This window comes from Clostridium cavendishii DSM 21758 (genome assembly GCF_900141845.1).
In the GTDB taxonomy this organism is placed as follows: Bacteria; Bacillota; Clostridia; order Clostridiales; family Clostridiaceae; genus Clostridium_AG; species Clostridium_AG cavendishii.
In genome coordinates, this window is record NZ_FQZB01000011.1 from 115344 (window position 1) to 173014 (window position 57671).

The 57671-nt window shown below is 28.2% G+C and carries 34 protein-coding genes, 3 pseudogenes and 1 other annotated feature (2 of these 38 cut by a window edge); of the genes and pseudogenes, 9 read left to right on the top strand and 28 right to left on the bottom strand.

What is annotated here, in order from left to right; genetic code table 11:
* Both BUB01_RS13310 and BUB01_RS13315 read right to left on the bottom strand, forming a co-directional pair.
* On the bottom strand, positions 1-500 hold the 5' portion of the coding sequence (locus BUB01_RS13310) for a phosphatase PAP2 family protein (RefSeq protein WP_084108767.1). Its footprint begins 145 nt before the window's first position; only the first 500 of its 645 coding nucleotides appear in the window; its start codon is at positions 498-500; its stop codon lies off the left edge, out of view.
* A 324-nt stretch (positions 501-824) separates the two neighbouring features.
* Positions 825-3620, bottom strand: a complete 2796-nt coding sequence (locus BUB01_RS13315) for an endo-beta-N-acetylglucosaminidase (protein WP_084108770.1) — start codon at positions 3618-3620, stop codon at positions 825-827.
* A gap of 365 nt (positions 3621-3985) precedes the next feature.
* Between BUB01_RS13315 and BUB01_RS13320 the strand changes: the two genes are divergently transcribed.
* On the top strand, positions 3986-4894 hold the full coding sequence (locus BUB01_RS13320) for a D-alanine--D-alanine ligase (protein WP_072988606.1): 909 nt from the start codon (positions 3986-3988) through the stop codon (positions 4892-4894).
* Positions 4895-5005: 111 nt separating this feature from the next.
* On the opposite strand, the gene BUB01_RS13325 is transcribed toward BUB01_RS13320, so the two are convergent.
* Complete coding sequence (locus tag BUB01_RS13325; protein WP_072988610.1) at positions 5006-7321, bottom strand: sensor histidine kinase; 2316 nt, start codon at positions 7319-7321, stop codon at positions 5006-5008.
* Between the two features lie 13 nt (positions 7322-7334).
* Positions 7335-9722 (bottom strand): ATP-binding protein, encoded by a 2388-nt coding sequence (locus BUB01_RS13330; RefSeq protein ID WP_072988613.1) that lies wholly within the window; start codon positions 9720-9722, stop codon positions 7335-7337.
* A gap of 410 nt (positions 9723-10132) precedes the next feature.
* On the opposite strand from BUB01_RS13330, the gene BUB01_RS13335 reads away from it, so the two are divergent.
* Entirely contained in the window at positions 10133-11005 is an 873-nt protein-coding gene (locus BUB01_RS13335) for a DMT family transporter (RefSeq protein ID WP_072988615.1), read from the top strand.
* Between the two features lie 158 nt (positions 11006-11163).
* Here the strand turns inward: BUB01_RS13335 and nth are convergent, their stop codons facing one another.
* The 13 genes and pseudogenes from nth to BUB01_RS13400 form a co-directional block, all read right to left on the bottom strand.
* Positions 11164-11805 carry an endonuclease III gene (nth, locus tag BUB01_RS13340; protein WP_072988619.1) on the bottom strand — a complete coding sequence of 214 codons (642 nt, stop codon included), beginning with the start codon at positions 11803-11805 and terminating at the stop codon, positions 11164-11166.
* Positions 11789-12811, bottom strand: coding sequence for a tRNA epoxyqueuosine(34) reductase QueG (gene queG / locus BUB01_RS13345; RefSeq protein WP_072988622.1), 1023 nt, complete (start codon positions 12809-12811; stop codon positions 11789-11791). Before queG ends, nth begins: the two co-directional genes overlap by 17 nt.
* Before the next feature lie 16 nt (positions 12812-12827).
* Positions 12828-13412 carry a serine O-acetyltransferase EpsC gene (gene epsC / locus BUB01_RS13350; protein WP_072988625.1) on the bottom strand — a complete coding sequence of 195 codons (585 nt, stop codon included), beginning with the start codon at positions 13410-13412 and terminating at the stop codon, positions 12828-12830.
* 19 nt (positions 13413-13431) lie between these two features.
* Positions 13432-14340: a cysteine synthase A gene (gene cysK, locus BUB01_RS13355; RefSeq protein WP_072988628.1), complete on the bottom strand. Its 909-nt coding sequence runs from the start codon at positions 14338-14340 to the stop codon at positions 13432-13434.
* 89 nt (positions 14341-14429) lie between these two features.
* Positions 14430-14679 (bottom strand) — a binding site (T-box leader).
* Between the two features lie 158 nt (positions 14680-14837).
* Positions 14838-15170 carry an SDR family NAD(P)-dependent oxidoreductase gene (locus BUB01_RS13365; RefSeq protein WP_072988636.1) on the bottom strand — a complete coding sequence of 111 codons (333 nt, stop codon included), beginning with the start codon at positions 15168-15170 and terminating at the stop codon, positions 14838-14840.
* A gap of 120 nt (positions 15171-15290) precedes the next feature.
* Positions 15291-15398 (bottom strand): annotated as a pseudogene (locus tag BUB01_RS22935) (IS1595 family transposase); the annotation flags it as partial.
* A 133-nt stretch (positions 15399-15531) separates the two neighbouring features.
* Complete coding sequence (locus BUB01_RS13375; RefSeq protein WP_072988639.1) at positions 15532-16974, bottom strand: ABC transporter substrate-binding protein; 1443 nt, start codon at positions 16972-16974, stop codon at positions 15532-15534.
* 198 nt (positions 16975-17172) lie between these two features.
* A complete protein-coding gene (locus BUB01_RS13380; protein ID WP_072988643.1) occupies positions 17173-20301 on the bottom strand; it encodes an alpha-mannosidase in 3129 nt (1042 codons plus the stop codon).
* 100 nt (positions 20302-20401) lie between these two features.
* Positions 20402-21346, bottom strand: coding sequence for a carbohydrate ABC transporter permease (locus BUB01_RS13385; RefSeq protein WP_072988647.1), 945 nt, complete (start codon positions 21344-21346; stop codon positions 20402-20404).
* 11 nt (positions 21347-21357) lie between these two features.
* Entirely contained in the window at positions 21358-22287 is a 930-nt protein-coding gene (locus BUB01_RS13390; RefSeq protein WP_072988650.1) for an ABC transporter permease, read from the bottom strand.
* A gap of 2347 nt (positions 22288-24634) precedes the next feature.
* Positions 24635-25156 carry an antiterminator LoaP gene (gene loaP, locus BUB01_RS13395; protein ID WP_072988653.1) on the bottom strand — a complete coding sequence of 174 codons (522 nt, stop codon included), beginning with the start codon at positions 25154-25156 and terminating at the stop codon, positions 24635-24637.
* Positions 25157-25542: 386 nt separating this feature from the next.
* Positions 25543-25668: pseudogene (locus BUB01_RS23980) on the bottom strand (IS3 family transposase); the annotation flags it as partial.
* Positions 25669-25888: 220 nt separating this feature from the next.
* Positions 25889-26701, bottom strand: a complete 813-nt coding sequence (locus BUB01_RS13400; protein WP_072988656.1) for a creatininase family protein — start codon at positions 26699-26701, stop codon at positions 25889-25891.
* Between the two features lie 742 nt (positions 26702-27443).
* Between BUB01_RS13400 and BUB01_RS22750 the strand changes: the two are divergent.
* The 7 genes and pseudogenes from BUB01_RS22750 to BUB01_RS13430 all read left to right on the top strand — a co-directional run.
* Positions 27444-28451 (top strand): annotated as a pseudogene (locus tag BUB01_RS22750) (IS256 family transposase); the annotation flags it as partial.
* A 99-nt stretch (positions 28452-28550) separates the two neighbouring features.
* The gene (locus tag BUB01_RS13420; RefSeq protein ID WP_072988660.1) at positions 28551-29084 is read left to right on the top strand and encodes a hypothetical protein; all 534 of its coding nucleotides are present in this window, start codon (positions 28551-28553) and stop codon (positions 29082-29084) included.
* A 9-nt stretch (positions 29085-29093) separates the two neighbouring features.
* Positions 29094-29222 (top strand): Mu transposase domain-containing protein, encoded by a 129-nt coding sequence (locus BUB01_RS23985; RefSeq protein ID WP_423231127.1) that lies wholly within the window; start codon positions 29094-29096, stop codon positions 29220-29222.
* Positions 29176-29490 carry a hypothetical protein gene (locus tag BUB01_RS13425; RefSeq protein WP_072988663.1) on the top strand — a complete coding sequence of 105 codons (315 nt, stop codon included), beginning with the start codon at positions 29176-29178 and terminating at the stop codon, positions 29488-29490. Before BUB01_RS23985 ends, BUB01_RS13425 begins: the two co-directional genes overlap by 47 nt.
* Before the next feature lie 125 nt (positions 29491-29615).
* Positions 29616-29822, top strand: a complete 207-nt coding sequence (locus tag BUB01_RS23490; RefSeq protein WP_200802867.1) for an ATP-binding protein — start codon at positions 29616-29618, stop codon at positions 29820-29822.
* Between the two features lie 6 nt (positions 29823-29828).
* The gene (locus BUB01_RS23825; RefSeq protein WP_278337142.1) at positions 29829-29948 is read left to right on the top strand and encodes an ATP-binding protein; all 120 of its coding nucleotides are present in this window, start codon (positions 29829-29831) and stop codon (positions 29946-29948) included.
* Between the two features lie 2 nt (positions 29949-29950).
* Entirely contained in the window at positions 29951-30391 is a 441-nt protein-coding gene (locus BUB01_RS13430) for a hypothetical protein (RefSeq protein WP_072988666.1), read from the top strand.
* Between the two features lie 576 nt (positions 30392-30967).
* Here the strand turns inward: BUB01_RS13430 and BUB01_RS13435 are convergent.
* The 11 genes from BUB01_RS13435 to BUB01_RS13485 form a co-directional block, all read right to left on the bottom strand.
* The gene (locus BUB01_RS13435) at positions 30968-32008 is read right to left on the bottom strand and encodes an HAD-IIIC family phosphatase (RefSeq protein ID WP_200802868.1); all 1041 of its coding nucleotides are present in this window, start codon (positions 32006-32008) and stop codon (positions 30968-30970) included.
* A 394-nt stretch (positions 32009-32402) separates the two neighbouring features.
* Positions 32403-37511 (bottom strand): SDR family NAD(P)-dependent oxidoreductase, encoded by a 5109-nt coding sequence (locus BUB01_RS13440; RefSeq protein ID WP_072988669.1) that lies wholly within the window; start codon positions 37509-37511, stop codon positions 32403-32405.
* Positions 37512-37553: 42 nt separating this feature from the next.
* Positions 37554-38804: an ACP S-malonyltransferase gene (gene fabD, locus BUB01_RS13445; protein WP_207649992.1), complete on the bottom strand. Its 1251-nt coding sequence runs from the start codon at positions 38802-38804 to the stop codon at positions 37554-37556.
* A 422-nt stretch (positions 38805-39226) separates the two neighbouring features.
* Positions 39227-39466: an acyl carrier protein gene (locus BUB01_RS13450; protein ID WP_072988675.1), complete on the bottom strand. Its 240-nt coding sequence runs from the start codon at positions 39464-39466 to the stop codon at positions 39227-39229.
* A 129-nt stretch (positions 39467-39595) separates the two neighbouring features.
* The gene (locus BUB01_RS13455; RefSeq protein ID WP_072988678.1) at positions 39596-40306 is read right to left on the bottom strand and encodes a thioesterase II family protein; all 711 of its coding nucleotides are present in this window, start codon (positions 40304-40306) and stop codon (positions 39596-39598) included.
* Positions 40307-40543: 237 nt separating this feature from the next.
* Positions 40544-40804 carry a hypothetical protein gene (locus tag BUB01_RS13460; RefSeq protein ID WP_072988682.1) on the bottom strand — a complete coding sequence of 87 codons (261 nt, stop codon included), beginning with the start codon at positions 40802-40804 and terminating at the stop codon, positions 40544-40546.
* Positions 40805-41807: 1003 nt separating this feature from the next.
* Positions 41808-43232, bottom strand: coding sequence for a radical SAM protein (locus BUB01_RS13465; RefSeq protein ID WP_072988685.1), 1425 nt, complete (start codon positions 43230-43232; stop codon positions 41808-41810).
* Positions 43233-43284: 52 nt separating this feature from the next.
* Positions 43285-44940 carry a carbamoyltransferase family protein gene (locus tag BUB01_RS13470; protein WP_072988688.1) on the bottom strand — a complete coding sequence of 552 codons (1656 nt, stop codon included), beginning with the start codon at positions 44938-44940 and terminating at the stop codon, positions 43285-43287.
* Positions 44941-45972: 1032 nt separating this feature from the next.
* Positions 45973-49404: a beta-ketoacyl synthase N-terminal-like domain-containing protein gene (locus BUB01_RS13475; RefSeq protein WP_072988691.1), complete on the bottom strand. Its 3432-nt coding sequence runs from the start codon at positions 49402-49404 to the stop codon at positions 45973-45975.
* Positions 49392-54101, bottom strand: a complete 4710-nt coding sequence (locus BUB01_RS13480) for a type I polyketide synthase (protein ID WP_072988694.1) — start codon at positions 54099-54101, stop codon at positions 49392-49394. Before BUB01_RS13480 ends, BUB01_RS13475 begins: the two co-directional genes overlap by 13 nt.
* Before the next feature lies 1 nt (position 54102).
* Positions 54103-57671 carry the 3' portion of a non-ribosomal peptide synthetase gene (locus BUB01_RS13485; protein WP_072988698.1) on the bottom strand. 4396 nt of this gene lie beyond the right edge of the window, so only the last 3569 of its 7965 coding nucleotides appear in the window; its start codon lies beyond the right edge, outside the window; its stop codon occupies positions 54103-54105.

Below are 57671 nucleotides of genomic sequence, written 5' to 3' on the forward strand. Positions count from 1 at the left end.
ATAATAAGAATTCCAATTATATTTATTATCCCCCCATATATTTTACCTAAGCTCTCTTCTTTACTTAAACTTATCATCATTATAGAAGTAGTAAATACATGAATGCTAGGAAAACAATTATATGGCAAATCATTTTTGTAAGTAAAATTTACTAGTACAGAAAAAAAGTCATTTCCTATAATACTAGGTCTTGGAACTGTGGTTTGAAAAAATGTATATATAGTATAACAAACTAAGAGTCCCACAGATAACCCTATAACTGCTTCATAATATGAATGTATATTGTGAAATAGTAAGTAAAAAAGCCCGAAAATTATAAATATATACCATATATCATAAGCCAATATAAATTCTTTAATAAATGGAATTTTTTTATCATAGTCACTAACTAATACTATAACATTTCCATTTGACTTGTTAAATACTCTATACGCTAAACTTATAGCAACATATATAAGCATGAAAGATGCATGTTTTGTATAATATTTGACTTTATCCAACTATCTTCCCTCCCCATAAAACTATAATAATTGTTTTCAATATATTTTTTCATAATGTACTTTAATTATAGAATACAATTCTTAATTTATTAATTTATATATTCTTAATATTTTATTAAGAGTATAACTTTAACAAAGGAGAACTTTTAGATCTTTTACTCTGCTGTAATAACCAAAGTCATCAAAAATTTTTATTATACTCATTAGCTTTTTAAAAAGAAACTTCTATATAAAAAAAAGACTATGTTAATCCTTATTTTAACATAGTCTTCTTATTTTTTCCTTTATTTAAGTAATCTTTTGTACTTTATAATATATTTTAACTTAAAAACGTATTGTTGTTGGTTTTGATATATTTCCAGCATAATCTTCTAATATAATTTCCATTGTTCCAGTATTAGATGGAAGAGTTACTTTCATATTATTTTTTCCTCTTGTTGCTTCATTTGTAGTACCTGCAAAACGTGATGTAAATTTAACAACTTTTCCATTTACCTTTACATACATCTTCCACCAATCTACTGAATCTGGAGATTGAAATATAGCATATCTTCCACTAATACTAACTTTATTTGTGTCGTATGAATCTATAAATGTATCTTTCATTTTTCCTGTAGTTTTCATAGGCTCAGTTTTAGAACCATCATTTAAAATTGTTTTTATAGACACTTCATATTTTTCTCCTTGTTGTCTTGGAACTGAAATTTGAGTAGCCGTAGTGCCTTTATCTACCACCTTAGTAAACACTTCTTTATCATTGTTTTCAAGAATGGACACCTGAATTTCAACAGCTTTATAATCATTCTTAGGGTTTTCCCATGAAAGGCTTAAACTACCTACACCCTTGGATTGAGTAATTATTCCAGTCGATGATTTTTCTTCTTCAACCTTTATGTTGCTTACTTTATTCTTGAAATCATAATTTATTTTTGCAGGTTCACTCTTAGAACCATCTTTACCAATAGCAATCAACTCAAGTGTTACATTATCTTTTTCATTTTCTAAAGACTTAATATATAATATGTTATCATAAATACTGCCTACATGTACTCTCTTGCCACTTGATAGATTTGCATATACTTCATATTTATTAACTGAATTATAATCTGCAATATCCCACTTTACTATCATCTCATCGTCAGTTAAAGCCTTATCTACCTTAAAACCTGTAGGAGACTTTGGAGTATTATCTTTTCCATCTGTTATTTTTATTTCTCCTATATTCATTTGATAGTTATTAACTACTGTTTTTAGTGGATTAAATGCTAGCCCAATAGTTACAATCTTTTTACCTTTATAAGCACTTAAATCTAGTTCTCTTTCTACCCATCCATCTGTTTTATCGCCAGAATTAGGTATAGAAATATATTCCACTTTGCTTGGATTATCTTTTAATATAAGACCAACCTTCATTTCACTTCCATCAGATATAGAAGATTTATTGTATGCAATAGAAAGCTTTGATTTATCTTTTACATCTAAATCTGTTTTGTATAACCTTAAGAAATTTTCACTTTCAAGACTTCCTGCTACAACTAATGAACTTCCACCATTATAACCACCATTTTTTTTATATTTATAAGCCTCAGTATAATATTTTTCACCATAATCAAAATCTACTTTTAATTTATTATCTTGTTTAGAGGAATCTATCCACCATTGCCAAGTTGGAAGAATATCTTGAATATTAATATTTGACCACTCATTATCTGAACTTACCTTACCATTTGTAAAATATTGCATACCATGACCTGTATTAAAATTAGTATAAAAAGTTGAACCTTTTATAACCGAACGCTCACTTGCAAAATCTGCAACACCAACCCAACCACTAGAATCCTTGACACCTACTTCTGGTCTACTTGCACCAGGAATATTGCCAGTTTTTAAAGGATTGCTTAAAACACCTGAAAAATACATTCTTTCTCTTTCAGCTATCATCCATTGATATTTAGAATCTCCTTCAACACTTTTCCCCTGTATTCCTAAGTCATTATCAAGACCTCTTTGATAAAAATCACTAGGTGTAAATAACGCTACACTTCCCTTAAGATTTTTTGTACCATTTTCATAAAGTAAAGGTACATTAGCACTTGAATGCCCTCCATTAAACTTGTTTTGGTTTGCCTCAACTCCATAAAATACCTCTTTAAATTGGTCTACTCCATTAGTCTTACAATAATTAGTATTACTATCTACATAACTAGGCCATCCATAGTTTACAAACACAGAATTTTGAATACGTTTACTTTTGCCATCGATAGAAGATTTAAGCCATTGTGCTTTACTATCATTCATTTCACTATTAGTATCATAAAATTGTGTCCATAATCCTGCCTCTGTTAACCTTGCTAAGAATTTCTTTTGTAATTCTCTATCTTTTGGTGCCTCTTCACAATTAAAGAAATATCCATCATATCCAAAATACTTAGCCATTTCAATTAACTTTTCTGCAACAATAAATTTACCATCTTTATCTTGAATAAATATTTCATTTATTGTTTGTCCTGCACGAAAAGCCTGATCAAAATAAATACACGCCACTGATTTCACGCCATTTTTATGTGCTGCATTAGTGTATGCAGGGTTTGGAATATTTAATATTCCAAATTCAAAATATCTCTTTTGCCATCCATTAGGGTCTTTAAGTTCATTCTGCCAATCATATAAGTTTTCTGGTACATGTGCAGTTGTTGCTCCATGCCAAGGAGAAAAATAATCTACATACTGCCAAAAATTTAATGTATGATAACCAAATGTATTATTATACATCATCCCATCAACAAACGCATTTCCATAATCCCCCTGCATCAGCATAACCTGAGCATCCGAATTTAAATTCGGATTTGCTTGTGTAGGCTTAAAAGCTTCATTACGTTTCTGTAATGGAATTTGTGAACGTAAAAATTGAGCATCTACATCTGTTTCAGGACTCCAATCACGAATATCCCAAACTCTGTAACCTGAGAATTTAGGCTGATTCTTTTCCCTTGCCTTTTCACCTTGCATTGGTAATGAATCGCTAGCATAACTGTTTATAGAATTCGAAAGTACTATTGAAGTTGTCATTGTTAATGCCATAGTAATTGACATCATGTTTCTAATCTTTTTATTATTCAAACTTTACACTTCCCTTCTTTAACACTAATACGTATAAGCATATAAGTAAACTTCATCACAAGTAACTATGAAATAGCCCCTAGCTTTCTCTCCCCCCTTACAGAGCCTTGTACTTTTACATATAATTACACAACTTAATTATATTTTTTCCCATAATTTATTCATAGTGGACTTTTTCTACATTCAATGTAATATTTTCATATAATACAATATACTTTCTTTTAACTTGATAAAACTTCATCATTTAAAATTATAAACTTTTATATTAATATTATTTTCTATTAGTATCATACTGCATGTCTTTATAATAAAATAATTAAATGATATAATAATTAAGGTTCATTAAAAATATGGAGGTTTTATAAATGAAAATTGGAGTTTTAATGGGTGGTATTTCCTCTGAAAGAGATATATCTCTTTTAAGTGGTAAAACTATAGTAGAAAATATAGATAGACAAAAATATGATGTTGTAGAAATTGTGATAGACAAAAAAGAGGATATTATAGAAAAAGTTAAAGGAATAGATTTTGCTTTACTTGCCCTTCATGGAAAATTTGGAGAGGATGGTACTGTTCAATCTGTTCTTCAAACATTAAATATTCCTTATTCTGGCTGTGGTCCTCTAAGTAGTGCTCTTTGCATGGATAAGGATATGACAAAAAAAATACTTCTTGCTAATAACATAAGAACAGCTAGATGGCTTAATGTTTGCTCTATATCTGAAATTGATTATAATAGGCTAGATGAAATAGGTTATCCTGTTTTTGTAAAACCAACTAGTGGTGGTTCTTCTGTAGCAACTACTTTTGTATCAAAAAAAGAAGACATAGAAGCTGCTGTTTTAGAAGCTTTAAAATGGGATACTGAAGTTATGATTGAAGAATATATAAAAGGTGATGAAATAACTTGTCCTGTATTCGAAAATAAAATGTTCCCTGTAATAGCTATAAAACCTAAAGCTGAATTCTTTGATTTTGCTTCTAAATATGAAGAAGGTGGTTCTGCTGAGTTTATAGTAGAACTTGAAGAAAATCTACACAAAGAAGTAGAGGCTATGGCCCTTGCCACATATAAAGCTTTAAAATGTAGTGTATATGCTAGGGTTGATATGATAGTTAAAGCTGGTGTTCCTTATATTTTAGAAGTTAATACTCTTCCTGGTATGACTAAGAATAGTCTTATTCCTAAAAGTGCTGCTGGGCTTAATATAAACTATAGTCAATTATTAGATTTAATAATTGAAACTTCCTTAAAATGTTCTCAAAATAAATAACAAGCATATTGAATCTAACATAATCAATTATAAAAAGTTGAGAATTGAAAGTTAGTTTAAAGAGTGGTTTATTTACCACTCAAATTTCTACACTCTCAATTCTCAACTTTTTTATTTATATATATCAGAAAATTCTATATTTATTCTTTGAATATTAGCTTCTTGCCTATTTTCTAAATAAATTTCATTAATAGGTAATAATTTTTCTGGGATTGGTATTGATACAAAAAATTCTGTACCTTTATTTTTAAAACTTTCAACCCTAATATCTCCATCTTGAAGTTCTACTAATGATTTTACTAAAGCTAATCCTATACCACTACCTTCATTTTCCTTAATTACATTTTCACCAGCTTGCCTAAATCTATCAAATATTAAATTTAATTTATCACTTGATATACCTATACCATTATCCTTTATAGATATTACAACTTTATTATTTTCTATAAATATTCTTACTAATATATTTCCACCAGTTTCAGTAAATTTTATGGCATTCGATAACAAATTTAATATTATCCGCTCCATTTTATCTGGATCACAATTTATAAATATTTCTTCTTCAGTAGTATCAAATATTATTTCTATACCTTTAGTCTGAGCATATGTAACTACAGACATTGTTATATCCTCTACTATTTTAACAATATCATAAGCTCCCATATTCATAGTTAAATATCCTGAATCTATTTTAGTTATATCTATTAAATTATTTATAAGCCTTAATAATCTATAACAATTTTGTTTTATTATATACGTATATTTTTTATAATGCCCATCTCTATTATTAATATCTGTTTTCATATACAAATCCATAGCTTGAATTCCTGAAAATATAACATTAACAGGTGTTTTTAACTCGTGTGAAACATTAACAAACATTTCATTTCTAAGCTTTTCATCTATTAACCTATCCTCTTCAGCATTACATTCTCTAGCTAAAAGTACTACATATTGTACTTCCCCATTATTCTTTACTGGATTCATAGTATAATTAAATCTTATCTTTTTATTCTTTTTATAAACATTACATCCTGATACTCTTTTTACTTTTTGTTTTACTACAATATCTATATCTTCTAAAACCCTTTTAAAATCTTTCTCATCAACATTGTGTGTTATTGGTACATATTTATAAAACTCCATAGTTCCACCAAAAGTATCTAAATAAGATTTAGATACATACTTTATTCTTCCTTCAATATCTAATATACATATTATATCCGTAATTCCATCTTTGAGAATATTAAATATTTTTTCTGTATATACATAACCTTTTCTACTTTCTATAAGTTCACTTACATCTTTTAATAAAAATCCATAACCATCATTATCATTAATTTTATAAATAGACGCTTTAAAACTTTTATTATTTTTTGGTATTATATCTACATCCCCTTGCCAAACACCATATCTTTCTACAACTTTCAAATTACTATTTAATACCTTTCGAATTCCCATTTCAGTTATTATACTTTTAATTTCCTTTAATCCATCTTTATAATTTTCATCTATGAATTTTTTAAAGCTACTATTTATATAAACTATATCTTTATTTTTATCAAATATTATAATATATCCATTTACCTTATTAGCTAAATCCTCAAATTTCTTCAAATCATTTTCCATCTTTTCGCATTCATATTTAGTAGCATTCATTTCAATTCCACTTTTTATAATATAAATTAAAAATGCTATTATTGGAACGATACTTATCATTATTTGAAATATATTGGCTATTAATATATCACTACCCTCTTTTCCTAAAGAAAATATAAAATATAATTTTCGTGATAACCTCATAGTCAATACAACTAGAAATGCTATTAAAAAAATGTCTTCATGTTTCATAGCTTCATCAAATAAAAAATATAAAGCTACTATACTTATGACCACATTTGTCAACGTTATAGCTATAATATTTATCGTTGAATTTTGAAGTATAAATTTAAAACTAATATTCATATCTACAAAATACAATAAAACAGAAAAAATACTTGTTATCAGATACATTAACCAAATTCTTTTAAATTTCCTTCTCGATGTATATAGTAAAATTATAATTAGAACTGAAAAAGTACTTACTATATTATTAGAATCACACATATAAAGAATATGATTAGAATTTCTTTCAAAATCATTAGTAAAATAATTAGTAAGCAACTTACAAATACATAATATAAATGTTATTACATAATTAAGCCCTAAAGCTAATATACAATTTTCTTTTTTATGATACAAATAGTAAACCGTAATTATACCAATTGATACTCCACCAAATATAAGCTCACATAAATTTTTACTAATAAAAAATGCCCTTGGTATACTAAAAGTTTTGTCTATTAATATAGGCATAAGTGATATTGAAAATATTAACATATACATTAGTAAACTCTTTGTCTTATTTCTTTCATTTATAATATTCATAGTTTAATTCTCCTTAATAAAGCTCATAAATATCAGAAAATTCTACTGAAATCCTGTCTATATTAGGTTTATATAATTCATAATTAACATTTTCATCATCTGTTTCTTCTGTTATTATATCTGGTAGAAGTATAGTAATCTTGGTACCATTAGGTCTTTCTTCATCTAAATATATTTTCCCATTATGAAGTTCAACTAATGATTTAACCAATGCAAGTCCTATTCCACTACCTTCTTGTCCTCTTTTTAAAGATTTATCAGCTTGGACAAATCTTTCAAAAACAGTTTTTCGTTTATCTATTGGTATTCCTTTACCATTATCGGTTACATTTATCTCTACAAAACCTTTTTTATAGCTTATATTAACATATATTTTTCCACCAATATCTGTAAACTTAATTGAATTTGACAATAAGTTCAATATTATTCTTTCTATTTTATCTGGATCACATTTTATAATTCTCTCTTCGAATTCAGTATCAAAAATCATTTCTATATTTTTAACTTCAACATAAGGAATTACTGATAATGTTATATCTTCAACAATCTTTACAATATCATAATTTCCAAAATCAAATTTCATGAAGCCAGAATCTATTTTTGTTATATCTATCAAATTATTAACAAGCCTTAACATTCTAAAACAGTTCTGTTTAATGGTCTTCTCATATTTATCATAATATTCACTTAATGAATCCTTACTACCTTTATGATAATCTAAAAGCTGAATACATGAATAAATTATGTTAATCGGAGTCCTTAACTCATGAGATAAATTAGCAAAAAACTCTCCTCTTATTTTTTCATATTCTTTAGCTTCATTTACTTCTACTTTAAGCTTCTCCATTTCATTTCTATAACTTATGTCCCTAGAAATTATAACCTTACCTATTATTGTACCATCTTCCCTCTTAAGTAAATTACTAACAGATTCTACCCATACATACTTCCCACTTTTGGTTCGAATTCTATGTTCTGTTATAACAGTATCATTATCTTCATAATCCCCCAAAACCTTTCTTACACTTGTTACATCTAAAGGATGTACTAAAGAAAACCAGTTATAACCTATAAGCTCTGTATAATCATAGCCGAGTATTTTAGTAATAGACGGACTCAAATACTGTATTTTCCCTATTTTGTCAGTACTTGATATCAAATCCTTTATATTTGAATTTATTGTTCTCATTTTTTCTTCACTTATTTTTAATTTGTTAGATATTATATGTTCTTTTGAAATATTTCTATACATAATGCAATATTTTTTATTATTTTTCTCATCCTCTATGCACTGAACATTGGCATTTATAAATTGTATTTTTTCCCAATTAAATTCTATAACATCACTCCAAAAACAGCTTTTTTGCAATGAATTTTTTATATTACTTAACAACTCTTCATTTTTTACATACTTTCTAAAATCAATATTTTTTATTGGAATATCCTTTAAATCTATATTAAAATCTTTTCTTGCTATCTTATTAGCATAAATCAAATCTTTATTAGTATAAATTACCACGCCATTATCTCTATTATCTTCTGTTAAAGAATAGAAAGTTTTCAACTCTTTCTCTAACTTCTCATTTTTAAATATTTTAAATGTTAAATCAAAACCCAATCCTATAAGAGGCAATACAAATGCCAAAAAATAAAATATAGTTCCTATGAATATTAAAATAGTATTTTGTGGAGTGGCAACAAATCCATATATACTTTTTATTAAAATTAAAGAAACACTATTAATTATTAAAGAATATATTATTTGGTTTTTTGTAAGTCCGATATAAAAAAGTAATATACAAGCTACTACGTATAATATAAAAATCAAAACACAAAAAGTAAGCTTCACTTGTTCTGATACTTGATTAAACGTTGGAATTAACAATTCTATCTCCAAAAGACTTGTTATTACTACTGTAACTGTAACTAAGAATATTATTATTTTTCTATGTACTTTTTTAATTTTTATATTTTTTTCGCTCACATAGCATGCAATTATTAATAAAATTCCTCTTAAAATTGTATTTAATATAAACGGTTCTCTTAATCCACTTCTATTTATTAATTGAATAAATTCTTCTTCCTTTACAACAAAAAAATATAAATGAATAATATTCTCTATAAACAAACAGTAATAAAATATTGCTATCAAAAATATTCCTGTCTCTTTAGAACCATAATAATATATTCCAAGTGTAATAGTAGTTAAAAATACCATAAAACAGTTTATATTTCTTATAGTACTTATTATATTTCTATCTATCTTTAAATTAATCTCGTTCAATTTAATCAATGCCAAAACCGAGCAAATAAAAAATGTAATTCCTATTACTAATATGTTTTTTAAATATTTTTTTATAATTTGTTCTTGATCTAAATTATCAATAATATTCTCTATCATAAATCATCACCTTTTCAGCCTAAATGTCATCCATTATTATATTGTACTATTTTTTTACATTTATTTGTTTAATAAATTATCGCAATTTTTGCAATTAGTTTTTAACTTAATCTTAACTTTCATTGATTAATTAAATTAAATTTATATTTTCATATTTCTCTCTTAAATATTTAGTAGTTTAAAATCGTTTTATGTTTTTTTAGGTAAAAAAATAACTTATAAAAAACTACCTTATATAAACCTTTTTATTCCAGAAACAAGCCAAAATTGGTTAAAATTTTATACATATTAGTATTAAATTTACTTATATGATTAAAAATACCTTTTTGGTTCCCTTGACCAAATATAAAAATATGCATAAAATATAGAGAGTGTATTGATAATCATTTTCCATTGGAAAGGAGGATTTTATGAATAATAAAAAGAAAGGTATATTATTAATAATAATATCTGCTTTTGGTTTTGCAGTTATGGGAGTATTTGTAAAATTAGCTGGAGATATACCTGCAGTAGAAAAAAGTTTTTTTAGAAACATTGTAAGTTTATTAGTTGCATTCTATTTAATACTAAAAAATAAAGGTTCGCTTTGGGGTAAAAAAGAAAATAGGAATGCTTTATTTTGGCGTTCAGCCCTTGGCACCTTGGGCATAGTAGGAAATTATTATTCTATAGATAAACTTCTAATTTCTGATGCTGCAATGCTTAATAAGCTTAGTCCATTTTTTGTTATAATATTTTCTTATTTATTTTTAAAAGAAGAAATCAAACCTATACATCTTGTAGCTTTATTTACAGCATTTTTAGGAAGTTTCTTTATTATAAAGCCAAGCTTTAATTCTGAACTTTTTCCAGCATTAATAGGTTTTTCTTCTGCTGCCTTTGCTGGAGGCGCTTACACTATTGTCAGATATTTAGGTAATAGAGAAAAAGGATATACAATAATATTTTTCTTTTCATTATTTTCAATAATATCTACGCTACCTTTTGTTATTTTTAGCTTTAAAAGCTTTAGCCTTATTGAATTTGCATATATGATGGGAGCTGGTGCATTTGCTTCTCTATCTCAATTTGCACTAACAGAAGCCTATAGATTTGCACCATCTACTGAAATATCTATATATGACTATAGTCAAATAATATTCACAGCAATTCTAGGTTTTATACTATGGGGCGCACTACCAGATTACCTTTCAATAATTGGTTATGTACTTATACTAGTAGCATCATTAGGAATATTTATTAAAAATAACGAGAAAAAAGTAAAGACAGGTAAAAGTATTTAAAATATTTAAAGCTATATCAAAACCATTTTTCAGCAGAATAAAAACTTAAAACATAAACCAAAGCAGGCTATTGGTATCTTTAATTTTACCAATAGCCTTATGTTTTCTTATTAATTTAACAGTACAATAATATTACTTTGTTATTTATCTTAACAATATTACTTTTTTAAAACAGTATTTTTCTTGTTATAAGTACATAAATCACTTATTACACATTCATAACATTTAGGATTTCTGGCGGAGCAACATCTTCTTCCATGAAATATTATTAAATGATGCGCCAGACTCCATTCTTTTTTGGGAAGCTCTTTTTGAAGTTGCATTTCTACCTCATATACATCTTCTGAATTTGCTAAACCTATTCTATTTGAAACTCTAAAAACATGAGTATCTACAGCTATAGATGGTACATTAAATGCATTTGATAATACTACATTTGCAGTTTTTCTTCCTGCTCCTGCAAGTGACATTATTTCTTCCATAGTTCTTGGAACTTCTCCATTAAACTTTTCTTTTAATTGGTTACACATCATAAGTAAATTTTTAGCCTTACTTTTATAAAGTCCTATAGTTCTTATTTTTTCTTCTAGCTCCTCTTGAGTAAGCTTTAAAAACTCATCTAAAGTACCATATTCTTTAAAAAGTGTTTCTGTAACCTCATTTACCTTTTTATCTGTAGTTTGTGCTGAAAGAATAGTTGCTACTAGGAGTTGAAAAGGAGTTTCATGATTTAGCTCACACTTTGCATCTGGATATTCCAACTTTAAAGCTTCTAAAACCTTTTTAGTTTTTTGTTTCATTATTTTTTTCACTCCCTTCTTTTTCTTTTGCTAATTTATCTTTATATTTCATTATATACTCTGAAGAAAACTTATACTTTGAAATATCCTTATTTTCAAAATTAGCTTTTCTTATAAGTGCATTTCTTATTATAACATTCTTACCACGCCAACCACAGGAAGTTAATTTAAAAGTTTCCTTAAAGTCACCGTTAGTTAACTCTAGTATTTTTTCTGTATTAGTTATATTCATAAACTCTAATGGTTTAAATTCATCTAAATTGGAATACTTTATATCTTTATTTTTAGGACAACTTATCTGACAAGTATCACATCCAAATATCCTACCATTCATTAAATTTAAAAATTTATCCTCTATATCTTTTTTCTGAGTTATATAAGACATACATATGTTAGGATTTTTTTTATTTCTATTTATAGACTTTGTAGGACATGTATTATAACACTCTTCACATATATCACATTCTGCAAATTTTTTTATATCCTCAAAATTTCTGTTAGTAGAGTTTTCTATTTCTAAATCAGTTATAATTTCGCCCAAAAATACATAAGACCCGTACTTCTCAGTTATAATTAGATTATTCTTTCCTATAAATCCTATTCCACATAAATATGCTATATATCTTTCAGGTAATGTATTTGAATCTACAAAACATTTTGCCTCTCCACCTAATTCTTCTATTAAACTGCAAATTTTCTGCAAATAACTATTTACCACATAGTGATAATCTTTTCCTCTAGTATATAAAGAAAATCCATCTATATTCTGTGATTCTTCATAGAGATAAGGGAAAGCTATAGAAATTATAGTCTTTCCCTTACTCATATAATGATTTGGATTTATTCTCTTTTCTATGTCTTCTTCTTCAAACTCATTTTCTAATCCATAAATTTTTCTGTGTTCATAAAAATTTCTTAGCTCATCAAATCTTCTACATTTTGTGAATCCAACTAATTCTAAGCCAAGCAAATTGCAGTATGAAACTACTTTTCCCTTTAATTTCATAATAAATCTACCTTTTCTAAATAACCATATCGTTATAAATCTTTTTAGTTTTACCTCTAAAATCTCTTATCTCAATAATAACAGCTGAGGTCTTAATTTTATTTTCGGCTGGAATTCCAACTGCTGTAGCTTCCGCTGGTACGTCCTTTAGAACAACTGAGTTTGCTCCTATCTTAGCACCATTACCTATAACTATTGGCCCTAAAATTTTAGCACCAGCCCCTATTACAACGTTATTACCAACAGTAGGATGTCTTTTCCCTGTATCCTTACCAGTTCCACCTAAAGTAACCCCATGATAGATTACAACATCATCCCCAATTTCTGCTGTTTCTCCAATTACTACACCCATACCATGATCAATAAATAATCCTTTTCCTATTTTTGCACCTGGATGAATTTCTATACCTGTAAAAAATCTAGAAACTTGAGATATAAGTCTTGCTAAAAAGAATAATTTCATTTTATAGAATTTATGAGCTATTCTATAATCCCTTAATGCTCTTATTGTTGGATATAAAAATATCACCTCTACTACCGATCTAGCCGCAGGATCATTTTTAAATACACTTTTCACATCATAACGTAAATTTTTGAACACTTCTTATCACATCCTAAGTTTATTCATATAGGCCCATTGAGAAATACTTTTCTCCACCATCTGGTGCAATTACCAAAACCTTCTTACCTTTTCCAAGCTTTTTAGCAGTTTCTATTCCTGCATATAGCGCAGCACCAGAAGATATCCCTATTAGTACTCCTTCATGCTTTGCATAATCCCTAGCAGTACTAAATGCATTCTCATCACTTACCTGAATAACCTCATTTACAACATCAGCATTATAAATTTCAGGTATAAAACCTGCTCCTATTCCTTGTATTTTATGTGGTCCTGGTTGACCTCCTGATAATACTGGAGATTTTTCTGGTTCTACTGCTATTATATGAATGTCACCTTTTGCTTCCTTTAATTTCTTACCTACTCCTGAAACTGTTCCGCCAGTTCCTGCCCCAGCTATAAAAGCATCTAAATCTGGAATATCCTTTATTATTTCTTCTGCTGTTGTTTCATAATGCTTTTCTGGGTTTGCTATATTTAAGAATTGCTGTGGCATAAAATATCCATGCTCATTAACAAGTTCTTCTGCCTTTGCTATAGCACCTTTCATACCCTTAGCTCCTTCAGTTAAAACAAGTTCTGCCCCATAAGCCTTTAAAGCATCTCTTCTTTCCTTACTCATAGTTTCTGGCATTGTTATAACAACTCTATATCCCTTAAGTCTTCCTACCATTGCTATACCTATCCCCATATTACCGCTTGTTGGTTCAACTATAGTATCTCCAGCCTTTAATACACCTAATTTTTCAGCCTTTTCTATCATTCCTAAAGCAGCCCTGTCCTTTACACTTCCACCTGGATTAAACTTTTCAAGTTTTACATAAAGTTCAGCTGAATTTTCATCAACTAATCCATTTACCTTCACAATTGGTGTGTTTCCTATTAATTCTAATACATTTTTGAATAACATACTAAATTCCTCCATTTTCAACATATAAATATTTTTGATATTTTAAACTTTTATAAATATTTTTAAATATAAAAAAAACCTCATCTCTCAATAGAGACGAAGTTACTTCGCGGTCCCACTCTAATTTGGATGTTAAACATCCACACTTAAAACTAAAAGCACAAACATGCCTTCTCGCTATAACAGGCGAATCCTGAATAACTCTACTTGTGTTTATATTACACGTTCGAATTTTTGCTCCAAAGCGCACTTCACACAAATTCTACATAGAAGCCTCCCAGCAATAGCTTCCTCTCTGAAATGTTCCTTCATGTTACTTTACTTTTTCCTAGCATTTAATTCTTACTAATTTGATATGATTTGTCTTAATTTAATTATATGCTTTTTGAATAAAAAGTCAACTAATTTTTTTGTTAATTTTTCAAAATATTTTTTCTGTTTTTTATTAATTTTTTAGGCTATGTTTTAATATAATTTTGTTATTATCCACATCAATACTACTGACAACTTGATATATTTAATGGTATAGGTTGTTTTCCATCTATATCTTTATAACCATAATCTAATGCAACTTGGGCCGCTATTTGTTTTGTTCCACTCTTTTTCAATACATTTAAATCAGTTGCTAAAGCGGATATTGCCAATCCAATAAATTCTGTTGATTCAGAATTAGATAAGTCAAAAAATTCTGCTGACTTCATTACTGACTCAGTTCTTACAAGTCCTGGATAAATAGTCACAACACTAATATTATGTTCTTTGAGTTCATGTGCCATTGTCTCAGTCATTCTATTGGTTGCTGACTTTGCCATACCATAAGCAACGCCCATGTCACAACTTTTCCGTTTAAATCAAACATGGTATTTCTCCTTTTATACAATACTATTGTTAATTAGATTATAGTTCTATATATTACTTATTATAATATTGTTTATAAGATACTCCATATATTATACATATATTGGCTCTCTATTTTTTAAATATTTTACTTTGATATATGAATGTGTCACATTACTTTGAACCATAAATTTTTTAGACTTTATGGTTTCTTTATCTGTAGTTATTTCTAATTTGTGTGGAGAAGTTTATTAATTTTCGGTGACTTGGCGTTAGCCACGGAACAAGAAAATTAATAAACTTCTCCCATAGCTTAAAAAGGCCTTAGAAGCTTTAGCTTCTAAGGCACATTTGTTATTTTTTAGTTTTTTTCCATTCATCCATTTGTTTTTGCATTTCTGCTTTAATTTTATCAATACCTGTAGCTTTTAGTTTATCATTTAATTTTGGAAGATATTCAGATGGTTCTACTGAACCTGAGTAAATAGCTGGACCAAATTCATCTAATACATTTTTTAAACCTGCTATTTCTGTACTAACTGGATCAGAATTAAATTTAAATCCAAGAGCTGGAGATGGTTTTGATTCATCATTAAATTTCTTGAATTCATCCCATTTTGTATCTGGTTCATTATCAAGTGTATAAGTTATGAATAAATTACCTAATGCAAAGTAAGGCACCGAATAATTTTTTTGTTCTGGAGTAATCTTTATCTTATTATCCGCAACTTTAGTATAGTGAGTACCTTCTATACCATAGTTAACTAAATTTCTTAATTTCTTATCTGTATTTAATAAATTCAAGAATTTTTTAGCTTGTTCTGGATGTTTTGAATTTTTATTTATAGCTTGCATAGATCCTGTTGTTGATAAGTTAGTTACATATACATCCATAATTGGAGATGAAACTACTGGATATCTCAAATCTTTTGACCACATTACATCAGCATAAGGTTGACCATCAGCCTTTGTTACAAATCTCTTAATTGTTCTATCATCTTTAGCTGTTGCTGCATCTTTATTTATATATCCAGCTTTATAGTATTTTCTCATAGTGTCTAAGTTATCTTTCATCTCTTTAGTGTCAAAAATATTTTCAATTTTTAGATCATTGTTTTGTAAACTTACACCTATTAACTTTTCTATTAATGGATCAAAAGTTGCGGGTGCTGCATAATCTTTTATTATATAAAATGGTACTACATCTGGTTCTTTCTCTTTTATAATTTTTAACCATGGTTCTAAATCTTGAAGTGTGTGTATATCTTTATATGGTATATTGTACTTATCTACATATTCCTTTGTAAACACCCATGATGGTGCTATACCTAATTCTTTATTTGTTGGAACAGCATAAGTTTTTCCATCAATTTTAGCTCCATCCCAGAATCTCTTATCTATAGCTTCGTAAGTATCTTTTAATTCATTTTTAAACGCATCATCTAATTCTAAGAAAGCTCCCTTTCTAGCATTTTGTAAATAATCATTTGCCCAAGAGCAGGTAAATGCTATATCATAATCTTCACCAGAGTTTGTTAAGACTTGCATCTTCTTTGTATAATCACCCCAGTCTATTGATTTAATAGTTACTGTTGCGCCTATTTTTTCTTTTGTGTACTTATTTATTTCCTCTTGAACTTTTTCAGTATCCTTTTGAGGTTGACCGATAGTGTACCAAGTAAGATTTACTACTTCATCTTTCTTGTCGCTTGATGCTGATTTACCACATCCTATGATCGCGCCACTTATCATTACTGTACCTAAAATTAATGCCGTAATCTTTTTAAACTTTAACATAATTTTACCCCCTAGCTAATTTTTATATCGTTTACATTATTAATTATAGAAAATTTTTTTATCATTTAATAGTGTATAAATTTTAGTTTCATTGTGTAAATTATATATTTATATTTTAAAACTTAAATTCCTTAATAAAAGGTTAAGAACTCCTTTAAGCTTCTTCTTAAAGGAGTCCTATACACATTACTAAATTTATTATTTTAGTTTCAATTTAAATGTTAAAATTTCAAATGGTTTAATTTCAAAATTAACCTTATTTCCCATTGGTACTAAATCTCTTATATGTCTTTCTAATAAGTTACATTCTTCAATCTTCTCAATGTCTTTAAACATTTCAAGTGTAACATTTGTTCTCTTATTATGGAATTCATACATTCTTATTACTAACTCAGAGCCTTCTTCTGCCTTTTTAATAACCTCAATCATTACATTATTTTTATCTACTTTAGCAAATGAATTTATATTATTTAATTCTCCCCTATGAGCTTCTTCTACCTTTGTATATAAAGGTACATTTAACTCATATGACATTTGTGCAGTATTTGCTTCTTGCCAATTTCCTTTGTGAGGATATAGTGAATAAGTAAAGTAATGTTCTTCTTGGTCTGTTGTAGGATTTGGTTCTATACCACTCTTTATTAATGTAAGTCTCATTAGACCATCTTTTATATCATGTCCATACTTACAATTATTCATAAGTGATACTCCAAAGTCTCCTTCAGAAATATCTGCCCATTTTTGTCCACATACTTCAAATCTAGCAGTATCCCAACTTGTATTATGATGTGTAGGTCTCTTAACATTTCCGTATTGTATTTCATAAGTAGCTTCACTTGCATTTATATCTATAGGGAATGCAGCCTTTAATAATATTTGTGATTCTTTCCAATCTACATAGGTATTAAAATCCACTCTTGGAATATCTTTATAAACATGTACTTTTTGTATTATCTTAGAATCTAAGAAGGTTCTTGTTATTTCTAATGTACTTCTTACTGCTCCATTTTCAATAACTTTAATATTTTCTACATTATCTACTTCCCACATTTTTTCATCAAAATAGATATCTATATCCCAGTTATCAAAATTCATAGGTTTATCTTCAAATGCTTGTAGTACATTTAATACTTCACCTTGTTTATTAACTTGTCTATTATTTATCTTATCAAATAGAGCTATTATATGACCTTTTTCATCAAATTCCATACTGAAGAATTTATTCTCAGCTTGCTTTTCATTTAATAATACAACATCAGTAGTTTCACTATCAGCTTTAACTAATCTAAATGTTTTATATCCATTTGCAGGAACCCCTTTGGCTAAGAAAATAGCTTTGTTATCTCCTATCTTCTGACAAACCATTTCTTCTCCATCTTCATTAATTACCATTACATTTTCCATATCTTCTGGAATATTAAATTCAGCTATATCATCTCTTTCAAAACCTAAAGAGTTAAATACTACGATTGATCTATCTTCTGTATTAATCTTACTTGAGATATGCTCCATAGCTTCGCTAAGCATATTGTTTCCATTTGCTATAATTTCTTTATATTCTTCCTTAGTTACATCATACACTTCCTTAATTGACGAGCCAGGTAATATATCATGGAATTGATTTAAAAGTATATTTTCCCAACCTTTATTAAATCTTTCATAAGGATAATTCTTTCCTAAAAGCATTGCTAAAGAATTAAATTTTTCTGCTGATTCATATATATTTTCACTTAATCTATTATCCCTCTTATTTCTAGCCATAGATGTATAAGTTCCTCTATGATATTCTAGATATAATTCTCCAACCCACTTAGGAAGTCTCTTATTGTTTCCAACTGTCTTTTCAAGTTTCTTAAAATAGTCTAAAGAATTTCCCATTTTAACTTTTGGACATCCTGGTATCCCTTTAGCTAATCTTTTTCCTGTTTCAAGCATTTCATAAGTAGCTCCACCGCCACCATCTCCCCATCCAAAGGAAACTAATACATCATTATTTATATCTTTTTGTTGATATCTATCCCAAGCTCCTTTTATAGATCCTGGATGTATAAATCCGTTATAAGTTGTAAAATGTGATTTTTCATCTTGGTTTGGATCTTTAGTCGTTATAAAATGAGTTAATATTTCTGTTCCATCTATACCTCTCCACATAAATGTATCATACGGCATTTTATTAAATTGATTCCATGCAATCTTTGTAGTCATGAAATAATCAACATCTGATTTTTTTAATATTTGTGGAAGAGCTGCTGAATATCCAAATACGTCTGGAAGCCAAAGCACCTTACTTTCTACATCAAATTCATCCTTAAAGAATTTCTTTCCATGTATTATTTGTCTAACTAAAGATTCTCCAGAAGTTACATTACAATCAGCTTCAAGCCACATAGCACCTTCCGCTTCCCAAGTACCTTCCTTTACTTTATCCTTAACCTTCTTATAAACATCAGGATAATCTTCCTTTAAGAATTTATAAAGTTGTGGTTGAGAAGACATAAATATATATTCAGGATACTCATCCATAAGCTTAAGCACTGTTGAGAAACTTCTTGCAACCTTTTCTCTTGTCTGAGCAACAGTCCAATGCCAAGCTACATCTATATGAGTATGTCCAACACAAGTAGCTACTGTATCTTCATGTCCACATAATTTCCCATAAAACTCTTCTTCTAAGAATTCATTTGCTTTCTTAACACTTTCATTGTACTCTTTTGAAAAAGGTTTTCTTAAATCAAGAATATTTATAGCATCATTTAATACAGTTAGCATATCTATTCTTCTCTTATCATCTGGATCTAACTTCATACAAGTCCATATCGGAACTTGAAGATTAAAATATAATGCTCTTGTATCTAAATCTATAGTAACAAGTTCTCCATTTAAAGTAGCCTTCTTATCATGTAGCATACCAGCATAAGCATGCAAATCTATATTATATTTAAGACCACCTTTTCCTTCATGTGTTAATATAACTTCTCTATGATTTATGTCTAATCCTTGTATATGTTCTCCATTTACATATAGGATAAATTGTGGATTAATTGCATCCCAACCTTCTTCAAATGTGTAAAAGTTTAATGCTACAACCTTTCCTTCAAAGTTTTCAGGCACTTCTACATCTGTTTTGAACCAACAATGATAGTCTCTACCACCCCATAAATCACCAGTATTAAACTCTTTCCACTCACCTTGAGCTTTTTCTATTTCCTCCATGCCAAGGTAATTTCCCTCTATCATTCTATACTTTGATATTGCTACCCTATCTGTATATACATATTCCTTTAATTCATCACAAATTTTTTGTATTCTTTCTAATGCATAAATCATTTTAAAATTTCTCCTTTATATATTATAATTTAATATAATTTTTTATTAATTTAAATTATTAATTTTTGAGATCTTCTTTAGTTATATAAAAAAATATACTCTATTCTTTTACTGCTCCTATAGTTAATCCATTTACAAAGTACTTTTGGAAAAATGGATATGCAAACACTATAGGTACTGTAGTTATTACAACCATTGCCATCTTTGCACTTTCTTTAGGTAAATTTCTAAATGCTTCTACTCCCGCAACTCCAAGCTTAGTAGCATTATTAACCAAGAATTCCATAGAACTTTCAATTCTTATTAATAAATATTGAAGAGGAAGTAATGAATCTTTATCTATATAAAGCATTGCATTAAACCAATCATTCCAATATCCAAGGGTTAAAAATAGCCCTATTGTTGCTATTCCTGGAAGAGATATTGGTAAAACTATTTGAAAGAATGTTCTAAGTTCTGAAGCTCCATCAATTTTAGCTGATTCTATTATGGCATCAGGCACTGAAGTTTTAAAAAATGTTCTCAATATTATAATGTAAAAAGAATTCATACATATAGGAAGTATTAATCCCCATATACTATTCTTAAGTCCTAAAAACTGAGTATTAACTAAATAACTTGAAACTAACCCACCTGAAAATAACATTGGTATAAATATCACCATAGTAAAGAACTTCTTATATGCAAAAGTCTTTCTTGAAAGGGCATAAGCATAAGTTGATATAAGTATTAAGCCTATTATTGTTCCTAATATTGTAACAAGTATTGTAACTCCACAAGATCTTATTACTTGGTCAGTTGACTCAAATAAATACTTATATGCACCAAAACTCCATTGTTCTGGGACAAAGCTGTAACCATTTTTATTTAATGCAGATTCCGCTGTAAGTGAAATGATAACTACAAATATAAATGGTATTATGCTTAACGCCGCCAATATTGCTAAAATCAAGTTTATAACAGCATTACTTCTCTTACTTATCTGAAAACATTTATTATTTATATTCAATTCTTTTTCTTTTTTTAATTCTTTAAATTTAAACATTTTGTCACCTCCTAGAATAATGCATTTTCATTATCTATTTTCTTAACTACAAAGTTTGATATCATTATTAGTATAAATCCAACTACTGATTGATATAATGCTGCTGCAGAACTCATACCTACCTCACCCATTGACATAAGTCCTCTATATACATAAGTATCAATAACATTTGTTACTGGATATAAAGCCCCTGAATCTTTTGGTAGTTGATAGAATAGTCCAAAATCAGCATTGAATATCTTACCTACTGCAAGAATAAATAATATTGTTATTACAGGCTTTAATAATGGTAAAGTAATATATTTTATTTGTTGCCATTTTGTTGCACCATCTATCATTGCAGCTTCATAATAACTCTTATCTATACCACATATTGATGCTAAATAAACTACTGTATTATATCCTATTCCTTTCCATTGACTCATTATTATTATTATTAGCGGCCAATACTTAATTTCTGAATACCATGATACCTTCTCATGTCCAAAATGTACTAACATACTATTTATAAGTCCTTTTTCTGGACTTAAAAAACTAAATAAACAATAAGATACAACTACCCATGATAAGAAGTATGGTAAAAACATTGCACTTTGATAAAATTTTGCAAGTTTTTTATTTAATAATTCGTTAACCATAATAGCTACAAAAACTGGCAATACTATCCCTAATATAATAAATATACTATTATAAACAACTGTATTTTTTGTAATTATCCAAGCATCTGAACTTTTAAATAAAAACTTAAAATTATCAAAACCAACCCAATCAGATTTAATTAAACTATCAAAAAAGTTACTTCCTGCAATTCTAAATTTCTTAAAAGCAATTATAACTCCAAACATTGGTAAATAAGCAAAAAGAAAAAACCATATAGTTCCTGGCATAGCCAAAAATAATAATTCCTTATTTAATTTTAACCTTTGTATTATCTTCTTCATTTCAATCCCCCCATGTTAACGATTTCTTTATTAAACTATATCATAGAATCCTTTATACCTTAAAGTTGATAATATTTAGTTTTATTGTACTTATTTTAGTTTTATAAAATAATGAAGCAAATTTAGTAAGAAGCAAATTAGTCAACTAGGAGGTAAGAATTTTTTACTTATCTATCAGAACATTAATTCATAGTATTTATTATACAACTGTTCATTACTATTTAATTTATTACCTTGATACGTTAGTATATAATTTTTATATTACATAAAAAATAATTAATATATGAATGATTTAATTAAATAATTCTATAATGCTTTAGATAACAGCTTAGTTTATAGCAAATAATAAATGTATGGAAAAAGGTCTAATCCTATAGGAAGACATACAATACAAATAAAGACTCTACATGTCTTTACAATAAAACAACTATATGTATCAAATATTAAAATTAGATGCGTATAAACATCTATCCAAGTCTCAGATAGATGAGTTTATAAAAAAGAATAGGAATACATTGTTAGGAGAGCGATTTTTTATATATACAAAATTTATGAATAATTTGGAAACTCTTAAGTCAGAAAAAATGTTGTAATAATATACCAACTTTTCTTGATTTAGCTTGAAAAATAAATTCCGTGAATAGATTCCTTAGTGCAGCTAACGGATTAAAAGCTAGCCTATAAAAATAAAATGTTCTCTAAAATACAACGTTATATAGCCGGATTTCCTTTTGTAAAATGATCTATGAATAATTCCTTTCATCCTTCGATAAATAAATCTCAGATAAAGAATTTACGCTCCTTAAGATTTATAGAAAATATATTGTTTTATTGTACACTATTAGTATGTAAAACACATTTAGCTATCAGAATAGAAATAATAGCTACTACTACAATCATATTAGATATTAATTCAAGTTTTCTTTTAAACTTATTATAAAATTTATATTCAATAAGAATTTTTATATAATTCAATGCATTATTAAATACTACCGGAACAGTTAATGCTGATTATACAAAACAATGCATCTTTAAATACGAAAAAACATTTTTATTAATATGGTCAAATAATTAAATTTTTAACCATACTTGCCTTATACTGTGTCATAAAACGTTAAATAAATAGATATTGAATTTTCTATATTATTATTAATAAAACTAAGTGCTATATTAAACGTATCTATCACTAAACGGCTAAGATTAAAATACTTTTCAGTTAAGAAATAATAAAATCTATTTAAACAAACATTTCAATATTTTTTATAAATTTATCATATATAAGATTTATTAATCCAATCTCCTGCATATAGATTAGAGCTATAATAATAATTTTAAAGTTTCTAAAACTATTTTATAAAAAACTATCTTTATATGCAGAAAGATAGTTTTCTAATGTTTTAATAATTGGTTTATTTCTAATAGCAAAATACTCTCCTGTTACCTTTCTTATTTTGCAGCTATAATTAGTTCGTATAATATCTGAGCATTTGGTTCGTTGTATTTCATGAAATTTATTTTTAACTAAGTCACAAATAAGATATTTAGAAAAAACTATAACTACTATTCTTTTAAACGATTATAACAGAAAAATTTCAGATATAAATGAATTTTCTTCACTAAGATATAGAGCAAATATTATTACATTTTTTCTAAAATTATTTGAAATAACTAACTTTTAAGTAATTCGCCAAACTCATTTGTTATAGATATTATTTGGACTAACTCGAAAAAAACTAATAAGCCTATATATTTCAGTCTTGATTATAATATATCTAAAAAAACTAATTACTCGTCAAAATATATAGACGTTATAAAAAAATGTTCTTTCCATAACTCATATTTTTTTCCAGAAAGTTTTACAGTAATCAAATTTTAGTTTCACTATTATACTGTGACAGCCTATATTTTACATGATATTCCCAAAGATGTATTTAGATAATATGTAAATTCTTGGTATATATTTGAATATTAAAAATAATCAATATTATATTTATAACTATGTTAGATATTTAAAAGATATAAAAAAATATTTCTATAGTTTTTAGCTTTCATATAGATTTTTTTCAATAAGAAAATTGTTTAAAAACATTTTCTCTTTAGATATATCATTGAAAACCTTAAATACTTTAACGCAATGTAGTGCCCGATGAGCAATCAATCCTTTTTTCATAAATATTTATAACACTGTAGAAAATGGCGAATATTTTTAAAAATTTTACAGTTGTGTAATTTAGGAATCCCTTTAGTTATCTAACTATGAAATTATTTAAGCAGGAATGTACTATCGTAGCTTTAATTTAATATATACTATCAATGTAGAATTAAACTAAAAAATTAAATATTTAATTTATATTTTTTCTAAAATTTCTAATGCCACAATCATAACTCTAACATCGCCCATAAACTCCATTTCAATCCATGCTTGTCGTTTATGCCTATTTATTTTTTTTACTATACTTTCACATCCTTTAAGTGGACCATCTATTATATGTATTTCATCCTTACATTTAATACCTTTTGATATTCCAATACAATAATCATCATTACATAATCTCAATAATATATTTTTTTCATTTTCTCTCATTGCAATTTCCGTATCTGAATATTTTAATATTCGAATAATATCACTTGAAGCATATATAAATTTATTTATATTTTTAATAAATTCTATTTCTGTTATTTCAGACTCTATAAATACATATCCCGGAAATAATGGATTAATCTCTCTTTTGACAAATCCCGAAGTCTTAAAAAGTTTTTGTTTTGATGGTATAAAAGGTCTTAAGATTTCTTTATCTAACCAGTTCCTCAAAAGATTCATTACCTTGTTTTCTTTGCCTGATCTTACAAAAAGTATGTACCAGTTCATTGTTTATCCCTTCTTAAATTATATTTTTGTATATTACCATTTTCACTTATCAATAAATAGATTATACTACCTCAAAATTATACATTTCTTGCAAACTATTATTTAACTTATCTATTAATAAACAACAAGTAATTATGTTTTCATAAGTACATTAAAGATACTATATTTAGTTTTGGAGTTCTCTGAGTAAAACAAATAACTAAACTGCACAATTTTCTTTAAATTTCTTAGAAATGCATAGTCGTTATTTTCATTGATTATTTCCCCATAAATTTGAATATAATCAAGTTAATATTTGCAAATATTCCATCTTAAAGTCAATGTTCTAAAATTTAATATACCATCTTCAAGTTTGGGTAATAATCAATCTTATATTCTTCAGATAATTAATACTTTAAAGTTGAGTAAAACCTTTTAGAATTATGAAATATCTATATATATTCAACTACAACTATTCTATCTTCAGATTTAGTTTTAAACCACCTACCATATAGCTTATCCTTTTCCATGGATTATAAGAAATTAAGATAAGTCCAACTTTCATCTATAACTATACATGTTACATCTATTTAATGCACCGCTGTAAAGCCTTAATTTAAAAGATTAGAAGGTATATTAGAGTTATGGTTTGAATATGTAGTTAACTTATATTTTCTTTTCTAAGTTCTTCATCCTAAAATCTTAATTTGCCTTTGACTTAAAAAATATGAACTCCATAACTTGGTATTATACTTATACTATTCTTCTTAGTATTGCTTCAGATATTCTATAAGCATAATCATCAACATTTTTTTGGACTTCAACATCTTTAAAATCAGCAGGTGACCCTAGGTAACCTTGGGATGAAAGTTCTTTTATATGACCGCCAAACAACCAATCTTCACCACTGCTGTTATCCAAGGTAATCGGAGGTAAAGATATCGCTTTTTCAACATCAACCAGAGTTGGATAGAATTCATACATCATGGCTGTTTCAATATCTCCACCATGAACATCAGAGATTTCTGCCTTACTTACATTAATTGTTTGTGTTTTTATCGGACATAAGTAGGGTTCGTCCAACTTTAATTTAAAGTGTGGAAACCTGCACTCATCAAAAGCATAACAAGCATTAATATCCAATTGTTCCTGTGCTTCCTTAAACGCTTCTATTATCGCAATGTTATGCTCAATATCTCCATGTACATTGACACCAAAAACATTATTGAAACCAAACTCTGACAGTGATAGTAAAATATCGTAAATTAATGCTCTCGCAGTATTTTTTCGTACATGAAATGAACCTATAAAGCCACTTGTTGATTGACAAACCCCCCAATAAAAAGGTGGAGCAATAACAACTGTATGCCCACTTTTTTCAAGTTTTTCTTTTATTGCAAGACAATATATATATGCAGTGTAAATATCTGTTCCTAAACATAGTTGTGGACCATGTTCTTCAATGACTCCCATAGGCAATAAGACAAGTGCATTTTTATCAACAAAGTTTTGTATTTCAGTCCAATTCATATTCACCATTGTGTCTTTGAAAATTTCATTAATCATAAAAATTTACTCCTTTACAGTTTACAAATATTGTTAAGTTCATACTTTTCATCTATTATATTTAACTCACAAAAAAATTATAAATATGAAGAAATCTGTGTATGTATTATACCATGTAATACCTTAATACGAAATATATGTATTAAATATTCTAAGTAAAATAGGCACCAAAAATATGCAATTTTCTTTAAATTTGTTAAAAATGCATAGTAGTTATCTTTGTTTATATTTTGCTATAAACTCAAATATAATTAAATTAATATTTGCAAATATTTTATCTTGAAGTAAACATTCTAAAATTTAACACTTAACCTTTACGCTCTAGTAATAATTACCTTTGTATTCTTTGAGTAATTTATATTCTAATATTCAATGTACCTAAAATGACTCTATATATTCAACTAACATCATCTCTAGCCTTAAATCGTCTCCCATATAGCTTATCATTTTTCAATGATAAGAAGAAAATTTCAGCACACACATCATCATAACAACATCCTCTATCACTAATACTTTGAAGAAATTAATTATCCATTAGTAAATCTCGATAATCATATGAATTATACTTCCCCACTATCAAAATAAATAGAAAATTATATATTTTATCAAATTTTATGAAATACGTGTTACCTCAAAGGGTGAAACGAGAATTAAAAATAAGAATAAAAAATCATATTATAGTTGTAATATTAGGTAAAAATGTATTTAATTCTCTATCAAATGTTATGACTACATTATACAAGGATATGGGAAATATGATACTGTAGAAAAAATTAGTAGTAATAGCAGAAATGGTTATTCAAAGAAAACTGTTAAAACAGAATTAGGGCCAGTTGAAATTAATATTCCTAGAGATAGAAATGGTGAATTCGAACCTAAAATTGTACCAAAACATCAGAGAGCAGTTAATGGAGTGAAGATAAAATACTCTCTTTATATGCTACTGGAATGACAACTCGTGATATTTCTGAGCAAATAAAAGGCTTATATGATGTGGATATTAGTACTGAAACTGTTTCTAATATTACAAATAGAATATTACCGCTAGTTGCGGAATGGCAAAGTTGACCACTTGAGAAAACTTATTCATTTGTGTTTATGGATGCAATAAATTATAAAGTTAGAGAAGATAAACAAGTCATAATTAAAGCTGCATATGTTGTTATTGGGATTAATTTAGATGGTGAAAAAGAAGTTCTTGGAATATGAATTGGAGCTAATTAATCAAGTAAATTTTAGCTATCTGTATTGAATGATTTAAAGAATAGATGAATCCAAAATGTACTTATATTCAGTGTTGATGGACTTAACGGCTTTAAAGAAGCAATCGGCGCTACATTACCTTTTTCTAAGATACAAAGGTGTATAATTCATCAAATAAGATCTAGTATGAAGTATATACCTCATAAGGATAGAAAAGCTTTTTTAGCCGATTTAAAAGGCTTGTACACTGCCGTTAATGAAGAAGTTGCAATGGATAATTTACTTACAATGAAAGATAAGTGTAGAAACAAATAATACAATAAAAAGTTGGGATAATAATTGGGATAATTTAAGTACTTTCTTTGCTTTTCCAAATAACATAAGAAAAATAATATATACCCCTAATGTAATAGAAATCTTAAATAGTCAATTTAGAAAGGTAACTAAGATTAAACTAATTTTTCCTAATGATGATAGTTTAATGAAGATGCTTTATTTAGCTGTTGAACGTGTAGCAAAGAAATGGACCAGAGCTTATCATTGTTGATTTATACTTAAAACTGATCCACCTTTAACGAGTAAAGTTGGCCCACCTAAATAGTTTAATTGTCCTAGTCTTGTATAAAAGATTAGGAGGAAAACAAAGGTGAAAGATGTGAGAGATTGGATTACAGTAAAGACTATGTATAAAAAAGGAATTCCAATTAGACAAATAACTAGAGATTTAAAAATGTCATGGAATACAGTTAAGCGATTAATAAAATATAAGGAAGAACCAAAGTACAAGAAAAGAAAATATACAACTACTATTGATAAATATCTTTATCAAATTCAAATATGGTATCTTAATCCGGAATACAATTTCATTGGAACCAGGATATATAGGGAATTAAAAAAGTTTGGCTACAAAGGAAGCATATCTCCAATATACAGATATTTAGATACTTTAAAAGATAAAAAGAACAACATTTCATTAAAGACTACTAAACGGATTGAAACTCCATTAGGAGATCAAGAACAATTTGTAAAAGGAAATCGATTTAATTCAATGACAGAATTAAATAAAGCTGCAGGTATTTTTATAGAAGAAGCTAATAATTCTTTACATAGCACAACATTAAGGATAACAAATGAATTTTTTGTTGAAGAAATACCACACTTATCTCCAGTAAGGATGTAACCATTTATTATTTGTAATCTTAAAGAACGAAAAGTTAGCTTAGATTCTTATATTTCTGTTGATGCAGTAAGATATAGTGTTCCAGTAGAATATGTTGGTAAAAAAGTTTTATTTAGAATATTGCTTAGAGATTTTTAATAAGTCTTTAGAGATAATTGCAACACATGAAATTATTAATGATAAGGGTAAAATGATAACTGTAAATGAGCATTATGGTGATTTGAATAATATAGCTCCCAAATCTATTCCTGAAATAATAAGACAATTTGAAAATACATTTAGTACTGGCAAAATATTTTATAAAAAGTGTATTCCACATTTAAAGCAACCAAGTTATCATCTGCGTGAAATAATTAAACTTAAGGACCGACTCGTTAGACCTAGTTTTACAATATTGTATAGATGAAAATATTTATGATATTAAAGAGATTAGGAATGTTTTAAAGAACAAGTACTTTGAAATTATAAGAGGTTTTAATACGCAGGAAAAACTTCTTACTATAGCTGATACCAGCCGTGATTTATCTTATTATGAGGAAGGTCAGATTTGAGCATAAAACATTAGATGAATTTGATTTTTCTTTTCCTAATAAAATTAATGAGGCTAAAATAAGAGATTTAGAAACATTATCTTTTATATATAATAAAGAAAAAGAGAGCATATTTTTTCAAATCGTCCGCCAACGCTATGAAAAAGGCTCTCTAATAATAACTACCAATATACATTTAGGTAATTAGGATAAAATTTTTACAAGTAAATTATCAGCGACAGCTATACTTGACAGACTAATGCACTACTGTCACTTGATAAGTATAACAGGTGACAGTTATAGAGTAAAGGGAAAAAATAAAGGAGAAGCTTAGGAATGAAATATACACATAAAGATTTAGAATTTGAAAAGTTTGTACATATCTTTAATACTGAAGGAAAACGTGCAGCTAAACAATTTGTATCTAGTATGTCAAATATAAATTATGATTATTTTGTTAAGTTATTAAAACAATATAAAGGCTATGTATACAATAGAAACTTTAAAAGGTATGAGCTTCCGTCTAATGCTGAAAGTCCATTTATTGGTATTGATGATTTATTTAATAAGGAAAAAGATGATGCTACAAAACTTGTAGCATCTATTCCAGAAAAAATATATTATAAAGATCCTGCTGATTCACTAACTATAGATATTCTTCAGGATAGACTTATGGAATTATCAAAATATATTAAAATAAGTCAAAGTTCTAAAACTATTGAAATTAACTTGGGTCGCTTACGCGAAAGCGGGTATGATGTTAATGTTCAAAACTAATCATTTAGTGGGTCAGTTTTGAGCGTTAATGTGGGTCAAAAGTACTTGACAATCTACACAACTTAATATTATTTTTAGTGATACATTGAATGAGAATGAAAAAAAGAACTTTATTTTAGGATAATCCTAAAATAAAGTTCTTTTGATAAGTTCCCTAACGTATATTATTTCCAACTCATGGGGATAATATACATATTAGGCGAATTTTAAACAGTCCTAAATATCTATAATTAGACAAAATTAAATACAAATCTAACTATTGAAGTTAAGCATTATTTCCAAGAGGAAATTTAGAATACACAAAAATATTTACAGGCTCTCGAAGCAACTTTGAAAAGCATTAGAATCTTGTCAAATAAAGCCCCCTGTTCATGTACTTTGAAACTATAAATATACATTCTTCATTAGATTTTCTCTTTCTTATAATATAACAACCTTCTGTTTTAAGTATATAAATATTATCACATTACTTTTATTAATCTTTTAAGTGATGAGTTATTTAATATTTGCATTTATAATTCTAGTATAAATATCTTTGTATAAATATAAACTTAACCAATGTTAAATCTTGTGAAGCTATTGTAATATTTCTACTTTTACATATGGTGGATATGTAGTTTCTCTCAGCATATCATATTCCAATAATACTATATTTTTATCATTATTAATCTCTCTTTCTCTAAATCCATTAAATTTATATGTAACATACATAATTCTATTTCTATCATTATGGATAAATTCTGCAAACAAGGAAACTCCAGCCTTTTTAGCTTCGTCTATAATAAAATTTAAAAATACGGTTCCTACCCCTCGTGACATAACACGACATGACATTAAAAATAACTTTATTGTCCATGTATCCTTTGTGCATTTAACAAGAGAAAGACCTATCTTCCCATAATCACCAAATTTATCCTCTAAGGAAGTTATATATAATCTATACTGAGGATCTGTCATAAATTCTTTTAGCTCATTATAAGAAAATGTTTGTGAAGTTGTATTTAATTGATGTGTTCTAACTGTTAGCTCCTCTGCTCTTTCCAAATCGGATTCCGATGCTAGCCCAATTGAAAAAAACATGTCTAACGAACTTAAAAAATCAACTTGTGGTCCATTAAAAGATTCTTCACACGTTTTTCGTTCTATATCTTGTTGATAAAGCCTACGACGATTAGCTGAATCCTCTGTTATAAAATTCGGAGTCATTTCAGGCATCATTAGCATACTATCTATATCTTTAGTTAACATACACAGAACTTCTGGATATGAATGTTTCACTTCTGCTAATTCATATTCTTGATCGTCTACAAATGCAAATGAATCTAAAGATAAGTTAAGCTTTTCTGATATCATTTTTAATGATTCTGATTTACTATTCCAATTTATTTGTGGATATAAAAAATATTCATAAATGCCCAATTCTTTTAATTTATTAATGGTCATATCATAATTATTCTTACTAGCAATTGAATGTAGTATTCCTCTTTTATCAAGTTCCAAGATTATTTTCACAACACTTCTACACAACTTAACCTTTTCATCTTCTAATAATACACCTGACCAAATCGTTTCGTCTAAATCCCAAACAACACATTTAACTTTTTTCTTTTCATGCATTATAATACCCCATTTCTTTAATTTCTCAACAACATAAATTAAATAAACATACTTTTTAAATTTCTTAGTTATTAAACTTGAACACATCTTCCATTATCTTTGAAAACATCAATCTAATCTATATTTAATAAATATATTCTTTATTGATTAAATATGTATTTTTCCCATCTAAAAATTCAATATATATATTTCTTCAATTGAAGTCTAGATTTTATTCATAATGTATATTCAGTTATTACTTTTAACTTAACTCCGGATATTTTCTTACGTGTATATATCCGGAGATTCCACACTTTGTATTTAAACCTTGATTAAACCAATTGATTTTGCTATTTGAGTATTAAACTTCTATTATGTTTTTCACTTTATTTTCTACAACAAATCATCATATTAACTAAAATTTGAAATCAAACAAAGATTCGTCAAATTTATTTCTATTATTTTCAAATATATTATCAATAAAATTAATCTTAGAAATTGATATGTCTAAATTATTTACTAAAGTTTGAAGTACATACAAATAATTTTCTATGAACTTCAAAATAGTTGATTCTGCATATAATTCAGTCCTATATTCTACTGTAAATGTACACTCTTCATCTTGAATCATAGATTCTAAAGAAAAATCAAATTTTGAAGTATGATTTTCTAAATCTAGTAATTCTACTTCAAATTCGTTACCTTCAAGAAAGTTTTTATCCAAGTGATGCTGTACAAAAATTATATTATACCAAGGATGATTATAATAATCATAATCCAAATTGCTATTTAGCATTATTTCATCTAATGGATAGTCCTGATAAGTAAATGCTTGTTGAACAGTCTTTTTTACGCTAATTAATAAGTTTTCAAAAGTCTCATTTTCTGATATTGAAATTCTTATTGGCAATGTTTTAATAAATGCTCCAACTGTATTTTCTAATTCTATATATTTTCTACCTGAAACAGGAATTCCAACAATTAAGTCTTTTTGGTTAGTATATTTATGCAAAACAATAAAAAATGCTGTCAACATAAACATAAATGATGTTGTTTCTGTTTGCATTGTAATCATCTTAATTTTTTGTATCACTGCTGCATCAACTAAAAATGATTTGCGTCGTCCATTAAAATCCTTTGTATCAAAGTAGTCATAAGGTATAATAGTTTTTTTCAAAGGAGCTTTTAATGTATTCTCCCAAATTGACTTAACAAATTGAGGATAATCTTCTACGTCTTCTTGCATTAAAACATAATCTTTATATTGACATGTTAATTCTGGTAATTCTAGTCCTTTACCTTTGTAGTAAAAAAACAAATCTCTAATTAAATTTTGAACAGAAATATCATCAGCTATAGCATGATGTAAATCAAAAACCAATACATGTTCTTGCTCTGTTATACCAAATACACCTATACGAAATAAAGGTGCATATTCCAATTTATAAGGTTTTTTCCAATTTATAATAAATTCCCTTAATCTATCCTTATTTATCTGATGATATTCAAGCACATTTTTAATATTATCCTCTGATTCAATGTGTTGAATCACTTCGCCCTTAATCACTTTTAGAGATGTTCTTAATGTTTCATGTCTTCTAATCAGACATCTAACACTGTTATCAAGCTTTGTAATATCTAAATCTCCTTTCAATGTATATGCAAATACTACATGGTATGCTGTATTATCCGGATCAAGTTGCTGCAACGCATATAACCTTTTTTGAAAAATAGAAGCTGGATAATATTCTTTTGAAGTTACTGATTTTTTTAATTGTTTATACCCCTTCTTGATATCACCTTTATTATTAATGTACTTTGCTAAATCATCTATAGTTGGATGGCTCATGAATTCTAATATATTCATATCGATGTTAAATTCATGACAAATTCTGTTCAACAATTTCATACCAAAAATTGAATTTCCTCCAACTTCATAAAAATTAGCATAAATATCTACTGACTTAAAATAAAAAACTTCACCCCATAGTTGAGCCAATTTTATTTCTGTATTTGTATAGTTTCCATCATTCTTACCTGTAAGCTTGACTTCTTCTTTACACTGGATACTATTTGTTTCTATTTTATTCTTTAAATTTGGAATAAAAATATCTGACTTCATTGATGTTAAATCATTTAAATAAATGACATCATCCTTATTACTATTCTCTAAATATTTCTTATCAATTTCTCCTACTATCACTCTGACAGCATCACTACAAAGTAAAAAATCAAAATAATCAACAGCCTCATATGTTTTTAACGCCTTAAAAACCCCACTACTTGTATCAACATTAAAATCTATCGCAATCCCAGTTTCAGACCAAGCTGGCCAATCAATGCAAAGTGTTTTCTTTCCACACTGGTTACGTCTATGTGCAAATGAATCCAAAAATGTATTTGCTGCAACATAATCTGATTGTCCTGGCATTCCAGTCAACGATGAAATTGCTGAAAACATTACAAAAAAATCAATATCATCCTGCTTAGTCAACTGATCCAGTAAAATAGCTCCTACCACTTTTCCAGACATTACTTCTTCTAGTTGCTCTGGAGTTCTGTTATATATGAAACCATCTCCTGCAACTCCTGCTCCATGAATAATTCCATTTATTTTTCCATATCTCTGCCTAACTTCTTTCAACATATCATTCATGATACTATAATCAGAAACATCTGCTGAAATACAAATAACTTTAGAGTTTAACCTTTCTATTTCCAATATAGTTTTTATTTTACTACAAATTTTCACATCTGAAGATTCTTGAAGTAATCTCTCCCATTCATTCCTACTAGGAAACGGTGTACGATTTATTAGAATAAGGGTTGTCCTCTCTTTTTCTGCTATATACTTAGCAACTGAAAGCCCCATTCCTCCCACTCCACCTGTTATTATATATACCCCACCATCGCGTATAGGATTAGTCCCCATATTAAATTGAGAATTTTCTTTTCTTTTGATGCCCTCATTATATCTTATACCATTACGATACGCTACCATGAAGTTTTTACCATGAATTATTTCATTTATAATCTTACCTAAAGATGTATTATTATCGGTATCAATGCAGCGTATGCTGATATTAGAATGTTCTTGCTTTATTACTTTACTAAATCCTATTGCTGCAGTATATTCAGCGTTTACTTTATCAGTTGGTAATACAAAATTCCCCATATCCATAAGTAATATAACCTCAAAATGCCTCTTACTTTTGCACTCTAATAGTGACTGAGTTAAGTAAAATAAACTAAATACTTCCTTTAAACAAGTGTATATAGATATTTTTTCCAACTTCTTTTCACTAAAATTATCATTAAATGCAAGAACTATCATTTTAAAAATTGGTTCTTGCTCTAAATAATTCATAAGCCATCGATAACTATCATTAGTATTGTTTATAATATAATTAAGCTCATCAATCTTTTCAAAACATTTTCCATAGGTCACGGTTATTATTCTATATCCTTCTGATTTTAACATATTTATTAAAACACCTGAGTGTTCACTACCATCTTGAAAAACGACAATTGTTTGTTTTACTATACTTAAAGAAGAAATAAATAAATTGTCAGTTGGAACCCATATAGTTTCATAAAATTCTTTTATATTATCTTGGATATTGAGCCAACATCTAGTCGCTTCAAATGGATATCCTGGTAAGCTGACTTTATTAAAACTTCTTGGTGGATATAACTTACTCCAGTTAATATCTGCACCTTTAACATAAAGCTCCATAATTTCTAACAAAATCTCTTTATCTTTATTCTTACAGAATAATTCTATATTTTTATCTGCTTCTACTGACATCTTTCTTACTGCATTTCTTAAAATATCTTTAGGAGTTTTAATTTGTTTTTGCTGTGAAACAACGTTATACTCGCCATAGTATACTCCAATTTTTCTACAATCTTCAAACGTATGTAGATCATTTAATTTTCGAATTTTATCCAATAAATCATATTTATTATTTACGAGAAAAATAAGTCGTCTATTAAAACTTCTCCTTGATGTAACTGATGTTTTACATATATCTATAAAATCATCTTCTAAATTATTCTCCAATACATCCAAATAACGTTTTATTAATTGTCTAAGACTATTTTCAGTATTAGCTGAAAGATAAAATACACAAGTTTGATCTTCACTCCCTCTTTCTACACCATACTTGTTAGTAAACTCCTCTAAAACAATATGACAATTAGTTCCACTTAGCCCAAAACTACTCACTCCAGCTCTTCTTGGAAAACTCTCTTCCTTCCAATCAGATAATTCATTAGCAATATATACTGGTGAATTATAAAAAGGTATCTCACTATTTGGTTCTTGAAAATGTAAAGTGGCTGGTATTTTTTTATTACACATCATCAAAACTGTCTTTATTAAACCAGCTAATCCTGATACACTATCTGTATGTCCTATATTTGATTTAACTGATCCTATAGCACAAAATTGCTTTCTTGTCGTATATTTGCTAAATGCTTTCTGAATCCCATCTATTTCGATAGGATCGCCTAACCTTGTTGCTGTGCCATGTGCTTCTATATAACTAATTGTTTCTGGATTGATATTGGCATTTTTCCAAGCTTTCTCTATCACCATAGCTTGAGAATCTGCATTAGGTGCAGTAATTCCTATTGAATTTCCATCTTGTGTAATAGCTCCCCCCTTAATAACAGCATAAATTTTATCACGATCCTTTATTGCTTCTGATAAAGGTTTTAACACAACAGCCGCTGCTGCTTCTCCAACTCCAGTACCTGAAGATGAATTATCAAAAGTTCTTGTGCGACCATCACTCGATTCGATTAAACTTCCATCAACATGTATAGGTAACAATCGAAGATTAATTCCACCAACTATTGCCATATTACATTCTTTTAAAAGTAATGCCTGACATGCTAATTGGACTGATACAAGAGATGATGAACAAGCTGTATTTATTACCATATTAGGGCCATGCAAATCTAAAATATATGCTATTCTACTAGCTATAACAGCACTTAAATTTCCAGCTAAAGCCGCTTGAATTTGATCAGGTGAAGTTTCATATATCATTTGTGCATAATTACAAAACTTCTCTTCACTATACCCTAAATAAACACCTGTATCAGTTCCTTTTAACTTCTCAGCTCCATATCCTGAATCTTCTATTGCATGCCAAACTGTTTCAAGAAATATCCTTTGGTTTGGATCCATTGTGGCTGCTTCTGCTGGTGACATTTTAAAAAAATCACGATCAAAAGTGTCAATATTATTTAGATAACCCATATTAGAAAATGTAATTTCATCTGTCCACTTTTTTTGTAAACAAATATATCTCTCTACATCTCTCTTCCTGTTATATGGAATTCCATCAATACAATCAACTTCATTAACCAAATTACTCCAAAAGTAATTGATATCTTCAGCCTTTGGAAATCGAGCCGACATACCAATAATAGCAATATCCTCTTTAAAAGTTTTATTATAATCATGAACCTCATGATTATTTTCATAATCTCCCTTAACATTTAAACCATTCATTTGTTATCATACCTCCCGTTACATACTATGTTTCTATTTGAATCACATATCATACAGGATATTACCTAATATTTCTTCAACATCAGTCTCACTAATCAATTTTTTAATTCTTCTATTTTGCTCATCTAAAGGAGTTTTTTTCGTAATAAATACTGATTTAAGCATATGTATTCCATCATACATATCTTGTACAGATGGAGTTAAATTATTTTTTCTTATCCTATCCACCAAACTAACTATTTGTTCATATGGCTTAACAACACCCTGCTCATACTCTTCATTATTCCAATTATAATTCTTTACCGAGACTGCAACAGCTAAACATCGTGTTAAAAAATTAAGTTTTCGCTCATTTTGCTTCTGAATATATTTAGAAATTTCCTGACGATCACTACTTCTTGAAAAAGAAAAGGAAGAAATGTTAGCTGGAATCAAATCTGATAAAATTGCCTGAGGGCCCATTTCTATAGTCATATTCACTCCTTCATTTTTTATATATTCCATTATTTCACTCCATCTAACTGTAGATGTAATTTGTTTCGATAACAAATCTACCATACAACTATCTTCATTATACTTAGAAGCTGTTATATTAGAAATAACCGGAAACGATGGTTTATTAAATTTTATTTTTTTCAATACTTCAGTAAATTTAGGTAAATAAGGTTCTAATATTGGACTATGAAATGGAGGAGTCATAATCATCGGTGTAACTTGAGCACCTAATCTGACTAATTTCTCCTCTGCTTTTATCAAAGCATTTTCAGTACCTGATATAACAAATTGATTTTTATTGTTCATACAGGCTACTGTAACCATACCTCCATCTTGAGATTTTTTTTCACACACTCTAACTAACTCATGTATACCAATTCCATTAACGACCGTCATATATCCTCTATTTTCTACAACAGCCTCTTTTGCAATAGTACATCGTAACTCTACTAATTTTAAGGCATCTTCAAATGTAATTACATTACTACATGTCAATGCAGAATATTCTCCTAGACTATGTCCTGCACAAATCCAAGGCTCAACTTTATAATCGTTCATAAAAACACGATAAGCAGCAACGCTTACCGTTAAAATAGCTGGAAGCATATTTTCAATTCTATTAAGCTCAATCAATGAATTGCCAAAACAAACTTTAGAAATATCTCTCCCCATGATATCAGCAGCTTCTTCAAAAGTTTCTCGTGCAATAGCACTGTAATTATATAACTCTTTTCCCATTCCTAAATGTTGACACCCTTGTCCTGGAAATAAAAACGCTAACTTATCCGTAAATACCACTCCTTATGTCATATTTTCAACCATAAATAAATTCAAAAAATTTAAGTTCTATCTTCATAATTCAAAAAATAGAATACATTTGTAAAGAAAATTTTCATCATTAGTCTAATTCAAAAACTCTCTGTTTGTAAGTTTATCTATAAAACCCAGTAGCCATTAATCTTACTGTTTTTTTTGCAACTTTTTAATACCTCTATCCTTTTTAAAGAAAATATATTGGCTTTATAGCAGGTAGAGCACTTGAATAATTGCATGAAGGTCCTGAAAATCCATGAGGAATATCCCAACTAGATGATTATTTATGTATCTTACCTATCATCTCATCAATGTTTTCAGCATCTGCTTTTGTTTGAATATATGGTTTCCGTTCTCCTCAAAAATTAGTAGTATTTCATCTTTCAACTAATTGTTTATAAATATTCTTAGCTAACTCCTTTTTTTCTCAAATAATTAACAATAGCATTTATCGATTTAAAATTCTCTAAATCAATATCTTCGTTACTTACTTGAAATTTAAATTCACTCTCTAAAAACATAAGTAGTTGCATTGTAAATAGTGAATTTACTGTATCCATTTCTAAAATATTATCATCATCTTGAATATCGTTACTATAAAAAAATCTCGATAAAAATTGTCTTATTTTCTCTTTTACTTCATTCATTTTTAGTTCTCCTTTATATACCTATAATATAAATTGTTTTTTAAATTTTTCTATATTAATATTACACGCCATTAATCTCATAAAACACAAATCTAAAATAATTGTCTTTAGAGAGAATATTCAAATAAATTATAAATTATAAGTTATTATTGTTTTATTGATAATCTTAACAACATCTTCTTCACAATCTTTAATAAAAAAGTGCCCTGCTGGAAACGAATAAAAATCACATTTTTTCTCTGTGTAACTTCTCCAACTATATATTTTATCTTCTGGTGTATGTTCATCCTTTTCACCATATAATATAGATATATCACATGGTAATAAGTTCTTATACTTCTTATAATCATGCTCTTCTAATATTTTATAATCAGCTCTCATAATTGGCACAAACAATTTTTGTAATTCTTTTTCATCAAAGACTTCACTTGAAGTTCCTCCAAGCTTTAGTATTTCTTCTTTAAACTCCATAATTGGTAGATCATGAACTCTTTTCATATTAAAACACTGCTCTGGTGATAATCTACCTGAAAAAAATATATGAACTGGCGGTGGATACCCACTCTTAATTATCTTATAAACCAATTCATAAACCAAAGTACAACCCATACTATGTCCAAATAGAAAATATTGATTTTCATAAATTTTTTCCGGAATATTTAGAAATATATCATCTACCGCTTCCATCAATGTAGTATAAAATGGTTTCCATAACCTCTTTCCTCGACCAGATAACTCTATAGTTTCTATAAATATAGAATCATCTAAATATTTCGACCACTTTATATACCAAGTGGATGATCCTCCTGCAAAAGGCAGGCATAAAAGTATTTTTTTCAAATTAATTCTCCTTTGACTTTAAAATATTACTATTCTATTTTTCAATTAATCTTTACTATTTCTTTAATCCAAAATCCTCCACCAATGTTAAAATAATATATTTGCTTTTTTTAATACTCAATACTAACTGGTTAAAAAACACGTATATATCTTCTGTGATATGAATATTATTTATAGGTACATTAATTGAAGTATCCCATATACTGCTTAATTTTCAACCATCAAATCCAGTAATTCCTATAACCTTGCTACCACAACATCCTTTAAATATTCTGTATCCCCATCCCCATAAACATTATTTGAATCTTTAATAAATATCCTATAAATCAGCAACATAAATATATGTATTAGATGCAATACATATAACATAATCAACTTTTTCTTTTGAAACATATATGATACAGCCTTAATATCACTCAAGTCCTTCTTATAGAATCTAAATTTAGTATTAGTTAAAAGAATTAGATTATCACTTTCATTAGTGGAATTTTTAAACATTTCTAATTCAAGTTTGTATACTTCCTCTGCTAACTAAATCTTTGATATTTTTCTACCATTATAACTGCAAAATGCATTTTAAAGTCTCTACTGTGAATGAAAATTTATAAACAAATCCCTGCACCACTAACTATCTCTACACTATCTATATTTTTATTACTGAATATATATCGAAAAATATCATCCTTTGTCACATTTAGATTGGTAACGATTTCAACATTATAATACTTTAGTATTATAATGTTTTAAAATATAAACATATTTATCAACACTATTACTTAAAACTCAACCTGCATCTAATCCGATATGCCACCTCAACCTCCACAGAAACTTATACTCACTGGTGCTTTAGTATTACCTCTTATATTCTTAAAAATATATTCTATTACTCAATATGCAATTTTCATTTTTTTCATTATCTAATTGCAATGTATCTTTATTGCCTCATTTTTATAAATTTAATAACTAAGCATCCAATCTTCATAATGAAATTCTTTAATAATTTGTTCTTATTTAAATATGGCAATACTTAACTATAGTATATCTATAAATAACACCATAATAGTTTTATACCGTTTCACCATAATTTCATATATATTATAGATCCTTATAAATTTAATTAAATGAGAAAGACAACTATCAATAAATGGTCACTTCGTCATCTGCAGATAGTCGTCTTATCCTTGTATTTTCAAACATATTTTCTTAATAACATTATCAATCTGTTATTAACTATAACCTATTAATAAATATATTAATCTCCTCAAACCTTGCAAACCTTAAGTGTTTTTTATATTCATCTACCTTTGTCCACAATAATTTAACACCAGTTCTTTGTCAGATTGGATATATTCCTATCCAGCCATAAACTTTTTCCGCATTGCTTTCTCTTTTAGGTTTATACATATTTTTTTCTTATTTTTACCATTTATTTTTTCAACATAATAATAACATACTTGTAATATTAAGTCAATATTGTAACATTATCTTCAAACCGTTGTGTTTATATCGTTAATCGTTTAAAGTCTTGTATTGATCTATTGTAGTATTTTGTAAACATGTCAATGTTACATCCAATAGCTAATAATAGGAAGAACATTGTTGGATCAAATTGTGAACGCGTAGAATTCATTACTGATTCTACAATTTTATTACACATTTCTCTTGCTTTTATTGAATCCATTGTATTATGTTTCCATTCATAATCGCAGCCTTCTAAGCCATACTTTTCTTTTTCTTGTGATATAGGTGTATTTATATCATATCGCCACTGATATATATCATAAAACGTTATACCAGATTCATTTAAAAATCGTATTGTATCTTGTACACTATCCTCTGTTTCACCAGGAAAGCCCACAAAAAAAGTACCATAAGTAACAATTCCATATTTATTTAATAGTGCAATTGCTCTATAAAAATCACTTACATCAGCTCTTTTATTCATATTATTTAACATTTCTTGATTTCCTGATTCTATACCTAAATATACTCCTAAACATTTGCTCTCTTTCATAAGTGAAACAATTTCTTCATCCAAAAATTGACACCTTATATATGAGTACCACTTAAATTGATAGTTATTTTTTATCATCATTTTTAAAATATCTCTAAATCTTTCCTTTGGCATATTAAATGTATCATCAACAAAATTAATACACTTAACCTTATTAATAGATTTCAATGTATTTAATTCTCTTTCAATGGCTTCAACGCTAATATATGAATACTTGCCTTCAATTACATGAAAATTACAAAACTTACAACTAAACGGGCAAGATTGAGAAGTTCTTATTGAAACTGTACTTCGAATTCTATCGGCAAACAATCTCCAATCTACCGTATTATGTTCAAGTTTGTTATCTTCCCTGATAATATGAGTATAATGATAATTATTATCCATTCTGTAGCATAAATTTGGGATACTTTCGTAACACTCACCTTCTCTAATTGCAGTTAAAATATTACACAATGTAGCTTCTCCTTGAAAATCATTAATTATTACATCCGCATTAATCATTTTTAGAAGCTTGTTTTTTACTAATTTATCTATAATCTTTTCTCTCAAAAGATTTACAATATACGGTCCACCTAGTACGATTTTAGAATCTGGCTTAATCATTCGTATAATTTTTATCAATTTGACTAGAGTTTGCATTTTCATAATATATGTAGTTGAAAGACAAATTGTCATATAACTATTATTTTTTAATTTCTCAGACAGTAAATCATATTCATCCTCCATATAGTTTATATAGTCAAAAGAATAACCTCTTCGATGTAAAAATGTTCCAAGATACGAAATAGTTCCATTAAACTGTTTTTCAACAACCTGTCCATCCAAAAATTTGTTTGCAAAATCCTGATAATATGAATAATTCTCATCTGTCCTATATCCTATTAAAAGACAATCAATTACCTTCTTCATCAGCTGTCCTCCTATATACCCTAAAACAATATTTATTTGTTATCTATTTTACTTACTTTAATACTCGTTTTTTAACAATTATATCTTCCATTACCAAAACATCTAATGCACTTGTATAAAAAGTCCTTATAGCATCATATGGAGTATATACCATAGCTTCTCCTCTTAAATTGAAAGATGTATTTAAAACCATAGGTACTCCTGATTTCTTATAAAAACTTTCTATTAAATCATAATATCTAGGATTACTTTCCGCTGTCACTGTTTGTGGTCTTGAGGATCCATCCACATGAACAGCTCCTTCTATTTTCTTTCTCTTCTCCTCCTTAACTTGTACCGCTTTTAGCATATACCTTGATTGATTTATATTTTCGAACCACTCTCCAACTTCTGATTCAAGCACACTAGGACCAAATGGTCTAAATGGTTCACGAAGCTTAACTTTGTTGTTAACATAATCCCTTATTCCTGGTCTAGTAGGATCAGCTATAATACTTCTATTTCCCAATGCTCTTGGCCCATATTCAGCTGCTCCTTGAAACCATCCAATCACATATCCTCGTCCCAAATATTCACTAATCTGTCCCGATATATCTGACGAATGTACATAATTCATTCCAAGATGATCAAGCAATTTTATTATTTTATCATTTTTGAAACTATTCCCTTTGTAAGTATTCTTTATAGGACTTATTTTATAACCTAACTGTGCCATAACATACGCAGCAGCACCAATTGCAGTTCCTGCATCATGAGCTGCTGGTTGTATGAACATATCATCAACTAACCCCATTCTGCTTAAACGTCCATTTGCTGTACAGTTTAATGCTACACCACCAGAAAGACATAAATTTCTGCATCTTGTATTATTCACTAATACTTTGACCAAATTTATATAACAATCTTCCAAAGTTTTTTGTACAGATGCTGAAAAGTCTAGATGTTGTTGAGAAAATTCTGTAACATTTGAATGTCTAAAGAATAATTGATCATATTCACGACTCATATATCTAGGATCAATACCCATTTTTATAAAGTCCTTAGCATATACGTTTCTAATTTTATCCATACGAATATTATGAGATACATCTATTCTGTATCCAAACTCATTATCAAGCTTTATTCTTGGAAAAGAGTAAATAGGCTTTCCATACGGAGCTAGTCCCATCATCTTACCAGCATCGTGAATACTGAATCCTAAATATGCAGTAGCCAAAGAATAAAATTCACCTAAAGATTCAATATAATCAATAGATTTGATTTTCTTTAGGTTACTGCCTTTCCCATAGTACATTGTTGTAGCGGAATCCTCCCCTGCTCCATCTACAACTAACACAGATGCTTCATCAAAACCACTAAAGTAAAAAGAGCTAGCGGCATGGGCTAAGTGATGATTTACTGTTTCAATTTTGGGCAATGTCTTATATTGAAATTCTCTTTTAGAAAATATTACAGAAGCATCTGGTATATTGACTCTATCTGGTAATAGAGAATTATCCCAACTTAAAGCAATATAATCAACATCATCAAGTTGAATATTAGCTATTTTTAAACATTCCTCTATTGCTAATCTTGGATGATACTTATCTAATGAATGTGGAACACGTGAAAGTCTTTCCTCCTCTACCATTGCAATTATTTCTCCATCTTGCATCAAACATGCTGCTGCATCATGACCAAGCAATCCTGCTATACCTAATACATACATTTTTCATTCCTCCAAATAACTATATTTTTTATATTTACTTACCAAAATAAATCATTAATATTATTCATTTATTTTTGATATCAATATTATACCTAGTTAACAATTTGTTGTTTTCAGCCTTAATTATACACTTTATTAAAATATTTCCTATACAAAGCTTACATTATTACTTCTATATTAAAAAGTATAATATGTTTTATATTGTGGTATATAATATTGTATCTAAATCTACTGATGAATGTTGTCTACCATAAAACTTATATTCAAAAAGTAATTCATTTATAAACAACGATATTTCTAAAATGTTTTTTGATTTATGATATATATAAATTGCTAAACGAGGTTTATTCTTAATTATGGTCTTTACCACATTTCCTTAACATTCCAATTAAGCTTCCTATATATATTTTTATATTATTATAATCTAGTATATTATCTATTGAGTTAACTTCTACTTATATTTCTTCATCATCATTTATTTTTGATTCCTGACTTAAATCTCATTTAAATTCTAGTATAAATGATTCACTCAATAATCCTACTTTTATAATCTTAACATTACTTAAATTATCATTACAAACTGTATATTCTATGCTACAGCCAGGTTCTATTGCATACCTTTTATTATATATGCTATTACACCACTTAACATAATTAGAACATTATTTCTATTATAACTAACTCCATAAACAAATCTCTCATTCTCCTAGTTTTAAATCATTCTAACCAAAAATACATTTTATCAATCTTATAATGCAAACTAACTACCTTTCGTACCATTCTTTACAGCCTAATATATGAATTTACTTGGCATATCCATATATTTCAAAAATAGAATAGTACTATTTTTATGTTCTTCGCCAAATGATAAATAATAAAAATAAACACAATATGTTATATACTATTTATCATTTATAATATTTAATCTTTCAAATTTTTTTATTTCCGAAATATTCGTGTAATTCATTTTTGCATAAATAGTATCATAAACTTGTTAACACTCTCATTTATAGTTCATAAATTCAAATCACACTAAATAATACCATTATCTGTTAATATAGTATTAAAAACATCATTTATTAAGTTTTGTATTTGGTCAAACTCTTTACTCAAGCTTTCAAAATTTAACATCTTTTTCCTGAATACACTTATGCTGTAACGATCTATAATACTTCCTGCTAATTTTACTATTTGGCTGCATTCCATTTGTATTTTTTTGTAATTAGGACCATTATAACTACGAAGAATACATTTAAGAGTTAGCTCAAGACCTCCTAATTGCAAATAAAGTTTATTCAAATTTTTCTCTAAAAAATAATTATCTTCATCTCTTATTATTTGTTCTAGTAAATCTAATGCACTACCTTTATGCAAAGACTTAGCAATATAATTGATTATCCTTAGATATTCCTCTTTTATATTTTGTGTAGAAATTGGTTTATCCTCAATTGGATCTATAACCAATACTTTCTTATATTCTGCTGATCGTTCTCTATAAATCTCCTCCATCACATCAAAGGAAACAGAAAACGTAGAGTAAGATATTTCCTTACCTAAATTCACCTCCATATGGTTGTGATTTACAATATTAAATAACTCTCGCTTTTTATCATATCCATTTACAATAGTTAAATGATCTGTATGTTTAATTTTATAAAAATTACTGTAGAAAATATAATACTCATCAAAAAGTACCATTGCCATTTCTTCTTTATCAATAATCTGGGCTATTCGCTCACAAACATTTTCTTCTTGCGAAACAGAAAAAGCTTTTACTTTTAATCCACATAATTGAAGAACCTCATCTACTATTGAAAGATTTTCATTACTTTTAAATTTATCCTGCAACTCAAAATTTGAATAACCAAGCTTAGATAAGTTAAATCCTTTTCTAACACCAACCATAAAGTTAAAGTAATTAATTAATTTGAAATCTATTTTTTCGCACTGAATAGCTATACCTCTCTCATAGCAATCTAACTGACTCCAAGTGTAATTATTGGTTAAATTCAAATGATTAAGTGAATATAACCGTACAGGCACTATTAAATTATTATCTTCAGTATTACTTTCTGCTTCATTTTTATTTTCTTCTTTGTTTTTCTGATTATCATAAGTATTTAACTCTTGATTTGATATAGATAAACTACTTACATAAAGAGATAACTCAAACACTGTTGGATATTCTAAAAATTCCTTTATAGTAATATTCGTATTGAAATATACATTAATATTTTCAATTAACCTTATAGCAAGAATTGAACTTCCCCCAAGATTATAAAAATGATCATTTACATTAACTTCTTCAAAACCTAATATTTTACCCCATATATTTCCAATTACTTTTTCTATAGGAGTAATTATATTTTCACTTTTCCCAATTAAAATTGTGTCCTTTTTATTTAATGTCTTACCTATTGAAGATCTATCTTGTCCATCAACTTTTTCGCAACTTAATCTAATATCCTTAGATACAGTAAGCTTCTCAACTCCTACTTCATCAGGTTCAAACCAATATCGTTTATAAAAAAATGGATACAATGGAAGGCTTACTCTATTATATTTATACCCTTTATACAATTCCTTCCATTCTATCATTGCTCCATTTACATAGGCTTTACAAACTTCATAACAAAATGAATTAGTAAATATATTTTCTTTGACTCCTATTTCATTTAATGAATATAAATTTTTATTTATTTCTTTAATAAATCCAAAATGAATATTTGACTTATAATCTCCCCAAAATAATTTTTCAGAGAATATCTTACTTTCATAGTCTTCTATATCAACTATAGAAGATAATAGACTTTTTATTATTTGTATTAACTCATCCTTTGTTTTTATAATAATTGCAAGTCTATAGTTATAATGATTTCTTCCTACTGCCGATGTATAGCAAATATCCTCAATTTTATCATTTTTATCTACGAGATACGTGTTATAATTCTCAATAGATTTAAATAAAGATTGTATGCTTTTTGCTGATAAAAGAAAAATATATGATTCCTGTATATCATTTAAAGTAAAACCATTTTCTTTTAATACCATTGGTGCCTCTTCAACAACAACATGACAATTAGTTCCACTAAATCCGAAAGAAGACACTCCTGCTCTTCTAGGCTTATCTTTGGTTTTCCATCTTTCAATTTTATCATTAATATAAACAGCAGATTGCGTAAAATCAACATATTTATTAGGTCTTATAAAATTAATACTGGGTGGGATAATTTCATTTTTTATTGATAAAATAACTTTGGTCAACGATGCTATCCCAGAAGCAGCCGCAGTGTGACCAATATTACTTTTAGAAGTTCCAATTGCACAAAATTGATTTTGGCGAGAAAATCTTCTGAACGCACTTGTAATTGCCTTTATTTCAATTGGATCTCCGATACTAGTAGCACTTCCATGAGCTTCAACGTACGATATACTTTCAGGTTCTATTTTTGCATCTTTCCATGCTGAAATTAACAATTCCTCTTCAGCCTGTCGACTTGGAGTTGCCAGTCCACTAGTAGCACCAACATTATTTACTGCACTACCTTTAATAATAGCATGAATGTGATCTCCATCCATCAACGCAATCTTTAATGGCTTTAATAAAATAGCACCTACTCCTTCTGAAAAAATCGTTCCATCAGCATCTTCACTAAACGTCTGGACTTTGTGTACAGAACTTGTAATCATACTCATTCCATTAAAGGTAGCTGGTAATATATCTAAAGAAATACCTCCGGCTATTGCCATTGAACACTCATGATTACACAAAGACTTACACGCTTCATGAACAGCTACTAGTCCAGACGAGCAAGAAGTATCAATTACCATACTCGGCCCTTTAAAATTAAATATATAAGAAATTCTACTAGTCATAATAGAAGTAAGTGAACCTGTGAATTTCATAGGATGATCATCACTAGTAAACAGTTTATAATAAGGAGTAACAGTATGATCTCTCCCAGCAAAAATACCTATATTTTCTCCACTAAGCTTATCAGCAGCATATCCCGCCTCTTCAATAGTATTGTATACAGTCTCTAAAAATAATCTCTGAAATGGATCCATTGCCTTCGCTTCATTAGGAGGAATTTGAAAAAAAGATGCATCAAATTTGTCTATTTCATTTAAGTATCCACCTATATGATACGTATCTATATTAGGAAACACCATTTTTCCCTGGCCACTAATAAATAAAGAATATAATACGTTTGAATCTTCTCTCCTTTGTTCTGGAATGTGAGACACACAATTTATACCATTTTTTAAATTGTACCAGTACTTTTCTAAATTATCTGAAGCGGGGTACTTACCTGCCATTCCTATGATTGCAATGTCTTCTTCCACCTTTTTTCCCATAGTTTTAGATGATTGAATAAATTCCTTAAGCATTTCTTTTGCGTCATTTCGTGGAATATTCTCATTGGCTATTTGACTAAGTATATATTTCTTTACTTTATCCATAGCTCTGAACTCTCCTCAGATAACACTTTAAATGAACTCTCAAGATTTCCTTTTTCCTCAACTAACTTAGATACTAAATTATCTAAATATGCCTCATCTATTAATTGATCAGATTCAGTATTTTCCATTAAGGATATAGAGTCTTTCTCTTCACATTGATTTTCCTCTGATGTTACTATTTCTTTAATATGAGATGCCATTTCAAAAACTGATGGATATGCAAATATATCAGTAATATCAATAATGTTTCCAAACCTCTCCTCCATCTTCTTTACCAAATACGCTGCTATAATGGAGTCACCACCTAAAAGTGTGAAATTTTTATAAATATCAATATCTTTTATTTGTAATACCTCTTCCCAAATACTACTTACCAATTCAAGGACATCTTCAGGATTTATATTTTCAATTTTATCCTTAACATGGATGTCTTGTTGATCTTTTACTACTCTCTTTTGCCTTTTGTATCGATTAGATATTGCCTTAGATAATGGTAAATAATATTCATGAATCATTGATGTTTTAGTATTTAAATTTCCTACAACAAGCTGTGATATTTTCTTAGATAAAATAAGATCGAATACTTGTAGCGCTCCATTAGTTGAAATCTGTTTAAGTTGTTGATCATCTTTAACTTTATAGTCAACAGCCATACCAGTTTCTTTCCACGGACCCCAATTTATTACTATGGTATTTCCACTTCTCCTATTCCTTAAATATGCAAACGCATCTAAAAATGAGTTAGCAGCTGTATAATCACTTTGTCCCATTCCCCCTAATAAAGATGTTATAGAAGAAAATAAAATAAAGAAATCCAAATTATCTTGTTTTGTTTCGTTATCCAGTAACCAAGTCCCTAAAACTTTAGGATTCATTACCTTTTCAAATTCACTTATATCTTTATTTAATATGAATCCATTGCCAGGCTGACCAGCAGCATGTATTACTCCTGTAATTGTACCAAATTGATTACGTACTTCCTCAACCAACTCCTTTACTTGATCTCCGCAGGTCACATCAATTGAATACAATGCTACAGTTGATCCAATTTTTTCAATATACTCAATAGCTTCTATAGCTCTTTTTTCCTTTGTAGTTCTTTCTTCTGAATTCCCCCATTCATTTCTATCAGGTAATTTAGAACGCTGTGCAAATATGAAATGAACTGTCTGTTGAGAAGCAATATGTTTCGCTATCTCAAGACCTAAGCCCCCTGTACCTCCTGTAATAATATATACTCCATCTTTTCTCAAATTCAAATTTCTTTCTATTAAAGATGAGGTTTTCCTTTCCTGAAGTTGCATTTTGTAACGTTGATTTTGTCTCAATCCAATATAATAAGATGTTTTTTGTCCAATTATTTCTTGGTAAAGTTCTTTCATATCAAAATTTACATCAATGTCTAATGCAGTACACTTAATATTTGAGTACTCCTGTGTAACAACCTTTCCTAACGCTAAGAAACTTGAATAATGAGGCTGAAGTATTTTTTCTTCTCCCGTTATTTCATAAACTTCTCTTGCTATCAAAATAATTTCAATATTCGGATTTTTCCAAGCTCCTTTTAACAAATCCTGTACAAATTCTAAAAATGAATATAATGTTTCATCAAAAACCTCTTTAAATTTATCTAAACTTTCAAAATCATCATAAAGTTCGCATGCATAAAAAACAAATTTTATAGATTTTTCTCTAGATAATTTACTTAATAATCCACTAAAATCTCTATTTTTCATTTTTTCAAGCATAACCACATGTCCATTTTCCTCAAATTCTTGCTTAAGTGTATATGGCACATTATCTGACATATAAAAAAGAACTATATCATCTTTTGAATTATCACTTTTTTCGTTACTTTTCCTTTCTTCTTTTTCCCAATCTATAGAAAATACTTCTGGCATTGGTTCTGTTGTTCCTTCAACTCCAATAGAATTTACTTTTTTAATGGCATAATCGTTAATCTCAATTAACACCTTTCCATTTTTATCTATCAGTTGAGCATCAAATTTTACAAACTCATTATTTACATCATTCCCTTTTAATATTAAAAAACTATAAAATTCACTTGGTAAATTGTCATATATACAAATCTTCTTATAAGTCCAAGGTAAATACAATCCATCCTCTATACTCTTTATAGCAATATTAACAGCATTATCTAGTAAAGCTGGATGAATTATATGCTCAATACAATCATTTCTATAGAAGTCCTTTAGCTTAAAGTAAGCAAGTACTCTATTATCTATAACAGAATACCTATCCACATTGTCCCATCTAAGCCCAAATGAAATTGGTCCATCTTCATTACTATCAAATTCAAATTCCTTTTCATTTCCATTAAAGTACGTTTCTTTAAGTTTTACTAAATCTACAGTAGGAGCCTCTTCATAAATATACTCCATTTCCCCTTCGGCATGTACAAGCCAATTTGAAGTTTCTTCTTCTAATTTCTCTTCACTTTCAATTCTAAACTTAATAAAATCGTCTTCAATTTTTAAAACTACCATTACTTCTCTTGGTTCATCTATCTTAAATATTAATGGTGATAAGAAAATCAGTTCAGATAATTCAACCGCTTGAACATCCCCAAAATCATCAGCAACTTTTTTTAAAATCTCCACATAAGCTGTACCTGGTAGCAATGCTTGTCCGTAAAATCTATGCTCTGTTAACTCCCAACTCTCTGTTGGACTTAATGTTGTTGTATATATCCTTTGTCCATTAGTTTTTGCAACACACTTAACTATACCATAATCTTCAACTTTATTTTTTTCCTCCATGGATACCCAACATCTTTCTGGAGAAAATGAATATCCTGGGTAATGAACTTTTGTATACTCTTTCTTATGCATCACACTCCAATCAATATCTGCTAACTTAACATATAATGAGCATAATTCTTCCATAGACTCTAAACTCTGATCTTTATTCAATAATTCTTTAGATCTATTGGTATAGTTTTTCACTTCATGTTCATAAATCTCATCTTCTTGCTTTTCCTTCTTTATTGGAATAACTTTTGAATAACCGAAGAATATACCTTCATTTGTCATACTTATCAATTTATCATATTTAATCACTCTAGATAGTTTTTCAATAAGTTCCTCAATACTATTTACTAAAAATACAATTCTACATGGATGATGATCACGATAACATTGAGCTGTAAAACATAAGTTTGTTAAACTAATTTGCTTATGATTACGCAAAAAAACAAGATTATTTTTTATAGTCGACATCAAACCATCCCTAGTTTGAGATGATAACATAAAAATTCGTAGTTTGTTATCATCTTGTTGCTCTTGTACTTCCTCTATATATTCTTCAAGGACCACATGACAGTTTGTTCCACTTATACCAAAAGAGCTTACGCCACACCTTCTAGGTGTTTCTCCCTGCTTCCACGGAGTTACCTTATCATTTACATATACAGGTGAATTCTCAAATGTAATATTACGATTAGGCTTTCTAAAATGTAATGTTGGAGGAATTTGTTTTAAATTCAATGCTATAACTGCTTTACATAAACTCGCCATACCAGCTAAATGATCTAAATGTCCAACTCCTGATTTAGCAGAACTAATTGCACAAAACTGTTTTTTATTTGTAAATTTTGAAAAAGCCTTTGTTATACCATCAATTTCTACTGGATCACCTAGTTTTGTGCCAGTTCCATGTGTTTCTATATATGAAATTGTTTCTGGTTCAACGCAAGCGCCCTTCCAGGCTTTTTCCAACAAACTTGCCTGAGCCAAACTATTAGGTGCTGTAATCCCGATTGAAGCACCATCTTGATTAACAGCACTACCCTTGATAACTGCATAAATAGAATCTTTATCCTTTATAGCTTTATCAAGAGGCTTAAGAAGAACTGCTGCAACTCCTTCTCCGAAACCAGTACCATCAGACTCATCATCAAATGCTCTACATCTTCCATCAGATGATGCTATCGGAAGTAAAGAAGAACTAGGTACTAACGATAATTTGGCTCCACCTACAATAGCTGTTTCACAATCCCCATTTAACAATCCCTGTACCGCTAAGTGTACTGCTGTAAGGGCTGATGAACACGCCGTATCAACCAACATAGCAGGTCCCTTTAAATTAAGTATATACGCAATACGACTTGCAATTATAGAGTGTACATTTCCCGATATAGATAAATTATACAATTCAGGTTGTGCCGTAGCTACAAGTGTTTTATATTCTTGACAAAAATCATCACTGTAACCAATATATACACCTGTGTTAGTATCAGCTAATTTTTTAGTTCCATACCCAGCATCCTCCATCGCTTGTACTGCTACTTGCAAAAATAATCTCTGGTTAAGATCCATGAGATTTGCCTCTAAAGGCGATATCCCAAAATAATTATAATCAAATTCATCAATTCGATTCAGATAAGCACCTTTAGAAAACTCATTAACAAATTTTGAACCTGTCATACGAAAAAATGCATTTGCATCTCTTTTTCTATTTTCTGGAAAAACAGTTATGTTATTTGTTTTTGAACAAATATTATTCCAAAACTCATCAATTGTATCACAATTTGGAAAATTTAATGCCATACCAATTATAGCAATATCTTTATTTATACTTTTTTCATTTTGCATCTGATACTTTAATAAGTGATTAGCAACTGATTGGTCAATTTTTTTATTGACTGTTTGAGAAATAATATATTCATATATATCCATATTATACTTCACCTCTTTTTTTGAGTATATTTGCAGCATCTGCTGCTGATATTTCACCTTTTGCTACTAATGAAAATAACTCATCCATACTCACATCTAATCGTTCATTATCTTCTACTACAGATACTACCTTCATCTTATCCATGATATAACTAGAAAGTTTCTTAATTGTAGGATAAGCAAATATATCCGCTATTGTAATCATCCCCGGATACAACTCTTCAATACTGTAATTCATTCTACTTACTAGAAGAGAATTACCTCCTACATCAAAGAAATTGCTATTTAGTCCTATTCTGTCATAATCAAGTAAACTTATCCATATATCATATATATTTTTTTCAATTTCATTAGCTTCCTCTTGTTGTTCATATACATCAGGCAACATCTGCTTCCAATCAAGTTTATCTAGCCTCTGTCTATCTATTTTTCCATTGCTTGTTTTAGGTATTTCTGTCATAACAATAAAATGTGCAGGAATCATATAGTGTGGTACATGCTGTTGTAATAGCTCTTTTAGCTGAGCTACATAACAAATATCACTCTTATTTTCTATAACCTCATAAAAACAAAGTAACTTATTTGTTCCATTTTCTTCAGCGGTTACTACAGCACATTCTTTTATTCCTTTACAAGATTGAACTATGTTTTCTATTTCACCACATTCAACACGATACCCTCTAATTTTTACCATACCATCATTTCTCCCTAAATAAACGATATATCCATTATCAGTATACATACCGATATCTCCAGTTTTATATCCTATCTTATCAAACTGATTAATCCATGAAAAATTTTGCTTTGTTTTCTCTAAATCATTAATATAACCTTTTGTAATATTTTCTCCAGTCAATATAATCTGACCTGGTATACCTATTGGACAAAGAGCTCCACAATCATCTAAAATAAGAACATTATTATTCCAAATCGGTCTTCCTATAGGAACTATGGAATAACTGTCATTATAGAGCTCTTCATCAACTCGATATGACGTTACCCAAATTGTAGCTTCTGTAGGTCCGTACATATTAAAGAGCTCTGAACTAGAAAATCTCTTTTTTATCAATTTAGCCAGTTCAGCTGTCCATGCTTCTCCACCAATTAAAACTTTTTTGACGCACTTAAGCATTTCCGCATCTTCTGTTTCAAATAATCCTCCCATAAGAAACTGCTTCACTAGTGATGGTACAGAATGCCATATAGAAATCTTATTTTTACAAATAAATTTAAACATTTCATTTGCATCTTGCAATGTATCTTTAGATACAATATACAACTCTGCCCCACTAGCTAAAGTAGCAAATATCTCAAAAACAGATATATCGAAAGAAATTGATGTAACAAGCATCAATCTGTCAGCTACAGTAATATTAAACTCATTTAAAGACCAATGTATAAAATTAGATACATTACCATGAGTCACCATAACCCCTTTTGGTAATCCAGTAGAACCTGATGTATAAATTATATCCATTAAGTCATTGCTATCAATATCTGGGAAATCTATATTTGTTACTTCGCTAGTTTCATCTGCTAAAATAAAATTTAAACCTTTTGGTATTATTTTTGGTAAATTATCTGTTAAAACAATATATCTATCTTCCCAATCCATTTGATTAAAATCTTTAAATACCTCATATGATGTTATTACAATATTAGTATTGCTATGTTTTAACATATATTGAATTCGTTCCTGTGGGTATTCTGGATCTAGAGGAAGATATGATGCTCCTGCTCTAACAACAGCAATTATTGCTACTATCATAGGTATGCCCTTATTCATTAGAATACCTACAGGTTGGCCTTTCTTAAGTCCATTCTTAATTAATAATGTTGCTAACCTTCCAGATTGTATCATCAATTCCTCGTATGTTAATTTTTCATCTAAGTAACAAATAGCATTCTTATCTGGATATAATTGTGCAATTTCTTCAATTTTTTTGATAATAATAGAATTCTCTGTCAAATGTGGGTTTGAGTATTTATCCAATAAATTTCCTTCTTCTACCTTTGTCATAAGTTCTATTTTATTTAAATCAATATGCTTATTTTCCTCAACTTGATCCAAAATAGTAAGATATTGATCCATAAATCTTTCAATAGTTATACTACGGAATAAATCTGTTGCATATTCCATACGCAACTCAATTTGACCATTAACTTCTTTGCCCATAAAATTTAAATCAAATAAACTACTATTATTGCTAATTTGATGATTTTCAAAAAATTGAAACATCGTTTGATAAACAGCATTTATATTAGTATATCGTTCTAGCTCTAAACTACTAAGTATTTGTTCAAAAGGATATCTCCCATATTTGTAAGCCAATTTGCACTTTTCCTTAATTATTTCTATCAAACTGTAGAAATCTCCACAACCTTCAGAATTTATTCTGATACAAACAATATTCATCAAAAGCCCAACTAATTTTTCACTTTCTAAATTATTTCTGTTAACAATAGGTATTCCAATAATAAGTTCATCTTGATTACAAATCTTACTTAAGAACTTATAATACACTGCTAATAACACAGTATTAATGGTAGTTTTATAATACTTAGCAAGTTCCTTTACTTTTATGGTTCTATCAACACTTATTCTTTTTGTATAGGCTCCTCCAACATAAGTTTGATTGTCTTTTCTCGGAAAATCAATCGGCAAATTTAATATTGGTAGTGGGCCTTTTAATTCATCTAACCAGTAATTCGAATATTCTACACGATGATCTTTTAAATGAAGTTCTTCTTCATAAATCCAGTCCAAATATCCATACTTATTCTTAGGCTCTGAAAAAGATTCTTTTGTTTTAAGCTTATTATATATACTTACAAATTGATCAAATAAGATTCCTTCACTCCATCCATCTGTAATTATGTGGTGTATATTTAAATATAAACAATACTTTTCCTCTTCTAACTTGTATAGTATTACTTTCCACAAAGGTTTTTCAAAATCAAAAACTTTATTATTTTCTTCTTCCATTCTTGTAAGTAATAAATTATTTCTATCATACTCTTTAGATAGATCTTCAAAAGAAAACATTGGCGAAAAATTATTTATTAATCTCTGCTTAGGTACACCACTATGTTCTTCGATAACCACATTTAGAGCATCATTAGTTTGCTGTAAATAAAAAAAAGATTTTTTCACTATATCTATATCCACTTTTTCATTCATATAAAAATAGGTCGGCACTTGATAAACTGTGGATTGTGGTGAATACTTTTGCAAGAACCAAATATGCTTCTGCATTCCAAAAAGATCATGAACATAGTTTTCTTCTGCCTCTAATTTAGATATTTGTACCGAAGATGCATTTCTATCTTTTTTATCAATATATTTAACCATCTCTTCTACCGTTAGAAGTTCAAAAATATGACTAATATCAAGTTTTGTACTAAAAGCCTCATTAAGTGCATTAGCAAGGCGAATTGCCAATATAGAGTTACCACCCATATCATAAAAAGATTCAAAAACATCAATACTACTTACTGATAAAATATCTGCCCAAACCTGTGCAACCTTTCTTTCTAAATTAGAATAATTATTATCTAATCTTCCATGCA

Excerpts from the sequence above, each read along its gene's own strand:
- BUB01_RS13320 (WP_072988606.1), top strand. The coding sequence starts at position 3,986 with ATGAAAATTGGAGTTTTAATGGGTGGTATTTCCTCTGAAAGAGATATA.
- BUB01_RS13325 (WP_072988610.1), bottom strand. The coding sequence starts at position 7,321 with ATGAATATTATAAATGAAAGAAATAAGACAAAGAGTTTACTAATGTAT.
- BUB01_RS13330 (WP_072988613.1), bottom strand. The coding sequence starts at position 9,722 with ATGATAGAGAATATTATTGATAATTTAGATCAAGAACAAATTATAAAA.
- BUB01_RS13335 (WP_072988615.1), top strand. The coding sequence starts at position 10,133 with ATGAATAATAAAAAGAAAGGTATATTATTAATAATAATATCTGCTTTT.
- nth (WP_072988619.1), bottom strand. The coding sequence starts at position 11,805 with ATGAAACAAAAAACTAAAAAGGTTTTAGAAGCTTTAAAGTTGGAATAT.
- queG (WP_072988622.1), bottom strand. The coding sequence starts at position 12,811 with ATGAAATTAAAGGGAAAAGTAGTTTCATACTGCAATTTGCTTGGCTTA.
- cysK (WP_072988628.1), bottom strand. The coding sequence starts at position 14,340 with ATGTTATTCAAAAATGTATTAGAATTAATAGGAAACACACCAATTGTG.
- BUB01_RS13365 (WP_072988636.1), bottom strand. The coding sequence starts at position 15,170 with ATGGGCGTTGCTTATGGTATGGCAAAGTCAGCAACCAATAGAATGACT.
- BUB01_RS13375 (WP_072988639.1), bottom strand. The coding sequence starts at position 16,974 with ATGTTAAAGTTTAAAAAGATTACGGCATTAATTTTAGGTACAGTAATG.
- BUB01_RS13380 (WP_072988643.1), bottom strand. The coding sequence starts at position 20,301 with ATGATTTATGCATTAGAAAGAATACAAAAAATTTGTGATGAATTAAAG.
- BUB01_RS13385 (WP_072988647.1), bottom strand. The coding sequence starts at position 21,346 with ATGTTTAAATTTAAAGAATTAAAAAAAGAAAAAGAATTGAATATAAAT.
- BUB01_RS13390 (WP_072988650.1), bottom strand. The coding sequence starts at position 22,287 with ATGAAGAAGATAATACAAAGGTTAAAATTAAATAAGGAATTATTATTT.
- loaP (WP_072988653.1), bottom strand. The coding sequence starts at position 25,156 with ATGAACTGGTACATACTTTTTGTAAGATCAGGCAAAGAAAACAAGGTA.
- BUB01_RS13400 (WP_072988656.1), bottom strand. The coding sequence starts at position 26,701 with ATGATTAATGAAATTTTCAAAGACACAATGGTGAATATGAATTGGACT.
- BUB01_RS13425 (WP_072988663.1), top strand. The coding sequence starts at position 29,176 with ATGTTGGTAAAAAAGTTTTATTTAGAATATTGCTTAGAGATTTTTAAT.
- BUB01_RS23490 (WP_200802867.1), top strand. The coding sequence starts at position 29,616 with ATGAGGAAGGTCAGATTTGAGCATAAAACATTAGATGAATTTGATTTT.
- BUB01_RS13430 (WP_072988666.1), top strand. The coding sequence starts at position 29,951 with ATGAAATATACACATAAAGATTTAGAATTTGAAAAGTTTGTACATATC.
- BUB01_RS13435 (WP_200802868.1), bottom strand. The coding sequence starts at position 32,008 with ATGCATGAAAAGAAAAAAGTTAAATGTGTTGTTTGGGATTTAGACGAA.
- BUB01_RS13440 (WP_072988669.1), bottom strand. The coding sequence starts at position 37,511 with ATGAATGGTTTAAATGTTAAGGGAGATTATGAAAATAATCATGAGGTT.
- BUB01_RS13450 (WP_072988675.1), bottom strand. The coding sequence starts at position 39,466 with ATGAATGAAGTAAAAGAGAAAATAAGACAATTTTTATCGAGATTTTTT.
- BUB01_RS13460 (WP_072988682.1), bottom strand. The coding sequence starts at position 40,804 with ATGTTTAAAAATTCCACTAATGAAAGTGATAATCTAATTCTTTTAACT.
- BUB01_RS13465 (WP_072988685.1), bottom strand. The coding sequence starts at position 43,232 with ATGAAGAAGGTAATTGATTGTCTTTTAATAGGATATAGGACAGATGAG.
- BUB01_RS13470 (WP_072988688.1), bottom strand. The coding sequence starts at position 44,940 with ATGTATGTATTAGGTATAGCAGGATTGCTTGGTCATGATGCAGCAGCA.
- BUB01_RS13475 (WP_072988691.1), bottom strand. The coding sequence starts at position 49,404 with ATGGATAAAGTAAAGAAATATATACTTAGTCAAATAGCCAATGAGAAT.
- BUB01_RS13480 (WP_072988694.1), bottom strand. The coding sequence starts at position 54,101 with ATGGATATATATGAATATATTATTTCTCAAACAGTCAATAAAAAAATT.